Origin of the sequence: Sedimentitalea sp. XS_ASV28 (assembly GCF_041224545.1) — a bacterium.
Lineage (GTDB): Bacteria > Pseudomonadota > Alphaproteobacteria > Rhodobacterales > Rhodobacteraceae > Sedimentitalea.
Genome location: NZ_JBGFGP010000126.1, coordinates 1 through 55,177, shown reverse-complemented (window position 1 = coordinate 55,177; position 55,177 = coordinate 1). Strand labels below are relative to the sequence as shown.

The 55,177-nt window shown below is 62.6% G+C and carries 57 protein-coding genes and 3 pseudogenes (1 of these 60 cut by a window edge); 30 read left to right on the top strand and 30 right to left on the bottom strand.

All coding sequences use genetic code 11. The features are described from left to right. On the top strand, window positions 1–973 hold the 3' portion of the coding sequence (locus AB9K34_RS10585; protein WP_369954392.1) for a cytochrome c oxidase assembly protein. 134 nt of this gene lie to the left of the window's left edge; 973 of the gene's 1,107 nt are visible here — the last part of the coding sequence; its start codon lies beyond the left edge, outside the window; its stop codon occupies window positions 971–973. 67 nt (window positions 974–1,040) lie between these two features. Here AB9K34_RS10585 and AB9K34_RS10580 read toward each other — a convergent pair whose 3' ends face one another. Next, window positions 1,041–1,667, bottom strand: a complete 627-nt coding sequence (locus AB9K34_RS10580; protein ID WP_369954391.1) for a cation diffusion facilitator family transporter — start codon at window positions 1,665–1,667, stop codon at window positions 1,041–1,043. A 256-nt stretch (window positions 1,668–1,923) separates the two neighbouring features. Between AB9K34_RS10580 and AB9K34_RS10575 the strand changes: the two genes are divergently transcribed. Together AB9K34_RS10575 and lspA are read left to right on the top strand one after the other, a co-directional pair. Beyond that, a complete protein-coding gene (locus AB9K34_RS10575) occupies window positions 1,924–2,427 on the top strand; it encodes a copper chaperone PCu(A)C (protein WP_369954390.1) in 504 nt (167 codons plus the stop codon). Window positions 2,428–2,468: 41 nt separating this feature from the next. Beyond that, window positions 2,469–2,942 (top strand): signal peptidase II, encoded by a 474-nt coding sequence (gene lspA / locus AB9K34_RS10570; RefSeq protein WP_369954389.1) that lies wholly within the window; start codon window positions 2,469–2,471, stop codon window positions 2,940–2,942. A gap of 165 nt (window positions 2,943–3,107) precedes the next feature. Here lspA and mntR read toward each other — a convergent pair whose 3' ends face one another. Then, window positions 3,108–3,569: a manganese-binding transcriptional regulator MntR gene (gene mntR / locus AB9K34_RS10565; RefSeq protein ID WP_369954388.1), complete on the bottom strand. Its 462-nt coding sequence runs from the start codon at window positions 3,567–3,569 to the stop codon at window positions 3,108–3,110. A gap of 91 nt (window positions 3,570–3,660) precedes the next feature. On the opposite strand from mntR, the gene AB9K34_RS10560 reads away from it, so the two are divergent. From AB9K34_RS10560 to AB9K34_RS10540, 5 genes are all read left to right on the top strand, one after another. After that, window positions 3,661–5,544, top strand: a complete 1,884-nt coding sequence (locus tag AB9K34_RS10560) for a cytochrome c peroxidase (RefSeq protein WP_369954387.1) — start codon at window positions 3,661–3,663, stop codon at window positions 5,542–5,544. Next, on the top strand, window positions 5,544–6,419 hold the full coding sequence (locus AB9K34_RS10555) for a phosphate/phosphite/phosphonate ABC transporter substrate-binding protein (protein WP_369954386.1): 876 nt from the start codon (window positions 5,544–5,546) through the stop codon (window positions 6,417–6,419). Before AB9K34_RS10560 ends, AB9K34_RS10555 begins: the two co-directional genes overlap by 1 nt. Beyond that, window positions 6,416–7,198 carry a phosphonate ABC transporter ATP-binding protein gene (locus AB9K34_RS10550; protein ID WP_369954385.1) on the top strand — a complete coding sequence of 261 codons (783 nt, stop codon included), beginning with the start codon at window positions 6,416–6,418 and terminating at the stop codon, window positions 7,196–7,198. Before AB9K34_RS10555 ends, AB9K34_RS10550 begins: the two co-directional genes overlap by 4 nt. Continuing rightward, complete coding sequence (gene phnE, locus AB9K34_RS10545) at window positions 7,198–7,956, top strand: phosphonate ABC transporter, permease protein PhnE (protein ID WP_369954384.1); 759 nt, start codon at window positions 7,198–7,200, stop codon at window positions 7,954–7,956. The genes AB9K34_RS10550 and phnE overlap by 1 nt, the downstream gene beginning before the upstream one ends. 175 nt (window positions 7,957–8,131) lie before the next feature. Then, the gene (locus AB9K34_RS10540) at window positions 8,132–9,100 is read left to right on the top strand and encodes a DUF3179 domain-containing protein (RefSeq protein WP_369954383.1); all 969 of its coding nucleotides are present in this window, start codon (window positions 8,132–8,134) and stop codon (window positions 9,098–9,100) included. A gap of 46 nt (window positions 9,101–9,146) precedes the next feature. Here the strand turns inward: AB9K34_RS10540 and AB9K34_RS10535 are convergent, their stop codons facing one another. After that, window positions 9,147–11,333, bottom strand: a complete 2,187-nt coding sequence (locus AB9K34_RS10535; protein WP_369954423.1) for a heavy metal translocating P-type ATPase — start codon at window positions 11,331–11,333, stop codon at window positions 9,147–9,149. A gap of 518 nt (window positions 11,334–11,851) precedes the next feature. On the opposite strand from AB9K34_RS10535, the pseudogene AB9K34_RS10530 reads away from it, so the two are divergent. Then, window positions 11,852–12,043, top strand: a pseudogene (locus AB9K34_RS10530) (hypothetical protein); the annotation flags it as partial. Window positions 12,044–12,235: 192 nt separating this feature from the next. Here AB9K34_RS10530 and AB9K34_RS10525 read toward each other — a convergent pair. The 14 genes from AB9K34_RS10525 to AB9K34_RS10460 form a co-directional block, all read right to left on the bottom strand. Then, window positions 12,236–12,964: a cytochrome c biogenesis CcdA family protein gene (locus AB9K34_RS10525; RefSeq protein WP_369954382.1), complete on the bottom strand. Its 729-nt coding sequence runs from the start codon at window positions 12,962–12,964 to the stop codon at window positions 12,236–12,238. Further along, window positions 12,964–13,455 (bottom strand): hypothetical protein, encoded by a 492-nt coding sequence (locus AB9K34_RS10520; protein WP_369954381.1) that lies wholly within the window; start codon window positions 13,453–13,455, stop codon window positions 12,964–12,966. Before AB9K34_RS10520 ends, AB9K34_RS10525 begins: the two co-directional genes overlap by 1 nt. A 28-nt stretch (window positions 13,456–13,483) precedes the next feature. Then, on the bottom strand, window positions 13,484–14,047 hold the full coding sequence (locus AB9K34_RS10515; protein WP_369954380.1) for a cytochrome-c oxidase: 564 nt from the start codon (window positions 14,045–14,047) through the stop codon (window positions 13,484–13,486). 2 nt (window positions 14,048–14,049) lie between these two features. Further along, window positions 14,050–14,358 (bottom strand): copper chaperone PCu(A)C, encoded by a 309-nt coding sequence (locus AB9K34_RS10510; protein WP_369954379.1) that lies wholly within the window; start codon window positions 14,356–14,358, stop codon window positions 14,050–14,052. Between the two features lie 133 nt (window positions 14,359–14,491). After that, complete coding sequence (locus AB9K34_RS10505) at window positions 14,492–15,148, bottom strand: SCO family protein (protein ID WP_369954378.1); 657 nt, start codon at window positions 15,146–15,148, stop codon at window positions 14,492–14,494. Window positions 15,149–15,344: 196 nt separating this feature from the next. After that, entirely contained in the window at window positions 15,345–15,635 is a 291-nt protein-coding gene (locus AB9K34_RS10500) for a hypothetical protein (protein WP_369954377.1), read from the bottom strand. 46 nt (window positions 15,636–15,681) lie between these two features. Next, on the bottom strand, window positions 15,682–15,936 hold the full coding sequence (locus AB9K34_RS10495; protein WP_369954376.1) for a hypothetical protein: 255 nt from the start codon (window positions 15,934–15,936) through the stop codon (window positions 15,682–15,684). 3 nt (window positions 15,937–15,939) lie between these two features. Beyond that, the gene (locus AB9K34_RS10490; RefSeq protein ID WP_369954375.1) at window positions 15,940–16,464 is read right to left on the bottom strand and encodes a TlpA family protein disulfide reductase; all 525 of its coding nucleotides are present in this window, start codon (window positions 16,462–16,464) and stop codon (window positions 15,940–15,942) included. After that, on the bottom strand, window positions 16,461–17,033 hold the full coding sequence (locus AB9K34_RS10485) for a DsbE family thiol:disulfide interchange protein (protein ID WP_369954374.1): 573 nt from the start codon (window positions 17,031–17,033) through the stop codon (window positions 16,461–16,463). Before AB9K34_RS10485 ends, AB9K34_RS10490 begins: the two co-directional genes overlap by 4 nt. Next, on the bottom strand, window positions 17,030–17,515 hold the full coding sequence (locus tag AB9K34_RS10480) for a cytochrome c (RefSeq protein WP_369954373.1): 486 nt from the start codon (window positions 17,513–17,515) through the stop codon (window positions 17,030–17,032). The genes AB9K34_RS10485 and AB9K34_RS10480 overlap by 4 nt, the downstream gene beginning before the upstream one ends. 129 nt (window positions 17,516–17,644) lie before the next feature. Beyond that, the gene (locus tag AB9K34_RS10475) at window positions 17,645–18,127 is read right to left on the bottom strand and encodes a DUF411 domain-containing protein (protein WP_369954372.1); all 483 of its coding nucleotides are present in this window, start codon (window positions 18,125–18,127) and stop codon (window positions 17,645–17,647) included. Window positions 18,128–18,138: 11 nt separating this feature from the next. Next, entirely contained in the window at window positions 18,139–19,020 is an 882-nt protein-coding gene (locus tag AB9K34_RS10470) for an exo-alpha-sialidase (RefSeq protein WP_369954371.1), read from the bottom strand. Window positions 19,021–19,085: 65 nt separating this feature from the next. Further along, on the bottom strand, window positions 19,086–20,531 hold the full coding sequence (locus AB9K34_RS10465) for a multicopper oxidase domain-containing protein (protein WP_369954370.1): 1,446 nt from the start codon (window positions 20,529–20,531) through the stop codon (window positions 19,086–19,088). 138 nt (window positions 20,532–20,669) lie between these two features. Next, on the bottom strand, window positions 20,670–21,050 hold the full coding sequence (locus AB9K34_RS10460) for a hypothetical protein (protein WP_369954369.1): 381 nt from the start codon (window positions 21,048–21,050) through the stop codon (window positions 20,670–20,672). 434 nt (window positions 21,051–21,484) lie between these two features. On the opposite strand from AB9K34_RS10460, the gene AB9K34_RS10455 reads away from it, so the two are divergent. The 3 genes from AB9K34_RS10455 to AB9K34_RS10445 are packed head-to-tail and all read left to right on the top strand — an operon-like array spanning window position 21,485 to window position 23,147. Beyond that, window positions 21,485–21,745, top strand: coding sequence for a hypothetical protein (locus AB9K34_RS10455; RefSeq protein WP_369954368.1), 261 nt, complete (start codon window positions 21,485–21,487; stop codon window positions 21,743–21,745). A gap of 7 nt (window positions 21,746–21,752) precedes the next feature. Then, a complete protein-coding gene (locus AB9K34_RS10450; protein WP_369954367.1) occupies window positions 21,753–22,415 on the top strand; it encodes an alpha/beta hydrolase family protein in 663 nt (220 codons plus the stop codon). A gap of 9 nt (window positions 22,416–22,424) precedes the next feature. After that, window positions 22,425–23,147, top strand: a complete 723-nt coding sequence (locus AB9K34_RS10445) for a hypothetical protein (RefSeq protein ID WP_369954366.1) — start codon at window positions 22,425–22,427, stop codon at window positions 23,145–23,147. A gap of 7 nt (window positions 23,148–23,154) precedes the next feature. Here AB9K34_RS10445 and AB9K34_RS10440 read toward each other — a convergent pair whose 3' ends face one another. Next, a complete protein-coding gene (locus tag AB9K34_RS10440) occupies window positions 23,155–23,577 on the bottom strand; it encodes a helix-turn-helix domain-containing protein (protein ID WP_369954365.1) in 423 nt (140 codons plus the stop codon). 74 nt (window positions 23,578–23,651) lie between these two features. Here AB9K34_RS10440 and AB9K34_RS10435 point away from each other — a divergent pair, with 74 nt between their 5' ends. From AB9K34_RS10435 to AB9K34_RS10385, 11 genes and pseudogenes are all read left to right on the top strand, one after another. Next, entirely contained in the window at window positions 23,652–24,059 is a 408-nt protein-coding gene (locus AB9K34_RS10435) for a mercuric transporter MerT family protein (protein ID WP_369954364.1), read from the top strand. Window positions 24,060–24,072: 13 nt separating this feature from the next. Then, on the top strand, window positions 24,073–24,375 hold the full coding sequence (locus AB9K34_RS10430) for a hypothetical protein (RefSeq protein ID WP_369954363.1): 303 nt from the start codon (window positions 24,073–24,075) through the stop codon (window positions 24,373–24,375). A 23-nt stretch (window positions 24,376–24,398) separates the two neighbouring features. Beyond that, the gene (gene merF, locus AB9K34_RS10425; RefSeq protein ID WP_369954362.1) at window positions 24,399–24,788 is read left to right on the top strand and encodes a mercury resistance system transport protein MerF; all 390 of its coding nucleotides are present in this window, start codon (window positions 24,399–24,401) and stop codon (window positions 24,786–24,788) included. Window positions 24,789–25,065: 277 nt separating this feature from the next. Beyond that, entirely contained in the window at window positions 25,066–26,499 is a 1,434-nt protein-coding gene (gene merA / locus AB9K34_RS10420) for a mercury(II) reductase (RefSeq protein WP_369954361.1), read from the top strand. Between the two features lie 4 nt (window positions 26,500–26,503). Then, window positions 26,504–26,860, top strand: a complete 357-nt coding sequence (locus tag AB9K34_RS10415) for a hypothetical protein (RefSeq protein WP_369954359.1) — start codon at window positions 26,504–26,506, stop codon at window positions 26,858–26,860. A gap of 138 nt (window positions 26,861–26,998) precedes the next feature. Continuing rightward, a complete protein-coding gene (locus AB9K34_RS10410; protein WP_369954358.1) occupies window positions 26,999–27,283 on the top strand; it encodes a hypothetical protein in 285 nt (94 codons plus the stop codon). Beyond that, window positions 27,284–27,820 (top strand): annotated as a pseudogene (locus AB9K34_RS10405) (patatin-like phospholipase family protein); the annotation flags it as partial. Window positions 27,821–27,904: 84 nt separating this feature from the next. Next, a complete protein-coding gene (locus AB9K34_RS10400; RefSeq protein WP_369954431.1) occupies window positions 27,905–28,201 on the top strand; it encodes a hypothetical protein in 297 nt (98 codons plus the stop codon). Further along, complete coding sequence (gene merB, locus AB9K34_RS10395; protein WP_369954357.1) at window positions 28,198–28,896, top strand: organomercurial lyase; 699 nt, start codon at window positions 28,198–28,200, stop codon at window positions 28,894–28,896. The genes AB9K34_RS10400 and merB overlap by 4 nt, the downstream gene beginning before the upstream one ends. Continuing rightward, window positions 28,893–29,792, top strand: a complete 900-nt coding sequence (locus tag AB9K34_RS10390; protein WP_369954356.1) for a cytochrome c biogenesis CcdA family protein — start codon at window positions 28,893–28,895, stop codon at window positions 29,790–29,792. The genes merB and AB9K34_RS10390 overlap by 4 nt, the downstream gene beginning before the upstream one ends. Before the next feature lie 16 nt (window positions 29,793–29,808). Beyond that, window positions 29,809–31,158: an NAD(P)/FAD-dependent oxidoreductase gene (locus AB9K34_RS10385; protein ID WP_369954355.1), complete on the top strand. Its 1,350-nt coding sequence runs from the start codon at window positions 29,809–29,811 to the stop codon at window positions 31,156–31,158. Window positions 31,159–31,481: 323 nt separating this feature from the next. On the opposite strand, the gene AB9K34_RS10380 is transcribed toward AB9K34_RS10385, so the two are convergent. The 5 genes from AB9K34_RS10380 to AB9K34_RS10360 form a co-directional block, all read right to left on the bottom strand. Continuing rightward, entirely contained in the window at window positions 31,482–33,473 is a 1,992-nt protein-coding gene (locus AB9K34_RS10380) for a type IV secretory system conjugative DNA transfer family protein (RefSeq protein ID WP_369954422.1), read from the bottom strand. Window positions 33,474–33,481: 8 nt separating this feature from the next. Continuing rightward, window positions 33,482–35,344, bottom strand: a complete 1,863-nt coding sequence (locus tag AB9K34_RS10375) for a relaxase/mobilization nuclease domain-containing protein (protein WP_369954354.1) — start codon at window positions 35,342–35,344, stop codon at window positions 33,482–33,484. After that, window positions 35,331–35,912, bottom strand: a complete 582-nt coding sequence (locus AB9K34_RS10370) for a helix-turn-helix domain-containing protein (RefSeq protein ID WP_369954353.1) — start codon at window positions 35,910–35,912, stop codon at window positions 35,331–35,333. The genes AB9K34_RS10375 and AB9K34_RS10370 overlap by 14 nt, the downstream gene beginning before the upstream one ends. Window positions 35,913–36,492: 580 nt before the next feature. After that, entirely contained in the window at window positions 36,493–36,699 is a 207-nt protein-coding gene (locus AB9K34_RS10365; protein ID WP_369954352.1) for a hypothetical protein, read from the bottom strand. Window positions 36,700–37,211: 512 nt separating this feature from the next. Further along, window positions 37,212–38,141: a DUF2493 domain-containing protein gene (locus AB9K34_RS10360; protein WP_369954351.1), complete on the bottom strand. Its 930-nt coding sequence runs from the start codon at window positions 38,139–38,141 to the stop codon at window positions 37,212–37,214. A 696-nt stretch (window positions 38,142–38,837) separates the two neighbouring features. Between AB9K34_RS10360 and AB9K34_RS10355 the strand changes: the two genes are divergently transcribed. From AB9K34_RS10355 to AB9K34_RS10325, 7 genes are all read left to right on the top strand, one after another. After that, window positions 38,838–39,515 carry a cytochrome c biogenesis protein CcdA gene (locus AB9K34_RS10355; protein ID WP_369954350.1) on the top strand — a complete coding sequence of 226 codons (678 nt, stop codon included), beginning with the start codon at window positions 38,838–38,840 and terminating at the stop codon, window positions 39,513–39,515. A gap of 23 nt (window positions 39,516–39,538) precedes the next feature. Then, window positions 39,539–40,750 carry an MFS transporter gene (locus AB9K34_RS10350; protein WP_369954348.1) on the top strand — a complete coding sequence of 404 codons (1,212 nt, stop codon included), beginning with the start codon at window positions 39,539–39,541 and terminating at the stop codon, window positions 40,748–40,750. A 461-nt stretch (window positions 40,751–41,211) separates the two neighbouring features. Continuing rightward, window positions 41,212–41,589 carry an ArsR/SmtB family transcription factor gene (locus AB9K34_RS10345; protein WP_369954347.1) on the top strand — a complete coding sequence of 126 codons (378 nt, stop codon included), beginning with the start codon at window positions 41,212–41,214 and terminating at the stop codon, window positions 41,587–41,589. 75 nt (window positions 41,590–41,664) lie between these two features. Continuing rightward, on the top strand, window positions 41,665–42,036 hold the full coding sequence (locus tag AB9K34_RS10340) for a multidrug efflux SMR transporter (protein ID WP_369954346.1): 372 nt from the start codon (window positions 41,665–41,667) through the stop codon (window positions 42,034–42,036). Between the two features lie 46 nt (window positions 42,037–42,082). Next, window positions 42,083–42,403: a multidrug efflux SMR transporter gene (locus AB9K34_RS10335; RefSeq protein ID WP_369954345.1), complete on the top strand. Its 321-nt coding sequence runs from the start codon at window positions 42,083–42,085 to the stop codon at window positions 42,401–42,403. A gap of 206 nt (window positions 42,404–42,609) precedes the next feature. After that, window positions 42,610–43,062, top strand: coding sequence for a winged helix-turn-helix domain-containing protein (locus AB9K34_RS10330; protein WP_369954344.1), 453 nt, complete (start codon window positions 42,610–42,612; stop codon window positions 43,060–43,062). Then, window positions 43,059–45,161 (top strand): heavy metal translocating P-type ATPase, encoded by a 2,103-nt coding sequence (locus tag AB9K34_RS10325; RefSeq protein WP_369954343.1) that lies wholly within the window; start codon window positions 43,059–43,061, stop codon window positions 45,159–45,161. The genes AB9K34_RS10330 and AB9K34_RS10325 overlap by 4 nt, the downstream gene beginning before the upstream one ends. Window positions 45,162–45,340: 179 nt before the next feature. Here the strand turns inward: AB9K34_RS10325 and AB9K34_RS10320 are convergent, their stop codons facing one another. The 7 genes and pseudogenes from AB9K34_RS10320 to AB9K34_RS10290 form a co-directional block, all read right to left on the bottom strand. Beyond that, a complete protein-coding gene (locus AB9K34_RS10320) occupies window positions 45,341–46,069 on the bottom strand; it encodes a DUF736 family protein (protein WP_369954342.1) in 729 nt (242 codons plus the stop codon). A 216-nt stretch (window positions 46,070–46,285) separates the two neighbouring features. Next, window positions 46,286–50,545: a strawberry notch-like NTP hydrolase domain-containing protein gene (locus AB9K34_RS10315; protein WP_369954341.1), complete on the bottom strand. Its 4,260-nt coding sequence runs from the start codon at window positions 50,543–50,545 to the stop codon at window positions 46,286–46,288. A gap of 108 nt (window positions 50,546–50,653) precedes the next feature. After that, entirely contained in the window at window positions 50,654–51,310 is a 657-nt protein-coding gene (locus AB9K34_RS10310; RefSeq protein WP_369954340.1) for a hypothetical protein, read from the bottom strand. Beyond that, the gene (locus AB9K34_RS10305; RefSeq protein WP_369954339.1) at window positions 51,310–51,903 is read right to left on the bottom strand and encodes a regulator; all 594 of its coding nucleotides are present in this window, start codon (window positions 51,901–51,903) and stop codon (window positions 51,310–51,312) included. Before AB9K34_RS10305 ends, AB9K34_RS10310 begins: the two co-directional genes overlap by 1 nt. An 81-nt stretch (window positions 51,904–51,984) precedes the next feature. Further along, entirely contained in the window at window positions 51,985–53,958 is a 1,974-nt protein-coding gene (locus tag AB9K34_RS10300; RefSeq protein ID WP_369954338.1) for a ParB/RepB/Spo0J family partition protein, read from the bottom strand. A 260-nt stretch (window positions 53,959–54,218) separates the two neighbouring features. Further along, window positions 54,219–54,608 (bottom strand): DUF3768 domain-containing protein, encoded by a 390-nt coding sequence (locus AB9K34_RS10295; RefSeq protein WP_369954337.1) that lies wholly within the window; start codon window positions 54,606–54,608, stop codon window positions 54,219–54,221. Window positions 54,609–54,721: 113 nt separating this feature from the next. Further along, a pseudogene (locus tag AB9K34_RS10290) lies at window positions 54,722–55,012 on the bottom strand (zincin-like metallopeptidase domain-containing protein); the annotation flags it as partial. Window positions 55,013–55,177: the final 165 nt, after the last annotated feature.

Sequence of the window (55,177 nt, the reverse complement as noted above, 5' to 3'; positions counted from 1 at the left end):
CGCATGGTCGTCCTGGAGCCTGACGCCCGAAATCAGCGGCCCGATCCTGGTGATCCTGACGATCTATGTCCGGGGCGCGGTTCGCCGCCACTCGGTCGCGCAGCCGGTCTCGGCTGTCCGGCACACCCTCTTCGCGGGCGGCATGCTGGCGCTCTTTCTGTCGCTGCAATCGCCCGTCGACCCGATGGGCGAGCGGCTGTTCCTGGCGCATCAGATCCAGCATCTGCTGCTGCGCATGATCGGGCCGATGCTGGTCGTGCTCTCCCGCCCGCAGGGTGTGCTCACCGCCGGCCTGCCGGAGGCGCTGCGCAGGAGCATCATCGCGCCAGTCATGGCCAATGGCGCGGTCTCGGGCCTCTACCGCCGTCTGACCGGCCCAGTCGCGGCCTTCCTTCTGTTCCTGCTGTCGCTCTATGTCTGGCAGGTTCCGGCAATCCACAACTCCGCCTTGCGCGCCCCGTTGATCCACTGGGCGATGCACCTGACGATGCTTGCCGCCGGCTTCCTGTTCTTCGCGATGATCTTCGACCGGCGCGACCTGCCAACCGCACCGCCGCATTTCCTGCGCATCGCCCTGCTCTTTATGGTCATCGTGTCGAACATCCTTCTCGGCGCGATCACGGTCTTCAAGACCACCGTCCTCTACACCGCCTATGACATAGAGGGGCGGCTCTTCGGTATTGCGCCGTTGACCGACGAGGCCGCGGGCGGCTTCATTCTCTGGGTGCCGGCGAGCATGATGGCGATCGTCGCGATCGTCATCGTGGTCTACGGCTGGAATCTCACCGAAGAGAAACGCCTTCGCCGCGGGCATGGCATCGCGGGGCCGGCGCCGGTGACCGCCGGGCCGGATCAGGTGGGCCGCGGGCAGGTGTCGGCGCGTAACCGGCTCGGCCTGCTGCTGGGTCTCGGCGCCCTGACCATCTTCGGCCTGATTATCGGAACGGGGGTTTTCGTTGTCTCTCTGAATTGAAATGCCGGCGCCAAACCCTCAGTTGGCGCTGGCTGGATTTCTTCTGCCGTCATTGGGAACCTACTGACTATGTACTCTGGTTTTTCCCATCGTCGTAAGCAGCGCAACGATACTCTTCACGCGCATCGCGCAAGATGTCGAACCCGCCCCATGCGGCGATGCCCGCCACCGCGATACCGACCACGAGATCGGGCCAGTTGGTGCCAAGCCACCAGACTAGGCCGCCGGCCACGAGGATACCCGCGTTCGAGATGAAATCGTTCAAGCTGAAAGTGTTGGCGGCGCGGATGTTGACATCCGGATCGCGCAGTCGCGCCAGCAGCCAGATACTGACGCCGTTCACGACCGCCGCGATCAGCGCCATCGAGATCATCATCGGCCCCAACGGCTCCGACCCGGTATAGTAGCGGCGCACCGCATCCGCCAAAATTCCCACCGCGAACAGGATTAACAGTCCGCCCGATAGGTTCGCGGCGACGCGTTTCCATCGAGCGGAACGGTAAAGGGCGAAAAGGCTGATAGCATAGACCAGGCTGTCGGAAGTGTTGTCGAGCCCATTGGCGATCAACGCGCTGGAATCGCCGATACTTCCGGTGACAAAAAACCCGGTGGCGATCGCGACATTCAGCGTGAGCACGATCCAAAGCGTGCGTTTTCGTCCGTGACCTGAGGTTCTCGACAGCCATTCGATCATGGAAATTCCTTCCGGATTTTGCCGCGCATCATATCGTTGCGTCATCCCAATACAACGCGCAGCCAGCAGTTAGCGTCCCTCAGCGGTGGTTTTCCTCGGCGCTCGATGTCGGGCGCGCCAGGAGGGCAAGAAAAAATGTGCGGGAAAAGAATTTCGCCTTGAACCTCTACCTGCTGGAGATCCTATTTTGAGCCAGGGTGGCCGCTGATCTGCCTGCCAGCGCGCTGGCGTCAACTGATATCCGCGAGGTGCCAAGATGAAAGCAAGGCTGGCCGGCATTGTTGTGGCGTTACATGCACTGCTGTTTCCCACAGCTGCCCTGGTGCAGCAGCGGTTGGTTGGCGACGATCTGCTTGTCGAAAATGCCTGGACCCGCGCGGCCGGTGAGCTTGGCGGCGCGGCGGAGGTCTATTTCACTCTGCGCAACACGAGCGAAAGGACGATCGATCTGATCGGTGTTCGCGCCGATGTCGCCTCGATCGAGACGCTGCACAAGATCGGTTCTGACACGACCGGCGCGCCCCGCATGAGCGCAATACCGGAACTGCGGGTGGAACCGGGCGCGTCGGCGACGCTCGAACCCGGCGGTCCGCATGTGATGCTGATCGACCTCGAAAGGTCGCTAGTCGAGGGCACGACGCTGTCGCTTCGCCTGACATTCTACGACGGGGACGATCTGACGATCGAAGTGCCGATCCTCGGGGCCGACGCAACCGGCCCGCAAAACACCGCTACGGCAGCTAGGGCGCCGTCGGACTAACCAAGACGCGGGCGACAAAAACGCCTGGAAGGATGCAGATCATGTTCACCCGAACCACCGGCCTTGCCGGAATGGCCACAGCCTTGGGCGCCGACCAAGCCACCAAGGCCGTAGTCAGCGCCAACAGCGCAGCTCTCGCCGGCGGCGTCCCGGTCTTTCCGGGCTTCAAACTGGTCTTTCTGCGCAACGACGGCGTGACCTTCGGCCTCTTGGGTGGCGTGCCGTGGTGGGCGCTCGCGGCCCTCGCGCTCGCCATCGTGGTCTGGCTCGCGGTGCTCATGGCGCGGGCGACTGACCACCTCGAGGCATTGGCCTACGGGCTGGTGATCGGCGGCGCACTCGGCAACGTGGCCGACCGGCTGCGCTATGGCGCGGTGACGGATTTTCTGGATTTCTACGTCCGTGACTGGCACTGGCCTGCGTTCAATCTTTCGGACGTCGCGGTGGTCGGCGGCGTATTGCTTCTTCTCCTGCAGCAAGCGTGGGTTGCGCGTGGCCACAAGCACAGCAGTTGAAACATCGAAGCGTCGCCTCAAGCCCGGCATGTTGGTCGCAGGGCCGCGCCGCCTTGGCAGTGCTACGCTTTTGGAAACTTCGCTTCGCCGTGGTCATGACGGCTGCGATCATCACACCCTCCTCGACCGACGCATGAAGATTCGACCTCGGCACTGAAGCTCTTGTCAGCCCTTGTCGATCAGATGGCGTTCGAATGCTTTAAGCGTTTCCCGGCTGACGTGGTGTTCGATCCCCTCGGCGTCGCGCTCGGCGGTGTCGTCGTCAATCCCGAAGGTTTTCAGAAACGCCACCACGATCCGGTGCCGACGCCGGCAGGCATCCGCCAGTTGCTGGCCGTGCTCGGTCAGAAAGATCGACCGATAGCGTTCCCGCCGCACCAGGCCCGCCGCCTTGAGGCGGGATATGTTCTTGGTGACCGTCGGCGGCTTGACCCCAAGACGTTCGGCAATATCGACCGGGCGTGCCTCGCCGAAGGTCTCGATCAGTTCGGCGATCAGTTCGACATAATCCTCGGCCATCTCGCTTTCGTGGGCCTGCCGCACCAGGGCGAAACCCTCGGCCTGGGTTTCGGGCGAAAGATCGCCGGGGGCGAAGACTTCACGGGACTTTGACCGAAGGTTCGTCATTTCGCGAGACTGCCCCAGCAACGACGGATTGACAACTTATTTGCTTTGGGTAGATATGTTAGCCGTGTCTAACTTTGATCGGATATCGAACGTGGTTCGGCGAGGTTTTTTTGGCAGGGTGCTGGCGGCGGCCATCGGGCTGGCGGTGGCGGCCGGTCCCGCGCCCGCGACACCAACCAAAGAGGCGCCCTGGCTGCCCGAGGCCGCGGCCTACCGGCTGACGCTGTTTCTGGGCAATCTGGCCCCGGTCCCCTGGGACGACATCCGCCTTGCGTGGGAAAAGCCCTATCGGGGCTCGGCCTTTGCATCGGGCGCACTGGACCGGCTTGAAACCCTCAGCACGCTGGACACGCGCCCGCTTGTCGCCGCGATCGGCGCGCGCGACCGGCAGGCCACCTTCGCCGCCGCGACCCGTCTGATCGCCGCGCGGATCACCGAAGAGCTTGACCGCGCCGTTGCCGCCGAAGACCCCGCCGTCGCGCAACGTTCGATGAACGCGGCCCGCGAGGTTTACCGCGCCTTCGCCGATGGCATTGCCGCCGCCGACGCTGAGGCCGCCCGCAGGCTTGGCCGCGCATGGCTTGAACTGGGCAACAGCCTCGGCCGTGCCGGCGTGCTGGGTGCGGGGGCGAGCGAACCCGACACCGCGGCGGCAGAGGCCGCGCGAACCGTGATCGCGGACTATCTGGCCGATAACTACCTTCGTCCCGCATTCGCGCCGCGCGCGAGCCTGAGTGCGGTGCCCGAAAGCGTTGCGGTCTCGGGGCGCGCTGTGACGGTCCCGCCCAGCCTGCCGCCCGGCAGCGACATCTTTGCCCAGAACCCGCTGCCGCGGCTGGTGCTGCGGTTCGAGGAAGAAGGCATAGATGAGGCCGACCTGCCGCTGGTGGCCTATGGCGACATGCTGTTCGACAGCCCGCAGATCTTCGGCGCGCCGGCGCGCGATCTGGGGATTTCCTGCGCCACCTGCCACAACCGGTCCGAAGCCAACAACCGCCTGTTCGTGCCGGGTCTCAGCCACGCCGCGGGCGGCATGGACGTCGACAGCCCCTTTTTCAACCCGATCGCCAACGACCGGCGCGACGACCCGGTCGACACGCCCAGCCTGCGCGGCATCCGTTTCACCGCGCCCTACGGCCGCGACGGGCGCGTCGCGGGCCTGCGCGAATTTACCCGCAACGTGATCGTGGGAGAGTTCGCGGGGGCCGAACCGACGCCCTTCATGCTGGATGCGCTGATGGCCTATATGCTGGAATTCGATTTCCTGCCGAATGCGATGCTGGCCGCGGATGGGCGCCTGAGCGATGCGGCCCCGGCCGCCGCGCGCCGGGGCGAGGCGATCTTCAACCGCCCCTTCGCCGGCCTGGGCGGGCAGTCCTGCGCGACCTGCCACCAGCCCTCGGCCAATTTCATCGACCGGCTGGCGCATGATATCGGTTCGGCCCCGCCGGGCTACGACGGTGCGCGGTCGGGGGCCTTCGACACGCCGACGCTCTTGGGGGCGGCCTATACCGCGCCCTATTTCCACGACGGGTCGCTGCCGACGCTGGCCGCCGTGGTCGACTGGTTCGACGCCACCAAAGGCCTTGGCCTTGGCGCCGATGAACGGGCAGACCTGACCGCCTATCTGGAAGCCGTCGGCGGGGCGGATGACCCATACGAGGCGTTCGACGCCGAAAACACGCCCTTCCGGCTGGCGTTTGCGGAACTGACCACCTTCGCCTCGACGCTGGACACGCTGCTGCCGCGGCGCGACGCACAGCACATCCTGCTTCTGACCGATACCGTGGCGGGCGACCTTGCGCTGGACGCCAGCACCATGGCGAACCTTGCCGCGCGGCCGCAGGTCTATGCGCTGGCCGACCGGCTGGCGGCGGTCGGCGTGGCGGTGCGCGGCGGCGACTGGGCAGATGCCGAGGCGGAGTGGCAGGCGTTCAAGGCCCAGGCCGGGGCCATCGAGGCCGAGGCGTTCTGATGACAGGGCCGATCACCCGACGCGGGGCGCTGACCCTGACCGCGGCCGCGGCGCTTGGGCAGGCGCTGCCCGCCTTCGCCCAGGGCGCGCCGCTGCGGCTGGCCTTCATCCCGCAGGAAAACCCCGAAAAGCTTCTGGGCGACATAGCGGCCATCACCGGCTGGCTGTCGCAGCGGATCGGCCACCCGGTCGAGGGTTTTGTCACCATCGACCACGCCGCCGCCGTCGAGGCGCTGAGAAACGGCGACGCCGACATTTCCTTCATGGGCGCGCTGCCCTTCGTGCTGGCCGAGGCCGAGATCGGTGCCGTGCCGCTCTTGTCGGAAGTCTACCGAGGCGCGGCAAACTATACGGGCCGCGTCTTCGTGCGCCGCGACAGCGGGATCCGGGCGCTGGCGGACCTCAAAGGCCGCGATATCGCCTTTGCCGATCCGATTTCGGAATCGGGCTACCTCTATCCGCTGGCCGAGTTTCAGCGCGCGGGGCTGATCGACGGACCGGGCGCGGCGGACGCTTTCTTCGGTCAGATCTACTTTGCCGGTGGCTATCAGCAGGCGATGCAGGCGATGGCGGCGGGTCTGGTCGATGCCGCCGGCGCCAGCCAATACGCCGATCTGCTGTTGACGCCCGCACAGCAGGCCGAGGTGACCTGGATCGCCGAAAGCCCGGCGATCCCGAGCCATGTGGTGATCGCGCGCCCGGGACTCGACCCCGAACTTTCGGCCCGTTTCGTCGCGGCGATGCTGCGTCTCAACGCGCCCGAAAACCGGGGGCTGCTACGCTATCTTTACGGGCCGGACGGCTACGTGCCCGCCGACACCGCGGCCTATGACGGGGTCCGCGCGATGGCGCGCGCGCACGGGCTCTTGAAATGACCCGCGCGATCGAGATCGGCGATCTGAGCTTTGCCCATTCCAGCGCGGACATCCCTGCGCTTGCGTCGGTGAACCTTGCCGGCGGCGACGGCGAAACCCTTGCCCTGCTGGGCCCTTCGGGCGCCGGCAAGACCACGCTTCTGACGCTGCTCGACGGCCGGCTGAGGGGATGGCGCGGGCGGGTCGCGGTATTGGGCGCGGCGCTGTCGCCGGACCGTGCGCCGCCGCGCCGCGACCGCGCCGACACCGGCTTTATCTTTCAGGAATTCGCGCTGGTCGAAAGGTCGAGCGTCCGACGCAACGTCCTGAACGGCCGGCTGGGGCGGATGGGCACGGCGCGCGCGCTTTTCGGAAGTCCGGCGGCACATGACGCCGCGATCGTCCGCCGCGCGCTTGAGGATTGCGGCATCGCCGATCTGGCCGACCGCCGGGTCGACACGCTGAGCGGCGGCCAGCGTCAGCGGGTGGCGATCGCCCGCTGTCTGGCGCAGGAACCGAAGCTGATCCTTGCCGACGAACCGGTCTCGAACCTCGATCCGGCGCGGGCCGCCGACATTCTAGGGCTTCTGACCGAGGCCGGGCGGTCGCGCGGCGCGACCACGGTCTTTTCCTCGCACCAGCCCGAACTTGCGCGCCGCTTCGCCGACCGCGTCGTCGGCATGCGCAACGGGCGCGTTCTTTTCGACCTGCCGGCCGATGCCCTGACCGAGGGCGACGAGGCCGCGCTTTACCGCGACGACGACGCCACGGTCGCCGCGCGGCTTCAGGTCGTGCACTGATGGCGGACCGTGGATTTTCGGGCTTTCTGGCCGGGGCGCTGATCGGGGCGGCTGTGCTGTGGTCGTTTATCACCACCGAAGTCGACATCGCCCGGGTCCTGTCAGCGGGCCCCCGGATCGCCGATTTCATCGGCCGGATGATCCCGCCCGACCCGACCGTTACCGCCGAGATCGTGAAGGGCAGCGCCGAGACACTACGCATCGCCATTCTCGGTACGCTCGGCTCGGTGCTTCTGTCGGTGCCGCTTGGCGTCCTCGCCTCGGAAACCATGGCGCCGGCCGCGATCCACCGGCCGCTTCGAAGCCTGCTGGCGATCATCCGTGCGGTGCCGCTGATCCTGGTCGCCATGCTGATGGTGGGCGCGGTCGGGCTTGGCCCCCTGCCCGGCATCATTGCGGTCGCCTTTCACGCCACGGGCATGCTGGCCAAGTTCTATGCCGAGGCTATCGACGGCGTCGCTCGGCCCCCGATCGCGGCGCTGGAAAGCGCCGGTGCGGGGCCGCTGGTGCGCCTGAGATACGCGATCTGGCCGCAGATGGCGCCGGTGGTGGCGCGCGACACGATTTTCCGCTTCGAGCTCAACCTGCGCGAATCGCTTATCCTCGGGATCGTCGGCGCGGGGGGCATCGGCTTTTACATCCAGACCTACGTGCGGTCCTTCCAGTACGACAAGGCCGCCAGCGTCACGATCGCGGTGGTGGTGATGGTGGTCGCCATCGAGGCGCTCAATGTGCTTCTCCGCCGCAGGGTTTCCTGATTGAATTGCGTTGTCCGCCGCGTGACGGCGCAGGGACCGGAGATCAGGAAGACTCGCCCCCTTCGCAGGACAATCCGCGTTCCCGGCCCAAACAATCTCTCAATACCTCGTGATCCGGTCTATATCGGTGAACCGCGCTCTGGCAGATTGTTGATTGTCCCAGGGAGGATGGAGAATGCGCACAAATCTATTGACCGCCGCGACCTTATCGGTGGCTTTGATGGCGACACAGGCGTCGGCGAACCCGGAGTTCTGGCAGTACGAATGGCCGAAAACGAACTTCGAGATGACCAATGTCGAAAGCTGGACCGAAATCCTTTCGGGCGGGCCGCCCAGGGACGGGATTCCCGCGCTCAGCGATCCGCAGTTCATTCGCGCCGGTAATGAAACAAAAATCGAAAACCGCGAGCCTGTCGTAACCGTCGAGATTGAAGGCGAAACTCCGCGCGCCTACCCGATCCGATACCTGACCTGGCACGAGATCATAAACGACAAGGCCGGCGGTGTCCCTTATGCGGTCACCTACTGCCCGCTTTGCAACTCCGCTCCGACGTTTGACCGGCGCGTGAACGGGCGGGTTCTGACCTTCGGCGTTACGGGCAAGCTGCGAGGGTCGAACCTGATCATGTACGACCGCGAAACCGAAAGCTGGTGGCAGCAGGCGGTGGGCGAAGGGATCGTCGGCGAATATACCGGGGCGTACTTAACCCCCCTGCCAAGCTGGATGGAGAGCTGGTCCGAATTCAAGACGCGCAACCCGGAGGGGCTCGTCATGGCCCAGCCCGCCTTCCCCAGAACATATGGACGGAACCCCTACGTCAGCTATGACAGTTCGAGCCGGCCGTTTCTCTACAACGGCGAGATGCCGCCGCACGGCATTCAACCCCTGGCGCGCGTGGTTCGCGTCGGCAACCGTGCCTGGCCAGTACCGCGGCTGGCGGCGGAGGGAGAGATTGCCGAGGCTGGCTTCACCATCTCGTGGGCGTCCGGGCAAGCGTCGGCGCTGGATACGGCGCGGATCGGGCGCGGACGGAATGTCGGAACGATCCGGGTCCGCAAGGACGGAAAGGACGTGCCGCACGATGTCATGTTCGCATTCGCTTTCCATGCGTTTTTCCCCGATGGAGAATGGATGCTGCGGTAGTGTACGCCGTCCGGCTCCCGTTAACACTGACGCTCGTTTCCACTGTCTAATGGCCATGCATAAGTGCGCCGGCGGCCATCTCTTCGCCGAGTCCTTTACCACCCTTCTTCGCGCCGCCTCCGGCCTTGCCGTTCAGGAGGCGCAGCGCGTTCATCACCACCAGCAGCGACACGCCGACATCGGCGGCGATCGCGCCCCACATCGAGGCCATGCCGAAGGCGGTGAGCCCGACGAACACCGCCTTGGTGGCGAGCGACATGCCGATGTTCTGGCGGATGATCCACATGGTCCGGCGCGAATGGCCGATCAGCCAGGGCACCTTGCCGATATCGTCGGTCATCAGCGCGATGTCGGCGGTCTCGACTGCCGCGTCCGAGCCGATGGCGCCCATGGCGATACCGAAATGCGCCCGCGCCATGGCCGGGGCGTCGTTCACCCCGTCGCCGATCATCGCCACCATGTCATGGCTTTCCACCAGTTCCTCGATGGCCTCGACCTTCTGTTCGGGCAGAAGTTCGGCCCGCACCTCGTCGATCCCGACCTCGGCAGCAACGGCGCGCGCGGTGCGCTCGTTGTCACCGGTTAGCATGACGATTGTCTTGACGCCCTGCGCGTGCAGCCGCGCCACGATGCCCTTGGAATCGGCGCGGATGCGGTCGCGCAGCTCAAGCACGCCCAGAAGCTTTTCACTGTCGCCCACCGCGACCAGCGTGCTGCCCGCGCCCTCGATGCGCTCCCGCAACTCTTCCGGCAGCGAGCCGTCGATGCCCTTCTCGGCGGCGAAGCGGTCCGAACCCAGCCAGATCGCCCGGCCCCCGAACGTGCCCTCGACGCCGCGGCCGGGCACGGTGCGGGTGTCCTCTGCCGCTTCGCCGCCGATACCCACGACCTGGGTGCGCGCCAGGATCGCGCGCGCCAGCGGGTGCGACGACCGCGCCTCAAGCGCTGCCGCGGCTTCCAGCAATTCGCGCTCGGTCGTGCCGCCCAGCGGATGCACCGAGGCGACCTCGGGCTCGCCCTCGGTAATGGTGCCGGTCTTGTCCATCGCCAGCGCGGTGATCCGCCCCGGGGCCTCGACATAGGCGCCGCCCTTGATCAGCACGCCGTTGCGCGCCGACGAGGCGAGCGCCGCGACGATGGAGACAGGTGTGGAGATGACCAGCGCGCAGGGGCAGGCGATGACCAGAAGCACCAGCGCGTTGTAGAACCAGTAATCCCAGGCGCCGCCCGCCACCAGCGGCGGAAGCACCGCGATGGCAATCGCCAGCACCATCACGATGGGCGTGTAGATACGGGCGAACTTTGCCACCCATTGTTCCACGTTGGCGCGGCGCGAATGCGCCTCGCTGACCATACGGATGATGCGCGACAGCACGGTGTCCGAGGCCGGTTTCGTTGCCCGCACCGTCAGCGTGCCGTCGCCGTTGATCGTGCCGGCATAGACCTCGTCGCCTGGTTCCTTCGTCACCAGCGCGCTCTCGCCAGTGATCGGCGCCTGGTTGACGCCGCCGATCCCGTCGACCACCTCGCCGTCGAGCGGGATGCGGTCGCCGCCGCGCACCACGAACCGGTCACCCACCGCAACCTGCGCGGCCAGCACGTCCGCCTCGGACCCGTCGTCGCGGATCACTCGCGCCGTGGGCGGCGCCAGATCGAGAAGGGCCGCCACGGCATTGCGCGCCCGCCCTACGCTCCAGCTTTCCAGATAGAGCGAGAGCGAGAAGAAGAAGGCCACCGTCGCCGCCTCGAAATACTCGCCGAGAAAGATCGCGCCGGTGACCGCGACGACCATCAGCAGGTTCATGTCGGGCGACAGCCTGCGTGCGGACGAAACCGCCTTGGGTGCCACCAGCCAGGCGCCGAAGACGATGGCGGCCAGAAACAGAAGGCTCTCGGCCAGCGGCATCGCCGCCTCACCATGGCCGGCGAACAGTCCGATCGCCCCCTGGAACCCGGATTCCACGATATGATAGCCGAAGCCAGCCGCCCAGAAGCCGCCCGAGAGCACAGTGAAGAATTTCTGCCGCTTCAGATGCGCGGCCTGGGCCTCGGCGGCGCCTTCGGCATCCCAGAGGCTGGCGTTCATGCCCGTTGAGCCGATCAGCTTGATGATCTTGTCGTCACTCAGCGGTTTGGCCGTGTCGAGCACCGTCATCCGCCCGTTGATGACGTCAAACGCCAGATGTTCCTCGCCGCCGACCTCCGGCCCCAGAACCCGGTTCAGGATCGCCACCTCCTCGGCGCAGTCGAGCCCGTTCACGCGGAAACTGCGTCCCTTGGCGTCCACATCGCCTATGGGCCCGATATCGCCGCACATCGCGCCCTCGTCCGAGCCGCAGCAGGCGCCACCGGCCCCCTCGCCACCGGTCTGCGTGAGTTCATGTTTGTGATCCTGAGCTTGATCGGGTTTGCTTCCGTCATGCGGCATCGGTCTCTCCGGCTGCGAATCATCCATCTCGAAGCAAGATAGGAGCTACAGCAACTAGAGCTTCAAGGGCGTTTTTAAGGATCAATGGCTATTCCGTCTGAGCGGATCTGAATGGGGTTGATTCCGGTAGAGGGCTGAATACCTTATGATACGATCCTGCCCTCTACCGGAATCTAACCCTTGGTATGAAGGCATCTGTTTGGGGACGCCGCTTCGCAGGGGACAGCTCTAATTGGCAAGCCGACCGGAGCCCGAGGTCTCCGCCTGGAGTTGGAGTTTTCCCGGTTTGATGGACACATTTTGACTTCTAATGGAAGGTGTTCAGATGCCGAGAACGAGGAACCTGTGGCGTGCGACCATCGACGGGATCGGTCGGTTATGCCTACGACAACGCGATGTGCGGGAGCTTCTTCGCTACCCTCGAATGTGAACTGCTCGACCGCCGCAAGTTCCGCACAAAAGCCGAGGCCCTCAAAGGCTGGAGTATTCCAGCGCTTTACTGTCCACGAAACCGGGGAAACTCGACACCGACGCCGATCGCATCGCTGGCGAACAGCTTGTCGAGGTGCGCCAGCGCATTAGACAGTCACGACGGTTCGAGTCACAACTGCAGCGCATCGCCACGGGCTGCAAGTCCGGAACAGTGCGCGAATGTTACGTGCTTCAGCCGGTATCACCCGGATTCGCGTCATCGAGAACGGGCAGGTTCATCCGATGGATGCCAGAAAGGGAAACGTGCCCAGCATCCAATAGGCAAACGTGCTGAGTCGACCGGTCATCATCGCGAGCCCCATAATGATCATGATGACGCCTGCCCCCTGATGCAGCCGGCGCCCCACACGACCAACGCCGCGTAATTTGCCGGCGAGGTGGTCGGTGAAACCGGCCACCACCAGAAACGGAATCCCCAGGCCAGCCGAATAAACGGCAAGAAGCGCAACACCTTCACCCATCGTGGCGGTCGCGGCACTGGCAGTTAGAATGGCACCGAGGATCGGCCCGATGCACGGCGTCCATCCGAAACCGAACGCAAGTCCAAGAACATAAGACGCCACCGGCTGTCCGCCCGGCAGGTCCAAGTTAAGACGCATGTCTCGCTCCATCACGGACAGCCGCGCGGCCCCGATCATGAACAGCCCGAACAGGATGATAATGCCACCTCCAACGAGATTGAGCTCGTAGCGCCAGCGAAGTAGCCCCTGACCCAAAGCGGTGGCGGACGCACCCAAAATCATAAATATCGTCGAAAATCCAAGTACGAAACAAAGGCTCAGCCAGACCGCCCGCGAGCGGGGCGGCGCTGCACTGCCTGCGACAGTTCGACCCGCAATATACGAGACATAGCCTGGAACCAAAGGCAGGACGCAGGGGGAAACAAAGGAGATGGCCCCGGCCAGCAGAGCTGCAATCAATCCGAGTAGCGAAATATCCACCATCAGTTCGGGTCCCTTCCAAAGAAGGACCGCACGGGCATTTTAAGTGCGGCAAAATACGCAAGCGTCGGAACGACAATCCATTGCAAAAGCGGAGTCAAACCAGTGTCGAGCAACGGTACCACTGGCATGAGGTCGCGATATGCCCAGGCCGCGCGTATCACGATGTTCAACCACTCGCTGAATATCGTGTAGGCGACGCCGAAACCCAGCACGACGATAAGGACACGGCCAGCCCGCTCACCCGGCCAACCAGAACTGCCCACGAGAAACAGCGACAGAAGTAGACCGCTCATGGCGATCAGAAGGTCACCACCCGTACAATGGACAATTGCGAAGGCGATCTCACCCCACGTCCCCTCGACCCAGATCGTGTATAGAGGAGTGTGGCTTACCTCCCAGACGAGATGTCCGATTGCCGAGTAAAGGATGTAGCGTCGAACAGCGGTGAGCCAATCGGCACGCGCGGCCACTCCGAGAACTGCATCCATCATTCTAATAAGCTCATGTTTGAAACCTTGGTTAATGTCGGCGCGCGTTGGTCAGCCCGTTGATGTAGAGGACCATGTTGACGTGGACAAACTTAGATCCGTGGAAGATTCCCGCATGCAGTCCGTCGCGGTCGATCACGTGAACCAGAGGGCCTTCGGCGGTCCTGGAGGAGAGAGTGGCATAACGTTCCGCTGAGGCGGCCACATCACCTTCCGAAGTGGCGACGATGAGATTCGGCGAAGATTCCATCGCGCGCGTGGCTGCGTCCGTGACGACGACGAACGTCACCATATCGCGCATCGGGGTGATGTTCACCGCGTCCCCGACTTTTGACAGAAGCGCCTGTTGTTCATCACAGATTGTGCCGCAACCCTCCGGGACGAAGCTCAGCACGACGACCTGTTCGTTCAGATTATTGAGGTCGACCTTGTTTCCAGCGACATCGACAAGGTCGAGAGGTGGGATGCCGTCAAGTCCTGTCGTCTCGAATGCCGGTTCCCTCTGCCCTATGAATTCGTCCAAGCTCTCGCCCGGATTGTGTGCGTTGGCTGGCACGGCAAGAATGAGCGAAGCAAGAATAACTATGGCTTTCATGGTCATTCTCCGTCCGGTCCGCTCGAACCCGGGCCAAGTACCCGAACCTCGATCGTTACTTCACCCGCCATTTCAAAGGCCAATGTCAGGGGAAAAGTGGTTCCCTCCTCCAACTTTTTGGGAAGATCCACAAGCATCACATGCATGTCGCCCGGGGCCATCACGACGGGTGTGTTGGGCGGCAGATCCAACGCATCCAGCGGCGTCATCCGAATGATACCTGCACTGTCCGCCTCCACCACATGGATCATCGCACGCGCTGCTGCGGGTGTCGTGATCGCAATCAGTCGATCGATCTGGTCGCTGGTCACGTGAGGTATGCCACGCCAGGACGTGAGGCCAGGATGCTGGCGCGGGCCCAGGCATCGCTGACCGCTACATCGGCATGGGCCGCGACAGGCATCGCCGTGGCTATCGCGATTGACGCAACCAATTTCATTTCCGTCAGTTTCCCTTTTCGATACGCATGGCGATTTCCTCGGCGAGTTCTTCCGGCGGTTGGCCCCTTTCCTGAAACACGGCTTCAAAACGACCGTCAGGACCCATGAGATAAATGTAACCAGCATGGGCCATTAAGTATCCGTCCGGGGCGGACTTGTCTTCCGCCCGTTCATACCAGGTGCGGAAACTGGCCGCCGCTTCGGCCACTTGCGCCTCTGACCCGGTCAGCCCGATCAACCGCGGATGGAAGGCGGACACATACTCGGCCATGACATGCACTGTATCCCTGGCCGGATCGACGGTGATGAAGAGCGGCGCAACTTGGTCGGCGCGTTCACCCAGAATATCGAGAGCGCTTGCCATATAGGCCAATGTGGTGGGGCATATGTCCGGGCAATGGGTGAAGCCGAAAAAGACCAGTTGCCAGCGGTCTGAGAAATCCGCCTCGGTTACATCTCTGCCGGTATGATTGATAAGTGAAAACTCTGAACGAACATCGGCTTCGCCGGAATAGCTTGCTTCACCCGTGCCTTTTCCCGAATACCACTCTACCGAAACCAAGATAGCATAACCCGCGAGCGCCACGAGAACTGCGCCCCACAGCGCCGCACGAAAAACGCGCGTTCTGGATGAACGCAACTCATTCAGATCATTCGACATTCTTTGCCTCCGAAAACAGAGCCTGTAAACCAAAACTGGACGTTAGTCCGGGAACCATTGCTTCTCTGATCAGGAAAGTCGGGATGTCGATACTTCGAGGGTTGAGCGAGCGCGCGAGAGGGTATTGTGAACTTCATGTACCTGTCCTTTGCAACAGAATCCCTGCCGGACCTGGGTCGGGTCCGGCAGACCGCAATCAGCCTTCGTTCGTTTCAGGTTTGCCGGTTTCGGAATAGTCCGACACCGCCTGCATCATTTCCGTGCAGGCCTTCATCATCGGCCCCATCTGCATCATCATATTCATCATGGGCATCATCCCTTCCATGCCTGGCATCCCCGACATATTGCCCTGCATCATCTGCCCGGACATGCCGTTTTGGCCCTGCATCGGATCGTTTGTGCCAGTTGCTTCCTGAGCAAAAGCTGCGGTCGATAGAAAGGCCGCCATGACAGTCGATGTGAGTGCAATTTTTTTGATAGGTTTCATCGTATTATCCTTTTTGATGAGGTGTTCAGTCTCTTTGAATTCCCGACTATTCGGTCGGGTTGGTTTTGCTTGAGCAAGATTTCGAACCGCCCTTCATACACAACCCCAAGCCGCACATGACAGCGCAGGGTGCGAGAGCGAGTATGATGGGCGCGGCCCCCAAGGCCGCCAGCCAACCCCAGTTCAGGTAGAAACCAGCGCCCACTACTGCCATTAGCGCGAGGATCAAAAAGCGGCGGTTGGACATCAGCCCTTGAAGCGAAAGACGGCTTGGGTCACCGAACATTTTGGTGTCAGACATAGATCACTTCTCCTGTTCATTGATGATTGATTGAATTTGCGCCATGATGTCGGGGCTGTCCCATTCGGCTGGCCCAACCAGTCGGCCGCGCTCGCGTCCCGAGCGGTCGATCAGGATCGTGGTAGGCAGACCGATTATGCCGAGGGCGAACATCGCCCTCGTGCTGTCAGAAAGGTACATTCCAAGATGGCGAAGGCCGATTTCCTCATAAAATCGGCGGACAACTTTCAGACCAGCCCGATCGATCGACAGCGGCAGAACGTGGAAATCGCCGCCGCCAAGCTGACCCTGCAATCGGTCGAGAGTCGGCATTTCCTCGCGGCAGGGCACACACCAGGTGGCCCAGATGTTTAGCAGCACGACCTTCCCCCGAAAATCCGCAAGCGTCATGTCGCGCCCCGCGCCATCAACGAAGGGCGGCGACAGCATCTCGCGTGGTTCATCGTGCAGCGGCATACGCGGGCGGGCAAATGCAGGGCCAACCGCGCCAAGGGCGATAGCGCCTGCGATCAGGTCTCGCCGTCTCATGACCCACCTCCCGTTTGAAGGCGTCGCACCACGGGAAGGATATCTTCCTCTAAAGACCGCCGGTTGAATGCGCCGATGTGCTTGTAGGCGATCTGGCCCTCGGCATCGATTACAAAGGTCTCGGGCAAACCATAGACGCCCCAGTCTATCGATACCCGTCCGTTGCGATCCGCCCCAATGCGCGTGTAGGGATCGCCAAGTTCGGCCAGGAAAGCCAATGCCTCGTCAGCATCATCCTTGTAGTTGATCCCGAAGATCGCCACAAAATCACGGGCCGCCAGTTCGTTCAGCAAGGGCATTTCGACCCGGCAGGGCACGCACCAGGATGCCCAGACATTGACGATCGCGATTCGCCCCCTGATATCAACTGAACTCAACCCGTCTGACCGTCCATCAATAGGCGGCAGTTCAAATTCGGGGATGGCCTTGCCAATCAGAGGAGATGGCAGGCTGTTATCGTTGTTGAAAAGGCCCCAATAGAATGCTGCGCCGATGGCAGCAAAGACCGCCACAGGTAACAATGTTAGTATCGGGCGCTTTCGCGGTTTTTGGTCCACCTCGGTGGTCATAGCCCACCTTTGTCGTTTGCAGAGACTTCCGCCTGGAATTCGCTTTGCCGCTCAGGCCAAGTGCTCTTGATGTAGGCCAAAACAGCCGCAATTTCGTCATCCGACAGAATCTCTTCGAATACCGGCATGTCACTCTCGTAGCCGGGGATGATCGAACCAATGCCGCGTTTTGTTACGATAAATAGGTTGCGATCTGAATGATGCCATGTGTGTCCCGTCTCATCGTGTGGCGGCGCCGGCATCCGTCCGTTCGCCAGCCGCCTTTGCCAGTCCGGCTGGCCTTCCAGATTGGCACCGTGGCAGGAGGCGCAGTTCTCCGCATAAATCCCCTGACCTTTGACGATCATATCTGCCGTGACGGTTTCTCCAAGAAACGTCAGGTTTTCGACGATCTGGTCTGAATCAGACTGCTGGGCCATCGCACCGACGGTGACCACAGCCGCCGCTGTAGCGCCCGCCAGGATTAGAAATCTCGGTTTCATCGCGGCCTCCCCAGGTACTTCAGCAGAGCGGCCAGGCTGAGGACCAGAACTGCGAGCACGAGGAGCAGGAACAACCCGCCCCCGAACATCATCGTGCCCATCATCGGGCCACTCATCATGTCCATATACTCATTCATCGGAATAAACGGAGATGCCGCTCTCGCCGAATGCGTAGGTCTTGAGGGTTCCGTACTTTTCGCGCGCCATGCCGGGTGCGTTGCGCGGCATGCCCGGCAGGGTGATACCCGCGATATCCGGCTGCTCGGTCACCAGCCGCTCAAGAATGTCCACCGGCACCAGCCCGCTGACAAAGTATTTTTCGATCTTGGCCAGGTGACATCCGAGACCCTGTTCGGGAACACCGACCGAGACCGATGTCTTGTCGAAATTGCGATCATCGACGCGCTTCACTTGATAACCATTCGCTTCGAGGTAGTCCGCGTATGCATCGCAACAGCCGCAGCTCGGATCGCGCCACATCGTGACCTGTTTCGTGGTGTCGATCAGTTCCGGTGTCACCTCAGTTGAATTCTGCGCAAACGCCAACGTGGTCAAAGCCCCCGTTCCAACGACGCCGCCTCCAATAAGTCCGAGTACTGTTCTTCTTTGCATTTTTCTTTCCTTTAAGTGGCCGCAGTTTCGGTCCAAGTTGCACCGCTGTCGCGGCTGAGTTTCAGGGCACCGCCCATGAGGGCGGCGACATAAGTCTCGTCTTCGGGATGAACGGCGATGGCCGAGACGGTCCCTTCCGCCACCTGCTTCCAGACCAAACCGCCATCAGCCGACGTCCAGATGCCCGACGCTAGCGCGGCATAAAGCCGTTCCGGTACCGAGGGGCTGCTTGCCAGCGACATCACCGGTTCGCCTTTGGGCAGCGGATTCGCGGGGGGTGGCGCGTCGCCGGCCACAAGCGCATCCATCGCGTTTCCGGGTTGCACATCCTGCCAGCGACAGAAGCAATCGGGCACGCGCGTAAGGCCCCTCTCGGTGCCGGCATATATCCAGATGCCACCCATGCCGGTCTCAAGATCGACGGACACGAGGGTGAGCGGATCACGCTCTGCCTCGTCCAACCAGGGGCGATCCATGGCGAGCGCCCAGCTTTCGCCTGCATCCTCGCTTTTATAGAGACCGTCGCCACGGATCGCCGCGTAAATCAGATCGGGTTCTCGCGAACCGATCGCAATGGCATTGACCTCGCCTGTGGGCAGTCCGGCACTGCCGATGTGCCATGTGGCGCCGCCATCCCCGGACTTCCCGACGCCGCCCTCGGCCAACCCAGCAACAAAGCGTCCGGGCCGGTCGCGATGGGTGGCCAGCGCCAGCACCTGCCCGGGGGGTTCCTGTTCGGTCCAGCCTGCGCCGCCATCACGGCTGACCCTAAGCGTTCGGCCTGCTACCACGATGGAATCGCCGTCAAATGCGAGCACGCCCGCCGTGCCATCGCTGGTGGCCAGCGCGAACCGCGGCACCATCCCCGCCACGCCGAGACCGAGCGCCGACATGAGAACCCTTCGCCGCGTTGGCCAAATTCTTGTTTCAATCATTTTCAACTTGCATTCTCCTCTGCTCAGGCAACACGGATCACACCCATCATCCCGGCCGCCTGGTGCTCGAGGATGTGGCAATGGAACATCCAGTCGCCCGGATTGTCGGCGACCAGGGCAATCTCGACGCGCTCGCGGGGCGAGATCAGCACGGTGTCCTGCCACTCGCGATACTCGGTCGGTTTCCCTTCGCGGCTGATGACGCGGAACGAATGGCCGTGCAGGTGGATCGGGTGGCTGAATGCTGTCGCGTTGGTCATCTGAAGCACGTGGCTTGCACCGCGTTCCAGCGTCAGGAAGGGTTCGAGCATCGGTCCTTCGGCCGCCACGCCATTGACGAACCACATGCCGCCGCCGGCCATCCCGCTCATCATGCCGCCCATCATCCCGCGCCTCTGATCAATGCCCATGTCACGCTCAACCATCGCGCCCATCATGCCGCCGGTGAACAAGATCTCGTGACGGCGGGCCGAGGCAATTTCAGGCTCGGAGAGCGGATTGTCCGGCAGGGCAATGTCCCAGTCTGGCGGCCCGTCGCGCAGGGGCGTGTTGCCATAGACGACATCCAGCAAACGAAAGTCGTTGTCACGATAGGCCCGGTCGACCACCTGTACCCGCGTTCCGGGCGCGGCAGGGCAATCGAGCATCACATCCGCGCGCATCGCCGACCCCAGAACCACGATACCGTCCGGCGGCGAGTGAGGGGCAACCGGCTGGCCGTCGAGCGCGATGACGCGCACGTCGAGGGTGCCGAAGTCGAGCGCAAAAAAGCGTGCGTTGGCGACATTGATCAGCCGCAGCCGGATGCGTTCGCCTTGCTGCACCGCGAAATCCTCGGACAACCGCCCGTTTATCGTCACCGTGTTTCCCAACCGCCCCGCATGGCTCATGTCCATCGGCCCAGCGAAATCGTCCGCGATCGTGCCATCCTGCGTCAGTCGCCAGTCATCGAGCACCCAGGTCACATCGCGGTCGACCTGCGGCGGGTCCGGTTCGTCGATGATCAGCGGTCCGTAAAGCCCGCGCCCGACTTGCTCAAAACTGCGCTGGTGCGGATGATACCAGAAGGTTCCGGCATCGACCGCATCGAACTCGTAAGTGAATGTTTCGCCGGGGGCGATCGGCTCCTGCGTCAGATACGCGACCCCGTCCATCGCATTGGGCAGGCGCAGCCCGTGCCAGTGAACCGTCGTCCCTTCGTTCAGCCCGTTAGTGACTTCGATGCGCAGCCGCTCACCCTGCCGCACCCGCAATTCCGGGCCAGGAACCAGGCCATTGTAGCCCCAGGCGGGCGTTTCGGAACGGGGAACCGGGGTCAGGCGCGCGAGGCCCGGCGCTGCGCGCAGCGAAAATCTGCGAATTTGCGGCGCGGCCAGCCCAGGCGTGCCAATCGCCGTGGCCGCGCCGCCTGCCAGTGAAGAGGCGAGAAAGGAACGCCGTGTGAAAGCCGGTTTGAACTTGGAGGACATGGATGAACGCTCTCTGATCTTGTGAAGAACCACCGAAGCTGCGCTACGGAAACGGTTCAATAGATCCCCGTGACCAAGCCAAAGGGCTTGATCGACAGGTGGAGACACACCAAACGCGGTTAAGCGCCGTGTGTCAGATCAGAGATCGATTCGAGGTGGTTGTTTGGCCGGAGGGCTGGTGAGGCCGCGAAAGTCGTGCGTCACCGACGTCGTAGGCAAATGAAAACCAGCCTGAAACACGTCCTGCAGTTGTGGTGCAAGCGCTGCAGTGAGATTGCCCGCGTTGCAGACGAAATCGCACGCGAAGCCTGTTCCGTCCACATCGGCATCGCCGCATGCGTCACAATCGGGCATAACCGTGATAGTGGCACCAGAGGCAATCATGTCAGCTGCCATGGCACCAGAGCCCGCCGTGTGCGCAAACGAACTTGCCGCGAAAGCGGCAAGGACGGCGGCAAGAATCAGACGAGTCAAAAAAGTCATACCATAATGGCTATGCTTTGTTTTGCCGGTTATCAAGGTGGACCTGTTCGAGAGCGGATTCAATTTGTAGTGTTCGAGAGTTTTCGGGCGTCGATGATATCCCCTCCTCCCTAGATCAAGGCACCAATTTGCGTTCGCCGATTAACGAGGTAATCGTAGGTGGTGGCCCTCGCAGTATCCAACGTTATTTTATGGCCGCTTCACAGTACTCATGAGAGCCGCAACAAGCGGAATCACCCTGTCATCGGCAAAGTGATCTGACCCAAACCAGCTCGCGGAAATTATTTCGAGCCGCCTATGATTTTGCGCTTGACTCTGTATCGGTTACAGAGCGTACGCTCGTGCAAATGGCATGTTCAGGATCAAAAATTGATAGTCATCTGCAGAACAGCTGGTCTTGATATTCGGCCTCACGCCATCACGTCGCACAAGTTACGAAAGTTTCGGCCCTTTTGGTCGGAATCCTGTTGATGGCGACTTCCACTGCCAGCGCCGAGCGCGGGTCAGAGCTATTGTCCGGCGGCGGGATTCTGAGCGATCGCCTGGTTTCGGTGGCTGTCGCGCAGGATACCCTGAGGGGATTACCCTTGTTGAACTGGGATGCGCTTGATCGTGTGACCATCCACGAAATCACCTATGACTGTGGGGGAATCCCTGTTTCCGGGTTTCTGTTTGTGCCGCATCAACCCGGTCCTCACCCGGCCATCATCTACAAGAGGTGGCTACGGTGACTTTGGCATGCTTGCCCCGGACCTTACTTTTTTCCAATTGGCTGACCTGGCGGCTGAAGGCTACGTCATCACCGCGAGCCAATACCGCGGCACCGCGGGCGCTGCGGGACACGACGAGTTTGGCGGTGAAGACGTTGCGGATGTCTTGTCGCTGCTCGAGGTTTTGCCGGATATGGCGTCGGTGGACGGATCACGAATTGGCATGATAGGCCATAGCCGCGGCGGCATGATGACCTACCTTGCCTTGACCCGGACCAATCGCATCCGTGCGGCCGTGGTGCTCGCCGGGCCGACCGATCTTGCCGCCGGGCTGAACACCCGGCCGGAAATGATGCAAGTCTACTCGCAAGCCTTTAGCCACAATGGCGGCGAACTACAGGCGGCCCTCGAATCGCGCTCGGCGGTCAATCTCGTGGCACGATTCCCAAGATCGACACCTATCCTCATAGTGCATGGAACCGCCGATTGGCGTGTTTCCCCGACTGACTCGCTAAAGATCGCTGAACTGCTACTTGGCGAACAAATTCCTTTTCGTCTGGTCATGCTGGAGGGCGGAGATCACGGTCTGAGTGAGTACGAACTGGAAGTTCAGTCAATGATCCGGGATTGGTTCGGTCGATACCTCGCCACCGGAGCTGAACTGCCGAACATGGCACCGCATGGGCCGTAGGGGGTGAGTATGTCCCCTCCCAGCGACAACGGCACTGTTGACAACAGGACGCCCGGTCACAACGTTTATTCGGGGCGGTCGCCTACTGCCCGGCGATGGATATTTCTGCGGTGGATACTGCTGATCGCAGGCGTGGTCCTGTTCAACTATATTGCCGCGCGTGGCCTCGCTGACCTCGCCGAGGCACGTCTTAGCACGGGAATGTCAGGCGACGCCCTGGTCGCCCTTGGCGCACTTGCTGTCTACGCTGTGCTGCTGGCGGTTCCCTTCGTACCGGGAGTCGAGATCGGTCTCTCTCTGCTCATCATGCAGGGCGCGGCGGCCGCACCTTTCGTTCACGCCGCCACTGTGGCGAGTTTGAGTATCTCTTATGGGTTGGGTTCGGCTTTCGCGACAACGCTTCCCTGCGCATTTTTACGGCGCATGGGTCTTCCGCGTGCCTGCGCCTTTGTTGACGCAATGAAGGATCTCGATCGCCCCGCCCGATTACAAACCTTGCAGAATGCGGTGCCGAGATGGGTGGGACGCTGGATCATCGGGCACCGTTACATCCTGCTGGCGCTGCTCATCAACATCCCTGGCAACAGCCTGATCGGCGGCGGCGGCGGCATTTTACTCGTGGCCGGTCTAAGCCGATTGTATTCATACCCGGCAATTCTTCTGACACTGACTCTGGCAACCGCGCCTGTTCCCTTGGCCGTCTGGCTGATGGGCGCCGAGATTTTGCAGTGATGCCGTTTCACGCGACTTCTGCAAGCGCGTCGATCACCGCACACTCTGGCACATCATCGCCCGTGCATTGTGAGACTGTTTCGGTCAGTACGGTCTCGATACGCTTCAAGTCGACGATCTTGGCGCGTACGGACTCGATGTGGCGGGTGGCCATCGCCTGCACATCGGCGCATGTCCCCGCCCTGCCGTCTACCAGACCGAGAAGGTCGCGGATTTCCTCGAGCGTGAATCCCAGATCCCGCGACCTCATCACGAACCTTAGCCGCGCGACATGCGTGTCGTCATACGCGCGGTAGTTCTTTGCGGTCCGCGGCGGGTCGGGCATGATGCCAATATTCTCGTAATAGCGGATTGTCTCCAGGTTGCACCCGGTGAGACGCGCCAGGTCGGAACGACGTAGAACGCTCACCTTTCTGTGATCATTTTTCATGCTTTCACCCATTGAGCCTGTATCAACTACAGAGGGTAATTTGGATTCATCAACCAGGCAAGGATGATTCGAACATGACGGAAACAACAACCGAAGCTCGAGTGGCGGGCTTCGAAGAGAGGCAGGCGACCGACCGAAAAGCCTGGGCCTCGACCAGCGGCGCGCTGATAGGCGCGCTTGCCATGACATCGTGCTGCATCCTGCCTCTGGTGCTGGTGAGCTTCGGTGTGGGCGGGGTTTGGATCGCCCAACTCACGGCGCTCTACGCCTACAAATGGTACACATTCGCGATCGCATCCGGCCTGATCGGCTACGGTTTCTGGAAGGTTCGCCAATCCGAGCGCGGCGAATGCCGTGAAGATGCCGCCTGCGCGCGACCCGTCAACCGCACTGTTATGAAGGCGTCGCTGTGGCTGGCGGCCGTGGTCACGGCGGTTGCGATGATCTTTCCCTACATAACCCCTTACATCCTGACCTACTGAGAGAGGCCCGCACATGAAAAGATTGGCAATAGCACTGGCGGCGTTCCTGGCGGCGTCCGCCGCAAACGCCGCCGAGCAGCAGGTAGGGATCGAGGTTTCGGGGCTGTCCTGCCCATCCTGCCCTTATATCGCGGCCACGGCGCTTGAGTCAGTGGACAGCGTGGAGATCCTTGAGGCCGACTACGACGCATCAGCCCAGATGGCGGTGTATATCCTGTCCTATGACGATGCCGTGACGACCCCCGAGGCAATTGCCGACGCGACAATGGAATACGGCTACCCCGGTCGCGTGCTCGGCGCGGTGCCGGAATCGTAATGGCACGAACCTAAGAGACTGGAATGAACGACAAGAAATTGCTTCGGCGCGGCCTGATTGGCAGCGTCATCGCCGCAATCTGCTGTTTCACGCCGCTTCTTGTGGTGATGTTCGCCGGGGTCGGCCTGTCGGCGCTGGTGGGATGGCTTGACTACGCGCTGTTTCCGCTGCTTTTCGCGTCGCTTGGCGTGGTCGCGCACGCGCTCTGGCTTCAGGCAGGGAAACCGGGACCTTGCCCGCGCAACCTGATTATCGCCGCCGTGGCGGCACTCTCGGCGCTGCTCTTCTGGCTCGAGTTTCGCTATGCATTGCGGATTTCGGTCGCCGCGGCGCTGGCGGTTGCAGGATATGCGCTGTGGCTACGACAGGCCGAACGTCGGGCAACAAGGCCGGCGGATGCCAAGACGAATTGAAGCTTTCAAGGCATCGTTTTCCCATCGTGCCAGGGAACGGCGCGCGCGAGGACAGCAACCAGGCACCGCGAGCACTCCGGCGGCAATGCAAGGAGAGAGATGATGACTCAGATGGGAGGTATCATTCCAATAGCACCTCAGGTGATGGGGTGTTGTTCAATCGTCAGCCTCTTCTGGGGCATGACAATCATGGCGACGCCGCTCATCGCGATTGGTGCCATCCTATACCTGCTAACCCGGCGCCCCGACGCAGCCCGGACTCAAGAGGAATTCTGACATGAAGGATTGTTGTGACGGCGGTGGCGACCGCAAGGGCTCCTACGACCTGATCGTCGTCGGCGCGGGCTCGGCCGGGTTTTCCGCCTCGATCACCGCCGCTGAAGCGGGCAAGCGGGTAGCTCTAGTTGGCCACGGCACCATCGGCGGCACCTGCGTCAATGTCGGCTGCGTGCCGTCCAAGGCGATGATCCGGGCCGCCGAGGCGGTACATGGCGCATCCGCCGCAGGCCGGTTCCCAGGCATCGCGCCTTGCACGCCCTCGGTCGACTGGTCCGCGCTTGTGGCCGGCACCACGGATCTGGTGGATGAGATGCGCGACAGGAAATACATCAGCCTGCTGCCCGAATACGAAGGCCTGACCTATATCGAGGAAGGGCCCGCGCAACTGGTCGAGGGGGGCGTCGAAGTTGGAGGGCGCACGTTCACGGCCGATCGCATCATCATCGCCACCGGATCGCGCCCGCACATGCCCGATATTCCGGGGATCGACGCGGTCGATGTGCTAGACAGCACCTCTCTGCTGACCCTGCCCGAACGCCCCGACAGCATCATCGTGCTGGGCGGCGGTTACATCGGCTGCGAACTGGCGCAAATGGCATCGCGGCTGGGGGTGAATGTCACACTCGTCACCCGTTCGCGCCTGTTGCCGGGGGCCGAGCCGGAGGTTGCCGAGGCACTGACCGAGGCGCTGCGCGCCGAGGGCATCCGCATCGAAACCGGCCTGAGCTATCGCGAGGTCGCCGCCCGAGATGGCGGCGTAGCGCTGACCATCGAGCGCGACGGCAACCCCGAGGCCCTCACCGCCGCGCGGCTTGTGGCGACCACTGGGCGCGTCTCCAACTCCGACGGCCTTGGACTGAAGGAACTCGCCATCGAGACCAATCCGCGCGGTGCGATCCGGGTCGGCCCCGACATGGGCACGACGCGGCCCGGCGTCTACGCCGCCGGTGACGTGACCGACCGGGATCAGTTCGTCTACATGGCCGCTTACGGCGCCAAGATCGCGGTCAACAATGCGCTCGGGCTGCAGCCGATGGCCTACGACAACACCGCGATGCCCTGGGTCGTGTTTACCGACCCGCAGGTGGCGGGCGTGGGCCTCAGCGAAGCGCAGGCGATTGAGGCCAGGAATGAGGTCAAGACCAGCGTCATCGGGCTCGACAACGTGCCTCGCGCGCTGGCGGCTCGGGATACGCGCGGGCTGATCAAGCTGGTCGCCGACGCAAAGACCGACCGCCTGCTGGGCGGGCAAATCGTGGCACCGGAGGGGGCCGACACGATCCAGACGCTTGCGATGGCCCTAAAAATGGGGATGACCACCAAGGCGCTTGGCGAGACGATCTTCCCCTACCTAACCACGGTCGAGGGCCTGAAGCTCGCCGCACAGACGTTCGACAAGGACGTGGCAAAGCTGAGTTGCTGCGCGGGGTGAGGCCATGGACGGCAAGAAGCAGGATTTCCTGGCCACCCTACCCGGCACGCTGATCGCCTGGGGGCTGCCGATCGCCGCGATGGTCGCCGTGATTGGCGTGCCGCACCCGGTCAAGACATGGGTCTGGGTGGCGGGGCTGCTGTGGATGGGCGCAGCCTGTCTTTGGAATGCCCGGAGGTGCAGCCGGGCCCATTGCTTCTGGACCGGGCCGTTCTTCCTGCTGATGACGCTGCCGGTCCTCGGCTATGGCTACGGCCTCCTGCCGCTAGGAGGAGAAGGGTGGAAATGGCTGGGCGCCGCCATTGGCGTCGGCGCGTGGGGTATCATCGCCCTGACCGAGCGCGACGGTAAGTACAGCTAGACGCTTCGATAACAGCGGTGCGCGCGAGGGCATAAGGGGGAGATGAAGAATGCCTCGGGCGCCGGCGCGATCAGAACCAAATTTAGGACTCGGTCGAGGTCTGGCGGTCCGCAGCGGATAGCAGGATAGGAGGCACACATGAGCAATGAAAAAACGGGGCTCGCCGGTCTTCTGGCTCTCAAGGCTGTCTGTTGCGGCGTCTTGCTGCTTGCACTTGGCGGTGTGAGCCTTGGCAGCGCCATCTCGGCGCTGGCCGGGAACGGTTGGGTGCAGGCCGGCGGCGTCATCCTGGCCGCGTTCGGAGTCGGCTGCTGGTCCGACCACCGGCGCCGGGCGAAGACCTGGGCATCCGGAAGCACCGGGGCGGCCAAGTTTCGAGGCGAGATACCCAAGCGGGAGCGGAACAGCGTTCCGGCGGAGTAGTTGCCCGTCGCCGACGCGCAGATCGGTCAGGCTGAGCCTTGCAGCGGAGATGCGCTGGTTCTCTGCGGCGGTGGCGGTCACGGCGCGCTCGAAGTGGGTTTCGCGCAGGCTCTGGAAGACCTCGGCGTCGGATACGATCGCATCCTCGGCACATCTATCGGAGCCTTGAACGGCGCGTTCCTGGCCGGCGGCATGTCACCAGCTAATCTCGCGTCCTTGTGGTGCACCGCGCGTCTCTGGCGTCTGTTTCGTCCGAATTGGAGATGGCTCCTTCACCCGCGCACAAAACCCGGCCTCTTGTCGCTCTCTGCACTCCGACGGTTCCTGCACCACGCGTTGCCTGTTCGGAAATTCGAGGATCTGAAAATCCCGCTCGTTATCGTCACGACCGATCTCGCGACCGGCAAGGCCTGCTACTAGGAAGACGAGGGCGACATTATCGGACCACTGCTCGCGTCGATGAGTCTGCCGGGGATATTTCCGCCGATCACACTGAACGGGCACTTGCACATTGACGGGGGCATTGCCGACAACGCGCCCTTGGGTCGTGCCGCGGATCTGGGGCATTGCCGGGCATTGATAATCGAATGCGCCTGTGCCAATCCCTGCCGCCGTCCGCCGATGGGTCTGACTGGAATTCTCGGCCGCTCCTTCGAAATTGCGCTCGCGCGCAAACACCGTGCGGACCTAGCGCTCCAAGCCGAAGGCATCGATGTCATCCGCATCGTGCCGCGTCTTGAGAACGAAACCGGATTCCTCGACCTTTCCGCGTCTCAATCGCTGATTGAAGCGGCTCGTGCCCAATCTTTGTCGGAGCTTCCAAAGCTACTTGCGCACCGCGAGGGCTCTGCCGGAACCGAAGAACGGGAAGCGGCCGCGACAGGTCGGGCCGTGAAAGAAGCAGCGGAGGCGCCATGACAACGACTCAAACCGCCGGAGTCCCCGACCCGTCGCTGGTAACCAGCGCCAGGGTCAACGAGGCGCTTTCGGCGCTTCTGACCGAGGCTCGTTTGGCGTCACGATGGAACGGGCTCTTGCGCGCATCGCAGTCGGCGCACCACCAAATACTGTCTGCGTTTCTCAGCCATGGACGTCCACCGGACATCGCAGCGTTTTCGGATGACGTTCTGGAGGATCTGGGCAAGCGTGATCTGGTGCATGTTCGGGACGGCGGCATCGCGCTGGCATACCCTTTTTCCACGGTTGCAACGGATTTCGGGGTTTCGGTGGAAGGGGTCGGCATGCATGCGGTCTGTGCCATTGACGCGCTCGGCGTCGCGGCTATGACAAGTCGCAGGACTGAGGTTTCATGCCGGTGTCCGGTCTGTCAGGTGTCCACATCCGTCACCGTTGCAGCCGACGGCCTGACGATCGAGGCCGCGTCAAGCCGCGCGGCCCGCGTCTGGGCCGGCGTGACCGAGGTCGGCACCTGCGCCGCCGACAGCCAGTGCAAGACTATGCGCCTGTTCTGTTCGCCTGCTCACCTCGCGACATGGCTTCAGAATCATGCCCCCACCCGAGGATTCGACCTCACGCTGGAAGAAGGCGTGCAGCTCGGAGCGGCGATCTTTCGGCCGTTTCTGAACGATGACGTCAGGGAGGATCAGTATTGAATTCGCTGATCCTGTACAGTTTCACAGCCGGTGCCGTCGCAACGGTCAACCCCTGCGGCTTCGCGCTGCTTCCGGCGTGGTTCGCGCGGGAAATGGCAGCCCATGCCGATCGGCCCGTGGTGGAGCGGTTTGTCCGTTCGGTTCTGGCGGGTGCGGCAGTCAGCCTCGGCTTCGTGGCAATCTTTGTCATCGCAGGCGCGATCCTTGCAACCGGCGCCAACTGGCTCGGGTCTGCCTTACCTTGGATCGGCGTCACGCTCGGCCTCGGCCTCGCACTGATCGGGGCGCTCTGGGTCTTGAACTTGCGTCTGCCGGGCTCCGGCGTGGTGGAGGCGTGCCGCCGCGTGAACACCCGATACGGCGCCTTCGGTTTTGGCGTTTCCTATGGCCTCGCTTCCATATCCTGCACACTTCCGGTCTTCATGTCGGTGGCCGGGCTGTCGTTTCTGGTCGCGAACGATGTATCGCCGGTTGGCCTCATCGCGTTTCTGGCAGGCGCGGCTTCGGTGCTGACGCTGGTCTCGGTCCTTGGAACCGTTTCAGGGGCGGGGATCGCGCGGCTGGTGCAGGGCCGAACGACACTGCTGCGCCGCTTGGCCGGGGGCCTCACCTTTCTGGCGGGCCTCTATATCGCGCTCTACTGGGGCAGGTTGTTTCTTGGCAGCATTCCCCTGGCCGACGAAATCGCCAATACCGTGGGCTACTACGCCTCGCGCGCCACGACATTGCTTTCGTCCAAGGTCGGCATCGCAGTGCTTCTCATCGGAACCCTCATTGCGGCGAGCTTGGCGTGGGTCTTGTTCCTAGACGGAAGATGGCGAAATCCGGACAGGCATCCTGCAACTGAAGCACAGACAATCCCGAAAACGGCCGCGCAACGGCGCCGCGATATTTGAAATGGAGTATTCAGACATGTCTCAGCAATTCGACCTGATGGTGATTGGGGGCGGCACTGGTGGCAATGGCGTTGCCCGGATGGCGGCGGCTGCGGGATGGAAGGTGGCGAGCGTCGACTGCCTGCCCTTCGGCGGTACTTGTGCGCTGAGGGGGTGCGACCCCAAGAAGATGCTAATCGCGGTGACCGAGGGTGTCGAATGGACGCGGGCGATGCAGGGCAAGGGGCTCGAGGCGCATGTCTCGGTCCAATGGCAGGACATGATCGCCTTCAAGCGCACCTTCACCGACACCATGCCGCCGCGTATCGAAAAAGGACTGGAGAAGGTCGGTATCACGGTCCTGCATGGCAGCGCACGGTTCACCGGGCCTGATACCGTCAAGGTCGACGGCACCGACTACCGTGCCAGGCATTTCCATATCGCCACCGGTGCGCGGCCCATGACGTTGAATATCCCCGGCGAGGAGCATCTGATCACCAGCACCGACTTCCTCGAGTTGCCGGACATGCCCCGGCGGATTGCCTTCGTCGGTGGTGGTTTCATCGCCATGGAATTCGCCCATATCTCGAAACGCGCCGGTGCCGCCGAGGTGACGGTGATCGAGATGATGGACCGCACACTGGGCAACTTCGATCCAGATCTGGTGGCGATGTTGGCCGAGGCCACCGACGAACTGGGCGTCGACCTGCAGACCAAAGCGAAGGTGCTGGAGATTCGACGGTCGGACGAGACGTTCGAGGTGGATTACGAGACATCGTCAGGCGTCAGAGCCGTGATCTGCGACCGGGTCGTGCATGCCACCGGTCGGGTGCCGAACATCGACCATCTGAACCTCGAAGCCGCGGGCGTCGAGTATTCCCGACGCGGGATCAAGGTGTCGAAGTACATGCGCACGACAAACCCTGCGATCTTCGCCGCAGGCGATTGCGCCGACAGCGGCCCGAATCTGACCCCTGTCTCCGCCAACGAGGGACGGATCGCCGGCAAGAACCTGCTGGCCGGAAAGGATGAGCGGGCCGTGGCCTACCCGCCGATCCCGAGCGTGGTCTTCACGCTGCCGCAAGTCGCCGCGGTCGGCCTGTCAGAGATGGCCGCGCGCGAAAAAGGCCTCGAATTCGAGACGCATTTCGAGAAGACTGATGGCTGGTATTCCTCGATGCGGGTAGGAGCGCGTCGGTCCGGCTACAAAGTATTGGTCGAGAAAGGCACCGGTAAAATCCTTGGCGCGCATCTCATCGGTCCCGGTGCCGAAGAACAGATCAACCTATTAGCGATGGCGATGAAGGCCGGGATGACGGCAAACCAGATCAAGGGCTTGATCTTTGCCTATCCGAGTTATGCATCCGACATCGGTTCGATGGTTTGATTTTCCACGTTGAGGTCGAGCCAATGTTTAGTGACCCACACGTTTGCGTTCCAAGGCGTCTGCGGAAGCCCAATCGCTGGCATATTTCTGAGAACGCGAAAAACTGGCACTGGGGGATTGCGGTGCGTCTAGAAAAGCAGGCAGTTAAAGAGATGCTCTGCAATTGAACACAGGATCGAACCTCAGGACATGCCCTTGGGAGAGGAATGGCAGCTTTTGGCGAACCGCGTCCCTTTGAACAGTTTGCAGCACCAGACAAGGTGGGCACTCTCCGGCCATTCTCTGCACCTTGACCGAACAGCATCTCAACTGGCGTTCAGCCCTTACCCAACGCTCCTGACCGTCTCCGCTAAACCCGAAACCTCGCTCTCCAGCTGGTCCAACTCGCTCAAAGCTTCTTCAATTTGCGCGACACCCGCCCCCGTCGAATCATCGAGCCGAAGCGTTTCCTGGCCCACAAAATCCATTTCGATTTGCCGTAGGTCCTCGGAGATTGCCGCAGCCAGGTTCTTCCGGTTGTCGGCACGTCTCCGATCTGAAGAGGGCATGCTCGCCGCCTGATCTGCGCCCTCGCCCACTTTTTCGCTGTCGCCAATCCCACGTCCTCGCGGAGCGGTCGGCATTGCGCGGACACTTAACGGCAATTCGCCCATCGGTCCAACCGGCCGTTCCGGGAACGGCAGCTCCCCCTCCTGCGCCGCGTGAATCCCCTTGAAAAACGGGTCTTCAAAATACACGACGCGCTTCGCCCGGACCGGCATCTGCGCATCGACCACGACGACGATCTCGTCGAGCGGAAGACGACGCGCCTCATCCTCGGGCAAGAGCGACACTTCCTCCGTCCGCTCGGACTGGCTGCGGCCTTCGAACGGATTCTTACCGACTGCGCGGGACCGCGTGACGACGGTCTTCGTCGTCTTGCCGACCGCCTTGCTCAACTCCTCGATGGTCTTCTCGTCGGACGGCGTCAGGTAGAGCTTGATGCCGGCATTCCCCTGCAACGCCCGCCGTGTGTTCTCGCCGTAGATTTCATCGATGGCGGGAATCGTCTGGGTGACCACTGCGAGATGGCCACGATAGTGCCGCAGTACCTCGATGCTCTCGGCCACGATCGGCATCTTTCCGAGCCGGTTAAACTCGTCGAGCATGATCATCACCGGCCAGGGCTCATCAGGACCCGGCTCCTTGTCCTGGAGCGCAGAGAGCAGATCGGAGAAGAAGAGCCGGATCAACGGCGCCAGCGGCTTCACCATGAGCGGCTGGACGACCAGGTAGACGCTGAACGGCTTCCTGCGGATGGTCCGGAAATCGAAATCCGACACCGAAGTCGCATCATCGATCGCCGGGTTCTGCCATTGATCGAGACCGGAGGTCATCAGCAGCGAGACGTAGGATGTCAGCGTGTCGTTGTTTGTGGAGGCAAGCCGCGTGAATATCAGCCTGGCGGCCGCGTTCCGGACCTCGTGGGAGCGCGCGAGATACTCCTTCTGCTTGTTCCCGCCCGAGGCGGCGATGCGGTAAATCTCACCGAGGGTCGGCCGGCGTCGCTGGAAGGCAAGGAGGCCAGCGGCGACGAAGAGATCGATCCCGCCTTTCAGGAGGCCCTGGACGCGGTCGTTGTCGTTCTGCAGGAAAAGCGTCGCCAGGAGTTGCAGCTCCATCTGCTGGCGCGCCGGGTCTTCGAGCTCGCAGATGCGCAGGAGCGGGTTGTAGCGGTGCGTCCGCTTGTTCTCCCAATCCGTCGGCGCGAAGCGGTAGACTGTGTCGCCCTGCGCGGCGCGGTGGCGTGCCGATGCCTCGAAGCACTCGCCCTTCACGTCGAGCACGACGGCGGAGCCCTGCCAGATCAGCAGGTTCGGAATGACGAAGCCCGTCGTCTTGCCGCGACCCGTCGGGGCGACGATCAATGCATGCGGGAAGGTCTTGGAGCAGAGGAAAGGGGCGCGGGAGTTCGGCTTACCCAGCTTGCCAATCACAAAGCCGGTGCCGGGCTTCCCGAAGAACCCGTTCCGCTTCATCTCCCGTCGCGTCTGCCAATGGGTATAGCCGAAGCGCGTGAGCGCCGAGCCGGACATGGCAAGGCTCATCATGAGGCCCGTGACCCCTGCCCCGCCCATGATCAGATTGATCAGCCGGAAGTCGTCCGGTCGAACGGCGCCGATAGCCCGGTAATTCTGCGCGATGTAGAAGAAATCGATCTCCGCTTGGAAGCCGAGGTCCTTGAGGTTCATGACGGCCGAAGCGATGACATAGCCGATTGCGACGGCAACCAATGTGACCAGCGCCACACCGATGGCAAGGCGGCCCTTTCCCATCGGCCCCATCAATGCGTCTCCCCGCGTTCGCTCTCACCATCGACCAGATCGGCGCGATGGAGTTCGTATTCCCGGTCCGCGATCTCCTCGACCACGGCCCGCGTCGCCTCGCTGTTGGCGGTCGACGCATCCGATTGCAGATAGGCCTTGGCGGCATAGAGCCGGTCGAGGCGATCTTCGATCTGGTCTTTCAAAACGTCGGCATCGCCGTCCCGAAGCCGCTCGATCCGCGCGTCATCAAGGTCCCGCTCAACCGCTTCGCGATAGCTCAAGCGCTGACCGTCATCCTGGAACGGCGAATGCAGGTTGCCGGCCCGCTCGTGATCGACGATCCGCCGGAGGTCCGCGTCAGCAATCGGCCTGGCCTCAACGGCTTTACTTTCCCGCTCGTCCAAAGGACGCTCCTCACGAAGGTTGAGCTGAGCTTCCCGCGCCTCGTCGATCACCCCGTCCTGACGCAGGACCTGATGTCGCTCGAGCGCGATGCCGAGCTGGACATGGGCCCGGTTGAGGGTCTCGCGCGCCGTCTCCAGATCCTCGCGACGTTCGAGGTTGAGACCGTCTTTCTCGGCCACGCGTGCCAGATCGTCGGTGATCCATTGCCGCTCCAACGCGGCATTCTGCGCGCCGGTCTCCATACGGGCCACGACCACCGAACCGCTGATCCCGGTCCCCCGAAGCGCGGTATCGACCTGCGCCCGGACCTCCGGCTCCCGCAACCGATCCAGCTGGTCGCGGTCGATATTGACCTCGGAATAGACCCCGCCTTCGGAGGGCTGTTCCGTCAGCGTTACGGACCGAAGCCCAAGCGGCTGCATATGCGCCAGCCGCGACTGGATTTCGTTCAGGCTGCGCTCGAGCCTCGGCCGCTCGGTCTCGGGCTTCTCGGCGATCATGCCCTGGATGCGCTCGACCTGTTCGGCGTAGCGGGTTCTCAGATCCTCGAACGATTGCTCCTCGGCCATGTAGACCCCTCCTTCAGACATGAGTTTGCCGCCCTTCGCCAGAAGCTCCCCGGCGCGGAACAAGGCGTCGGCGATGTCCTCCCGGTTGTCGGACGAGGCTTCAGCGGCGAGTGAGTGGTAGACGATCCGCGTGTTCGCAATCTCTTCGAGCGCGCGGTCCAGGTCAGCGCCCACGCGCGGGCGCGGCTCCGGCTTGCGCCCCTCTTCCTTCGCCGCGTAGACCTCACGCGTCCGGGGCGAATAGTGCACCACGCCCCGATCCAGACGCCGGGTGGCTTCGAGCCGAACACCAAACTTTTCCGCCTCCTCGACCATGGCGAGGCGGAAATCGTCATAGTTGAACCGGTGGTCTCGCCCGAGGAAGAAGAACTCGCCCTCCTGCGACCGGCGGTTCAGGACGATATGCGCGTGCGGATGATCCCGGTCCTCGTGGACCGCGATGATGTAGTCGAAGTGCCCCTGGTCGGTCTGGAAGAAGCGCTCCGCCACAGTCGAGGAAATGTCCCGCACATCCTCTCCCCGCGTGCCTACGGGGAAGGACATCAGCATGTGGGTGGTCTGCCCGAGCTTGGGTTTGAACCCGGCGCTCCAACGCTTGGCGAAGCGCTCGGTCAGGTCCTTCACCTCCGGCGATCCAAGCTTCGCCTTCCCATCCAGGAAGCCGCTTGAGTCCACGATATGAGAGGACTTGGTGGTGAGGTAATCGAGCTGGTTTGCGAGCTGGGATTTGGTATGCGTGCCCCCGCTCCGGATCGCCTTGAAGACCGCCGCCCGGTGGCCGGCTGCGGCCCGCACGAGCTGCTTCTGATTGGAGACATGCAGCCCCTGCATTGAGCCCCGGATACGGCTCCAGCCGTCCCGGAAGACCTCGCCGGTGACGTTATGGACCGCATCATTCAGCCGCATGGGCGAACTCCCTCAAAGCGGCTGTCGCTTGCAGCTGCATCGCGTCGCGCCGGCGGCGCAGCAGCAGGTCGATCTCGTCGGCGGAATCCAGGATGAAACGCGCCAGCCCGCGCATCTGCGCGAGGCGCAATTCGGAGAACTCGGAGCCCGCCCCCTGCCCCATCCGGTTGGCATGTGTCATCTGTTTGGCGATCTGCACGACGCCGTTGCCGACCTCATGCAGAGAGGCGCGGTAGCGGGCCATCTCGGCGGCCAGTTGGGCGTCCGGAACGAAGGTTCCACCTGCCGCCTGGATGAGTCGCCTGAGCCCCTCCGTGCGGGTCTCAACTCCCGCCAATGCCAGGACCTCATCAAAGGCGCCGAGCTCCTCAGGGGTGAGCTTCACGGTCACGGCAGCCGTCGCAACGGCCGCATCCCGCTGGCGCTCGTCGTCCGCCTTCAGCGTGTACTGGATGGACCTTGGTGTGACCCCGAACTTCGTCGCCAGCTCCGACGTCGAGACACCTTCTCCGGCCGCACGGACGATCTCCATGCGCTCAGTCTCGGTCAGTCTCCTGGTCCGGGTCATGCGAAGAAAGCCCCCCTATTTCCTGCCACCTTCATACGAGGTCGCAACCATCTTACGAAACTATAACAACAGGTCAATACTATATTCTTGTAGATTCAGCAGATGCGGCCTCGTATTCCGTTTCAGGCCGAGCGGCCCTGATGAAATCGGGGGCGCGAGGCCGCGGCCCGAAGGGCCCGAAAGAGACCCCTTCTCCGCCTCTCACCCAAACCGCATTTCTTCATGCCCGTGCCCGAGGTTCAGACCGAACACGCATGTGTTCGGACGGAAGCGAGGGGGCGGCGCAGACCCTCACCGACGGGGCTGACGGACAGGGTCAAGGGTGGCCAGATTTGGCCCGCCAAATCTCTGCCGCAAAAACCGGCAGGCAGAGCCTGGCTGTTTTTGGGGATGGCCCCCTTGAGGCTGGCTGGCAGGTCTGTCGCGGCCCCTTCAGCAACCACAGTCCTCAGGACCGCACCGCGGTCCTGCCCTTCTTGCTCGTGACCCCGGCTCAAGGCAGGTGTCACAACGGATCGCGAAGCCTTCCCTGAAACAGGGAAAGGGCCGCCGGATGGCGGCCCAATCCTCGGGGAGGCGTTCAGTCCTGGGGTTCCTTGGCGCTTGGCGGGAACATCACCAGCTCCGAGACCGCGACGGGGAAGTCGAGCTTGAGGCTGAAGAACTCCGAGCCATCGCCGTTGCGGGTGTTGCGGAACATGGCGCCGACGCGTTGGAAGCGGGTGCGCTCCTGGCCGTCGCTGTCGGTGAACTTGACGGGGACGGTGGCGACGAAGTGGTTGGTCATTTGGGTTTCTCCTTTTTGCGATGGGGATCTGCCAGCACGGGGGCAAGAGGCCCGGTCGCAAGCGCAAATACGGAGGGTCCGCGCCAAAGGCGTGGAAGCCGTACTTGTGCTTGCCGGAGCGCCAGCGGAGGGTACGACCGGGCCGACCCCGTGCGATCCACATCGATGAGCAAAAAAGGAGAGACCCGGATGGCCGCTGGCATCACGCAGGCGCCATTGTCCTTCATCATGTCGAGAGACGCAGGCCCGGGTCGCTCAAGCCCGCAACGCGCGCGCACCGTGGTCCGGCTCGCTGCCGGTTGGCCGGCGGAGTTCTTCGGCCTCAAGCTCGGCTTCCAGTTCGGGGTATGTATGCGCGGCCGACCCCCCGTCGCGGGACCCCATGCCAGCCGATGAGGATGGGGCGCTATCTGGTGGACCGGGTGAAAGGGACGGTGTCGCAAGTCGTAGTCCGCAGTTTGCACCGCGCGTGAGAAACGAAGAAAGGGCCGCCCGAAGGCGACCCTCTCTTGTTACGTCTTCACTGTCTGCTTCGCCGGATCGGCAACCCGCATCACCGTCAGGCCTTTCGCTTCCGCCTTCTGACCGAGGTTCAGCGCGACTCCGTTGCCGCCGAAGAGGACGACACCGGTTGCGGCGAACCTGTCGTCCAGCATCTCGTCGTTGCATTTGAACGGAGCTGCGCGTCCGTGCGCGGACCAGCGCGGATCGAAGCGGGCCTGCGCGACGCCGCGCGCGCGCGCCCACCGGGCCGCGAACATCTCCGCCCCGTGCTTGCCGCCCTTGTGGCAGATGAAGATGTCCTGGTTGCGATTTTGCCTGATCCGCTCCCGAACCTTGTCGAGCGTGTTGAAGATCACGTCGATATCGGTCCAGTCGGTGGCACCCGAGACGATCAGGGGAACCCCCTCGACTTTCGACTTGGCGGCGGTTTCGCGATCGTGCTGCTCCAGAAGCTGCCTGGCCTCGAAGACGGCCCCGGTCTCCTGCGCGCGGGCGCTCGCGCGCGAGCCTGCCGCCGGGATGAAGGCGTGACCCGTCTCGATCTCGTAGTATTCCGCCGCCGCCTCGCTCATCACCTCTATGGCGCCGACGATCTCCCGCAACTGCAGGAAGCGGGCCTGCGCCTCTTCCAGAGCGGTCTCGGCGATTTCCGATCCGTCGTGGCATCTTGCCAGGGCGCCGATCTTGTCGGCTGTGCGATCGATCTCCTTGCTTAGCGCAACCTTGCGCCGCTGCAGAATCGTCGCGAGCCCATGCGCGAGAGGTTCGATCTCGGTTTCCAGACCGGTGTTGCGCAACTGCCCGAGCAGGGTCTCGAAAGTTTCGCGGATGATGCTGTCCTTCAGGATGTCGTCCCCGAGGATCGGCAGGTCTGCACCCTTCTCCGTCAGTCCGAAAAGCTCGATGGTCTCGTAGGTGTTCGCTTGGTCGTAGGCCATGTTCCTGTCTCCAGATGTTTGACTGACCACCACGTGAGTGTGGTGGCATGGCCGAATGTCTGGTTCTCCGAATCTGCCCGGGTCAGGGACGGCGCAGCCGCCGGCTTGCCGGGCGCAAAAGTTTTCCGGGTGAGGCGTTTACCATACGTCCAACTTCTCGCACTGGACAGCCCTCTCCACCCGCACCGCCCTCGCCTAAAAGTTTTGCGATCCTTGACGCGGGCTGATTCGGGGGCCATCCGGAGGATATGCTTCCACGCTCATGTGTGTGTGTTTTGACGGTAGGTTTGCCCGACACGAGCAGGCAAAGGGTGCTGCCGGACGCGGAAGGCGGATGCAGCGGCGGGATCGTTTTGCTCCGGCAAAACAGACCAAAGCGCAATCCGGCGGAGCGGCCGGGGAGCGACGTGCTCGCGAGACGGGCAAACCGGGATGCCGGGTACAACGCCGCGGTGAGGACGCATGTCCGAATGCGCGATCGGCCAAAGGCCGATACTCGCCTGCGACACGCGGAGCCGAGCAGGGGAGGCCGCCAGGCTGAGATCAACCGGTTGGTCGTGCTTGCCACCGCGCAGATGGCAGGTCTGAGCCCTCATTGAGTGCTTTCCGCAATGCAGCCAATGTCCGTTCGAGAGAAGATCGCTTGACCCTCCTGTTGGCGGACGGTCTAGCGTAAACCTACTGGTTTCATGAAAGGTGCCAACGGACATCACCGATCAAACGCTGCTACTTGCATTCGGCTTGGGTTTGTTGGGTTTCATCGAACCCTGCACCATCGGGGCTCATATGCTCTTTTTTTTGGGAGGCCAGAGAGTCCGCCCGATGGGTCAGCGGCTCGGGGCAGCGTTGGTCTTCCTGCTGGCCAGGCTCGTCGTGATGGGGGGATTTGGCGGCTTGATCGTGGTGCTGGGCCAGCGTCTTATCGGCGTGCAGACCGGTGCGTGGCTCGTTTTCGGGGCAATCTATCTTGGCCTTGGGCTTGCGATACTCGCGGGATGGGACAAAATAATGCGCCGCCGCATCGGGTTCGCGCCCGAACAATGGAAGGTTGCGTCCAACCCGCTGCTTCAGGGACTGGCGTTCGGGCTGAACATTCCCGCCTGCGCTGCACCGATCCTTTTTGGGCTTATCGGTACTGCGACTGTCAGCGGGTTGGCGACGGCTGGTTTTCTGATGATGGCGGTCTTTGCACTCGCGCTGTCGCTCCCACTGCTACCGCTCTCCGTCGTTCCTGAACTTACCCGGCCCCTCGACCGGCTTGCGGACTGGTTGCGACCACGTCGCTGGCTACTGGGTGTGATCTTCGTCGGGCTAGGTATCTGGTCGGTTTGGTTTGGCCTGTTTGTCGAACCAGTGGACTGGAGCGGGACATGACCCCCCGCCGTCGCTTCTGGCACGTGGCAGGCGCAGGCACTGCATTCCAAGCAGGATCAGCAGCGGTGGACAGTGCAACGGTGATGTCGGCTTTGGTCTACCAACTGACGGGCAGTTCAGTCGCCGTCGGCGCGGTGTCTACGATCCTGCGGCTCGGCTGGCTTCTTCCCCGACTCTTCGTTGGTTATTTCGCCGGTCGCGGTGCGTCTTCAATGCCGTTCTATGTCGTCGGTGCCTTTGGACGGACGGCGGCGATTGCCATACTCGCAATCGTTCTCTGGATCGGCGCGACCGCTGGTTGGGCTCATGCTACACTCGGGGCCGCGACCCTTGGACTTTGGGTTCTCTACGCTTTCCTCAGCGGCATCGTTGGCGTTCCCTACAATGACATTGTTGCCCGATCCGTCCCGTCAGAACACCGGAGTCGGATGCTCTCGATCCGCTTCTTCGGCGGAGGAGTCGTAGCTCTTTTTGTCGCGGCATTGGCAGACAGGATGTTGCGGACGCTTGAATTTCCAGCATCTTATGCCGCCGTGCTGGGGATCGCGGCTATCCTGATGTTGCTTTCGTCTTTCATCTTCACGGCGATGGGTGAGCCTGAGCAGAAGTCGCCTTCCAAAGCAGCGAAAAGCTTCGCCGCCTACTTGCGCGAGGGTGCCGTGACATTCCGCAGCGATCCGGTGTTCCGCAGCTTCGTTTTTGCGCAGTGGTGCGGCGGCGCGGTTCTCATCGCTGCTCCGTTTTTCGTCGTTGCGGCCAACAAGCTTGGGGTGGGTCTTGAAAACGTCGCGCTCCTGCTCGGCGCCCAGACCGTCGGTGCACTATTGGGAAATCCGCTTTGGGGCTGGTGGGGCGATCGCCTAGGCAAACTGAGCTTGATGCGCGGGATCGCAATTGCCCGTACGGCTCCGCCAATCGCGCTTCTGGTTTTTCTGCTGATACCCATTCCGGCGGAGGCAGTCGTGCCAATCCTGCTTATTGTATTCTTCGTTCTTGGCGCATTGGCGAATGGACTGACAATTGCGGTTATCGGTCTGCTGATGGAGATATCGCCGGACGACCGGCGGCCCGCCTATAGCGGGTATTTCAACGCGCTGACGGCACCCGCTTTCGTTCTCCCGCTTATCGGAGGCTTTGCCATCGCCGCCTTGGGGACATGGATCGTCTTCGCGACAGCGCTTGCAGCGGCAATCGGCCAAGCCACGATTCTCGTGCGAATTGTCGTGAAAGAATGAAAAGCTCAGATTATCCGCTCGGCTATCTGACGGAAAAGCGGGCATTCGGCCAAAGTCTGAGAGACTCGCATAGCTGTCGTCTGGACCAACGGTCTTGACCTGCTGGTGAGTCTGAAGCCTCCTCTCGCCTAGGTTGATCGACTGCTAGCGGTCACATTCCACCGATATTGGCCGGAAGGTTATGACATGGGGTTATTTGCGCTGCGGACAGTATCCCGTTCTCTCAGAACTCTCGCCGATACTGGCATGCAAAAACAACAGCTCAGGCACTGAAAATACTGACAGCTCGATTCTGGAAAAGCAGCTTTGTCGGTCATTTTCTGCCTGTTCCATCGGTAGATTGAGTGTAAACAGCAAGGCTTCCAGGGCTGGCCATGAAGCGCGGGCTGACTCCACCGTTGACTGACTTGGAGAGCGCCCCTATCATTTTCGCGACTGTGGAAATGGGAAAGGGTGTGCCGATGGATACGCTGACGACAGAAAATGATCTGTGTACTTTCCCCTGTTTCGACAGGGAGCGCGTGGAAGCGGCAAAACGAGTTGTCTCGGCAGAGGAAACCGTGCTTCCGGCCCTTGTCGATCTCTACAAACTGCTGGGCAACGGGACGAGGCTGAAAATCCTGCTGGCGCTGCGTCAGGGTGAACTTTGCGTCTGCGACATGGCTCATGTCCTCGGCCTCAGCGTTCCCGCGACGTCGCACCAGCTCAAGCTGTTGCGGGATCATGGCTGGGTGCGGATGCGCAATGACGGAAAGATGGTCTATTATGAACTCAACGACAGCGGTCTTCGCGACGCTCTCGAAGGCGATCTGGCTCTGCTGAAATCGCGACTTGGCTAGTTTATTTGCCTAATCATTTCGTCACTATCGAAAGTATCGAAGTGTCAATGACTAAATATTCGAAGGGAACAGAACATGAAAAGCGTTGAAGCGGCACCGTCCCAGACAGCAACCGCCACGTGGCTTTTGCTGGGTGTTGCGGTCGCATTCGAGATCGCAGGGGCAATTGGCCTCCGCTTCAGCGAAGGATTCACTGTGAAGCTGCCCACAGGCATCGCACTTGCCGCGTTCGCTGTGGCGTTGCTTCTCGTCAGCCGGGTCATGAAGACATTGCCAGTCAGCATCGCCTATCCCGTCTGGGCGGGGGGCGGAACCGCAGGCGTGGCACTCATCGGCGTTCTGGTGCTCGGGGAAGAGCTGAATGCCGCGAAGGCCATCGGCGTCGTCCTGGTCGTGCTCGGCGTCGTCATCGTGAACATGGTGTCGGAAAAGACCGAAGGATGCTGAGTTTTGGCTCCGATCCTTCGGTCCTTGATGAAAGGCGAAGTGTAAAATGAGCACCGCATGGCTGTTCGTCGGTTTGGCAATCGTGGCGGAGATCGCGGCCGCTCTCGGGTTGCGGTTCAGCAATGGCTTCACAAAGCCGCTGCCAACGGCGTTCGCGCTGATGGCGTTCGGGTCGGCGTTCTACCTCGTCAGCTTGTCGCTTGTGCATCTGCCGGTCAGCACGGTCTATCCGGTCTGGGCGGGCGGCGGGACGGCAGGCGTGGCGCTTGTTGGCATTCTGATGCTGAAGGAGCGGGCGGGTGTCCTGAAGGGGCTTGGCGTCGCCCTGGTGGTGGCCGGGATTGTCACGCTGAATACCTCGGCGTGAGAGTTCGGCGCGTGATTGCACCCGGCTCTGTATCAAGAGTCCCGTATCAGGGGGCGGCGCAAATGAAGGTTGGCGTGGAAGTGTGACGATGACGAAAGCGCGGCAATCGAAGGGAAATCGTGCGCGGCAATGCCGGACGGGTTCCCGACATCGTTGTGGCTGCCCAAAGTTCCCATGCCTGACCGAAGTTGCGGCGGAGCGAATTCATGACAGATAGGAAAATCGATTGTGGCACACGGTGTCTGAAAGCCGGGAATGTCCGCGAGGCGAAGCTGCGCGCCGGGGATGCGCCGTTTGCCACGGTTCCCTATGTCTGCCGGTTGTCCGGAGAGACGCAAGACCTGATGCTGCTGAGCGATGCAACCTCAAGGAAGCTGGCGACGACCCTTGAACCGCTGAGTGATCCGGTAACGCTCAAAATCCTCTATGCCCTGGGTTCGAACGAGCTTTGCGAATGCGACCTTGCAACCCTGACGGAATGCAGTGACGCCGAGGTCCTGAATCGGTTGGAAAAGCTTGTGCGGTTCGGATTTCTGAAGCGTCGTCAGCTCCACGACATGACCTATTACGCGCTCGCGGAGAAGGGCATTGAAAGCGAGGATTTTCTGATCCGGGCTCTGTGCGACTTAAGCCCGGCAACATCTGAGCAACCGTCATGAAGGAAATGGTGTTCACGGTCAGCGGCATGGATTGCGCCACCTGCGCAGCGCAGATCGAAAGTAAGCTGAAGTCGCTCAAGGGCGTCCACACGGCATCGGTGAACTTCGGGTCCGAGCGGCTGCGGCTGGAATATGCTCCGGAGACAATCGACCCGGAAACGGCGCTGAGGGCGCTCAACAAGCTGGGTTACGAGGCGCAGCCGGTCGGAGCGCCGCCTCAGAGGGACCGCGCCTGGTGGACACGGCCAAAGCTCATCCTGCTCGTTCTGTGCGGGCTTCTGACCGCAGTGGGTTTTGCGCTTGAACTGGCCGGTGCCGGGGAATGGTGGGTCAAGGGCACCTATGGTCTGGCCGTCCTGGTTGGCGGCTACTATCCGGTGCTGAGCGGCTGGCGTGGGCTCAGGAGCCTTTCTCCCAATATCCAGACACTTCTTGTCGCGGCAGCCGGTGGGGCCATCGCACTCGACCTTTGGGAAGAGGCTGCAATCCTGGTGTTCATCTTCTCCCTCGGTGAAGTGCTGGAGGCCTATGCGGTTGACAAGGCACGAGGTGCCATCCGGGCGCTGATTGCTCTTGTGCCAAAGGAGGCGCGCGTCCGCCGAGGCGATGAGGAGCTCGTATTGCTGGTGGAGGAGATACAGATCGGCGACGTGGTCATCGTCCGGCCAGGCGAAAAGATCGCCATGGACGGCGTGGTCATCGGCGGCAGGTCGGCCATCGATCAGGCAGCCATCACCGGGGAGTCGATTCCGGTCACTAAAGGCGAAGGCGACGAAGTCTACGCCGGAACCATCAACGAAAGGGGCGCACTCGATATCGAGGTGACCAAGCTGGCGGCGGACACGACCCTGGCGCAGATCATCCACTCAGTTGAGGAAGCGCAGGAAAGGAAGACGCGCTATCAGCGATTTGGGGACCGCTTCGCGCGTATCTATACGCCCGCCATGTTTGTGCTGGCCATTCTTCTGGCCACCGTTCCCGCATTGGTCTTCGGCGAGGCCTTCGCGCCCTGGTTCTATCGGGGCTTGGTCGTTCTCGTCGTATCCTGTTCATGCGGGCTGGTCCTGTCGGTTCCGGTTTCCGTGGTCACTGCCATCGGCAGGGCTGCACGGATGGGCGTGCTGATCAAGGGCGGCGTCTATCTGGAAGCAGCGGCAAGGGTAGATGTGTTGGTGGTCGACAAGACCGGCACCCTCACCCTGGGCAAGCCCGAGGTCACGGATATCATCCCGGTCGGCTCACTATCGCCAGAAGAGATCCTCAGCCTTGCCGCCGCGATTGAGAAACGATCCGAACATCCGCTCGCCGATGCCGTGTTGCGCAAGGCGGCGAAGGAGGGGGTGGAGGTTCCTGAGCCGAAAGACTTTGAATCTTACCCCGGCGAAGGCGCATCCGCGAGAGTTGGGAGCGGAACCTATCGGATCGGCACTCTGCGCCTGCTTTCGAGATTGGGAATTGCTTCGGACCCGGCAGCCGCTCAGATCGAGCGGCTGGAAAACGACGGCAAGACGGTTCTCTTGCTGGCCGATAGGGACAGCCTTCTTGGGATGATTGCCGTCGCGGATCGCCTGCGCCCGGAAGCCCCGGAAGCGATGCGGGCGATCAAGTCGGTTGGTGTCGGCAGGATCGTCATGCTCACCGGCGACAACGAGGGCACCGCGCGGGCCATCGCGCTAGCGGCAGGGATTGACGAATACTGGGCGGGGCTGCTTCCGGCGGACAAGGTAGAGGCTGTCAGAGACTTGAAGCGCGGCGGTTCGAAGGTCGCCATGATCGGTGACGGGATCAATGACGCTCCGGCCCTGGCGGAAGCCGACGTGGGCATTGCCATGGGGGTCGCCGGAACCGACGTGGCGCTTGAATCCGCAGACGCGGCGCTGATGTCGGACGATCTGTCGAAGATTCCGTTCCTGCTACGTCTCAGTCGCCGCGCAATGAACAACATCCAGCAGAACTTTGCCGCTTCACTACTCATCGTGGCGTTTTTGGTGCCCGCAGCCCTGTTTGGGTGGGTCGGGCTGGTAGATGGCCTGCTGATCAATGAAAGCGCTGCGCTCATAGTCATTGCCAATGGCCTCAGACTTCTCCGCGTGACGTGATATGTTATCTCGCTTTGCGGTCATTCGATCAGTTGAATCCACCCCGCAAAGCCGCCATTTGAGCTCCCTTTCGCACGAATCTAAAACTACAAAGGGGAGCCGCGTTGCCGTAGCTCCCCTTCTGGCGCATTTCTGGAAGTTGGCCAGTGCTCGAAGTCGTTGGTCTCAGCTTCAGTCGATCAGGCCACAAGCGAAAGCCCACCACCCGGCTCCTGCTCCCGATTCCCACTCTCCACGAACGGAATTATCGAGAAAGTCTTGCCGCCGCGCTGCTCTTCGTTCTGAACGGCATTCACCCGCAAGTCACCGTCGGGCGTGTTGATAAGGAGCGAGACATAGTCGTTGCCGGTCCGGCTGCTCCTGGCCATCCAGGCCGAGCCCACGCGGATCGGGTTACCCTTGGGGGAGCTGACCTCGATCCGATAATCGGGATGGGTCTCTTCCGTCTTGAATTCGTTCTCGATCAGCATGAAGTCGAGATCGAACATCATGTTGGCGATGTAACCGGCGAAGGCGTTGTCGGCGTCCATCGCGGTCAGCTCGCCGGAGATCGATCCGGACTTCATGGTGCCGTTCGACACCAGTGGAATGATCTCGAATTCGCCGGTCATCGCCTCGCGCGCTTGCCTGCTCTGCACGGCATTGACGCGGAACGGGCCGAGGCCGACATCGATCTGCATCGAGATGTAATGGTTGCCGGTGGTATTGCCGGCCTCGTTCCAGGCCGTGCCGATGCGCACCTTGCGCCCGGTCTTGTTCAATGCGGTTACATCGTAGTCCGGGCTGCGCTCGGACATCTTCGTCCGGGTCTCGAGATGGATGGCGGTGTCGAAACGGGTGGAGTGGATCATGCCGGAATATGCAGCGGCGGCGGTCTCGGGATTCTTGCTCAGGGTTCCTGCGAACATGGGTCTTCTCCTTCGTGAGGTTGCCGGTGGCTGACCTCTGGCCAGCACACGCGGGATTGCTTTTCGACCCCTCATGGGATCGCAAAACCCGAAAGCCCTCTTTCCTTTCTCTCCTGCGTTTCAGCACGTCGCGCCGGCCGAATGGGGGTGCCGACCTGTCCTCGCGCGCGCCAGCACCTATCTGCGCCGTCACTCGGGCCGAAGGTCCATTTCCGTTCAGGCGGCCCGCTCCGTCAATGAGGACGATCCCTCCCCCACGATCCCTTCCAGTATCGCGGCGGTGTCGACGCCCTCGCCATGCGGCACGAAGACCCTGAGCTGGAAGGCGATGATCTCGGTGAAACAGCCGAGCGCCTTCAGACCATCGATCGTGCCCTGGTCGGCGCCGTCGATCTCGAGCCGCGCCGCGCCCGCCACACGGCGGCGGATCAGGGTGAGACCTCGGCCAAGATCGACCGGCGCGGTTGACCCGAGGGCGGCCGTCAGCATCTCCTGCGGTGTTTTGGGTGTGCCCACCAGGAACCGCGCGCGCAAGGCGGCGGCGCCGTCCTCGCTGACGGTGCGTCCGATCATGCTGGTGCAGCCTTCGGGCGTAACCCGGTAGATGCGCTCATTGCCCGAGGGAATGTCCTTCCAGATCGGCAACAGTAGCCCGGTCAGCAGGTAGAGCTTCGTCATGGTGATCTTCGGCAGGCTATTAGCCTCATCGTCCCAGAGACGCAGGAACTCAGCAGTCTCGATTTTCTCCCAGGCGGAGTTTTTGAATTTGGTCTCTTCTACGTAGGAGGACCCGTTCGGTCGCGTCACCTTGCGCATGAGCGTAACGATATCCTCATCATACATCTGCATCGGACGCGCCGAGATGAGCGCCGCACGACCCGAGGCACGGTTGACCATCGGCAGTTTCTCCGAGTTCCGGTCCAATGCGTCTTCCGCCGTCAGAACATGGACCGGATCGGTCACCTCGAGCCCGATGATGCCTGTGACGGCGCCGGACTTCGGACAGGTCCAGAGATCCTCGGTTGAGACCTGCTCGATCTTCTCGCCGCGCAGCGTCTCCACCCCGAGATCAAGCGTGCCGGCGGCGCGGGCGCGCTCGGTCTGATCGGCGATCCGGGCCATGAATTCGGCAAAGAGCGCGTTCTGCATATGGATCGGCAGCGCCAGTACGCGGTTCAGGAAGCGTTGGATCGGCGGCAGTTCCTCGAGCAACACGCCGTCCTGATCGATCAGCCGCAAGGCGGTCCAGTCCGTGAACTTTACGTAGCTCATCGCCTCAGCACGCCCGGCTGCCAGATCGGCGTAGTAGCCCCGCAAGGCTGCCCTTGCGATGGGGCTTTCGAGATTGTCGTCGGCGCGGAACATGCCCTGCGAGCCAGTCTCTCGCTGGCCTTTCGTGAGCGCGCCCAGCTGATCGAGTCGCCGGGCGATCGTGGAGGTGAAACGCTTCTCGCCGTGGACATCGGAAGTGCAGACCCGGAAGAAGGGCGCACTGATCTGGGCCGAGCGATGCGTGCGACCGAGCCCCTGGATCGCGGCATCGGCGCGCCAGCCCGGCTCCAGCAGATAGTGCCGCCGCCGTTTCTGGTTTTTCGCCGTTTGGGCCGCGTGATAGGACCGACCGGTCCCGCCCGCGTCCGAGAAGATGAGGATGTCCTTCTCGCCGTCCATGAAGGCCCGGGTTTCCGAGGAATTGCTGCGGGCGGACCGCTTCTCAATGAAGAGCGCGCCGTCCTGCGATTTCAGAGGGCGGATGGAGCGCCCGGTCACCTCGGCCACGGCCTCGTCGCCAAAGGCCCAGAGGATCTGGTCGAGCGCCGACGGGATCGGCGCCAGCGCCATCAGCTCCAGCATCGCCGCGTCGCGCAAGGCCAGCGCCTCGCGCGAGACGACCAGCTCGCCTTTTTCATTCTGGAGCGGCTCGGCCACGACATTCCCGTCGAACTCGACAAGCTTCTGGGCGTGGATCGGAAAGGCCTGTTCGAGATAGGAGAGCACATAGTCGCGAGGTGTCAGCGCGCCCTCGACCAGCTCGTCTTCCGGCTCCATCGCCTCGAGCCGGCGTTTCAGCAGACTTTCGCCCGTGGAAACCACCTGGACGACACAGGCGTATCCGTCCTTCAGGTCCTGCCCGATGGCGCGCACCACGGTCGGGGCCTTCATGCCCATCAGGAGATGGTTGAAGAACCGCTGTTTCGTGCTTTCGAAGCGCGATTTTGCCAAGGCCTTTGCGGCAGACGCATTCGTCTCGCCGGAAGCGTCGTTGACGCCCGTCGCGGTCAGCGCCGCTTCGAGATTGTGATGGATCGTCCGGAACGCGCCGGCATAGGCGTCGTAGATCTCGATCTGGGCCGGCGTGAGCGCATGTTCCAGAACGTCATATTCCACGCCGTCGAAGCTGAGGGCCCGCGCCGTGTAAAAGCCAAGCGTCTTGAGATCCCGTGCCACGACCTCCATCGCCGCCACTCCGCCAGCCTCCATCGCGGAGACGAAGCTCTCGCGGCTCGGGAAGGGATATTCCGGCCCCTGCCCCCAGAGCCCGAGCCGGGAGGCATAGGCGAGGTTCGAGACGCTGGTGGCGCCTGTCGCCGAGATATAGAAGACCCGGGCCCGAGGGGCCGCGAGCTGCAACCGCAGCCCGGCGAGCCCCTGCTGGGAGGGTTTGACCCCTCTGCCCTCGTCGGAGCCGGCGGCATTTTGCATGGCATGTGCCTCGTCGAAGGCCAGCACGCCATCGAACGCCGCGCCCATCCAGTCGAGGATCTGGCTCAGGCGCGTCGTGCCGCACTTGCCGGCGGAGCGCAGCGTCGCATAGGTCACGAAGAGGATGCCGTCCCCCATCGGGATCGGCCGGTCCGGTTTCCATTTCGAGAGCGGCTGAATGTCGGCGGGCGAACCGCCGAGATCGCTCCAGTCGCGGATCGCGTCCTCGATCAACGTCGCGGATTTGGAGATCCAGATCGCCTTCCGCCGGCCGGCGAGCCAGTTTGTCAGGATGAGCCCGGCGCATTCCCGGCCTTTGCCGCAGCCCGTCCCATCGCCAAGGAAATATCCGAGGCGATAGGCGCGGGCGCCGGGATCATCGTCCGCCCGGACCAAGCGGGTCTGGTCCTCGTCAACCGTGAACCGGCCCGGCAAATCCCGTGTATGGGCATCGTTGGCCATGATGATGGTCTCGAGCTGCGCCTCGGAGAGTTGGCCCTCTTCGATCAGGCGGCCGGGCAGGCGCAGGTCTTCGGCGGCCTCCCGCGACGGCACCGGCGGCGCGACCGAGGCCATGGCGATGCTCTCGACGAGCGGGGTGGGATGTTCCTGAGCCCCCGCGATCTCGATCCGCTGCGGGCGGTAGCGGGCATAGATGTCCGAGACGGGGGAGTTTTCGCGCGGTGTCTCGAGCGCGGTGAAAGCCAGCGGGACGGCGGCGTATGTTTTGGGTCTGGCTGAGGGCGCGGTGGAAACCGGGCGCGCGCGCGCAACGGAAGCGACTCCCCGACGCGGGCCAGGGCGGACCTGCGCAGCGGTCTGGACCAGCGGCGCGGCCGGTCGCGCCGCCGCGATGTCATCGGCGATTTCGAAGACCGCGTCCAGATCATCGACAGACGCACGGACGAGTTCGACCTCCTCCTGCACCTTGTCGAAGACCATGAGCTGAGTCTCCACCGTGGTGCCGAGCTTGCGGTAGACATGGCCTGGGATCGTGAGCGCGAGACGCGGTTTCGCGATCGCGCTGGCCCGCACCCAATGGGCCGCGTCGCGCTCCGGCGTGAACCCGGTCGGCATGATCGCAACGAGACGCCCGCCGGGCGCGAGGCGTTTCGCGGCGGCGATGAGGTGCTTGGCCGCGATGTGCTTGTCTCGGGATCGGTCGACCGAGGACGCGAAGGGCGGGTTCATCACGACGACACCAGGAAGGTTGGGCACCGTAAGGAGGTCGTCGATATGCTCGGCGTCAAAGCCTGTGACTTGTGCTCGGAACGCAGCCTCGAGAAGCACCCGGCGGAAAGGATCGATCTCATTGAGCATCGGCTTGCCGCCCGCGCGAACGGCAAAGGCGGCCAGCGCGCCGGTTCCGGCCGATGGCTCCAGCACGGTTTCGCCAGTGCGGATGGCTGCTGCGCGAGCAACCAGCGCCGCGTAGGGCAGCGGGGTGGAGAACTGCTGGAGCCGGATCTGCTGCTCGGACCGTCGCGTCTCCGTCAGGAGCCGCGTGGCGAGCATCCTTGCGCTCGAGATCGCGCCGGGGGCCCTGCCCCGCACAAGCTGCATCACCGCGGCGGCCTGCGTCATGTCATAGGCCATCCGCCAGTTCCACGCGCCGCCGGCATCGCTGCCACCGAATGTCTCTCGCATGATCCGGGCCAGCGACGAACTCCTGAGAGGCTGCTCTTCGATTGCCCGGCCGATCTTTGACAGGGCGTGCTGAAGCTGCGTTTTCGGTGGGATATTGCGTGTGGGTTTCGGGATCGGGCTGGCCATGTCTGTCCTCCGGGTCAGGTTTTGGATTCGACAGGACAAAAAGCCCCCTCTGCACTTTCGGGAGCGCGGAGGAGGCTTGAACCTGGACGGAAGACACTGAGGAGGCGGTCAGGACTCCTGCCCGGCCAGAAACTCGGCGAGGACCGGGCTCGACCCACCCTTTGCGGAGCTGACGAGTTCGGATCCCGCGAGAGTGTCTTTCGACAGACGCACGAGTCCGGCGGTTTCCTCGATGCGATAGCACCGGCGCTTTTGCCGCCCACGCCGGTAATGCGTAGCAGTCACGATCTGGCATGTGCTGCCATCGGTCAGGGTCATTGGTGCGGCGAGCCTGATCCTGTCGCCCTCCTGGTAGTCCGGGATCGCCGCCCAATCCCGGCAGCGCTGGCGCCAGGCATGGGCATAGCTGTCGGGATCCTTCAGCTCCGAAAGGAGGCCGAGAAGGCCGGGCGGTGCACGCGACTCCACCGGTCCGGCGCTCTCTTCCATGTCCTTGTAGCCCCAGCAGCCATCGTCGTAGCGCGTCAGGAACACGGCACCGAAGGTGATCGAACCGTCCTCGTCGGTCACGTAGGTCGCATCCTCGACCGGCGATCCATCGAGGCTCGTGACCCTTGCTGCGGCATACCAGGTCGAGCCGACCTTGCTGGCCTTGACCAGCACCGTCTTGCGGCTGTCGGTCTCGAAGGTGCAGAGCCGGGTGACCTCAGCTTTCTCGTCCGCGTAGGTTTTGACGCGACGGTCTGTATAGAAGAGCCAACCCACTATGCGGCCCTCCTGCCATCGATCTCGATGAGCGCATCGAGCGGCACCCGGTAGGGCAGCATCTCGTCGAAATCCTCGCAGTTGCCGCAATTCTGCACGATCGCATGGGTGTCGGTGGCATCCTTGAGGATCACTCGGAACGTCCCGCCGAGACCGGAGGGGACATCATAGGTCCCGCCGATCAGGTAATCGGCGGCGCGGCGCAGGAAGACGCGGATCGTGTGGCCATCGGTTGCAAGCCGGATCGTGTCATGACCGCGGTCAATGAGCATCTGCACGTCATCGAGAATGTCGGTGTAGAACTGGCCCGTCAGATCGCGGAAGGCTGCTTGTCGGGCCGCCATCCAGTCCGGATCGCGGAATGGGTTGATGCCCCTGGCAAAGGCAAATGAGGGATCGGCGCGCTCGGTCGTGACGATCCGCGTGGTCGTACCATCGATCCCGTTCGAGCGCAGATGGACGCCAGTGCCGACGATCAGGATCAGGGCGGGTGTTCCCACCGGCCCGTTCCAGTTGGGCAGAAAGGTCGAACAGCTGCGCGCATGCGCGATTTGGGCCGCGACGGCCGTCGCGGAGAATGTGAGAAGTGCCATGTTGATGTCTTTCGAAGAGGTGTGAGAGGGGTCAGATCCGACCCGCGCCCAGACGAGGCCGGGCGCGGGCCGTCCTGTCGGTCAGGCCGCTTCCGCGATGCCGGTATCGTCTGCCGACGTGTCGATTAGGTGAGCCTCGTTCGGTTCGATCCCGGCCGTCTGCATCATCGGCGGACACCAAGCCGCGACCGCCGCCCGCTGCGCGTCTGTCAGCGTGGCGAAAGGCTCCGCGAAGAGCTTGTCGCAGAAGGCGACGACCTCCTTCTTGGTCGACGAGGCCAATGTCACCGCCTCCTGTGCGAGCCCGAGCTCCTCGCCGAGGATTTTCAGGAGCCACGCCTTCTTGAAGCGGTTGAAGAGCGCCGCATTCGGGGTCCAATGCGCCCGGATGTCGGGCATGACCTCGATCTCGAAGTCGTGCATCAGGCTGTCGTGCCGCCGATCCCGCGCAAAGCAGGATTGCGTCGTGCTGGCCGTGGCATAGGCCACGAGTTTGGCTTTCTCGCCCGCGTCGAGCGCTCGGAACAGAGCGAACTGGTCGGCAGGGGATTTTGCCTCGCCGGCCCAGGAGAGATCGAGCGCGTCATGGGTCGCCGCCAACTGTTCGAGCGAGGAACCATCGATCTCGTCCATTTTCGCGTGACTGCGATACTCCTTGCGCGCATCGACCTTGAAGGCATGGGTCACGCTCATGCCGTGCCCAAGCACGTCGGTGACCAGCTTGAAGAGCGTCAGGTCGAGCGTGGCTTCGGGATGCATCGCCATGGCGGCGCCGAGCGCCATCGCGCGTTCGGTCTTGAGATCTTCTGTCAGCGAGGCCGGATAGACGATCTCGCCCGAGTCTGTGGCGCCCACTTCGTTCGATGTGCCGGACGCCTTGCTCGAGCCGTCCACCTTGTCTTCGGGGCGCACGAGGCCGACATGTAGTGTCACCTGCCCGTTCGACCAGGACGCGATCACGCCGGAGCGCGCAAGGTCGTCCTCGCTATAGGCCTCCTGCAGGTCACGGGCTTCGACTTCCAATTCATCAACCCGATTGTAGAGCGCGTCGTAGGCCTCCTCCTCAAGGCTCTCATCCTCCATCTCGCGCTCGAGCGTCTCGAGTTCGGCGGCGATTTCGGCGATGCGCTTCTGACCCTTTTCGTCAGCCTCGACCGGACCGGGATAGACGCGGCCATAGTCAGCCATGGCGGCGTAGTCATACCGGATCACCGCGTCGGCCCAGGCAAAGCCCATGCGCTCGCGGGCTTCCTCGGCGGCGGCCGTGAGTTTCTCGATCAGGATCGTCTCGACCAGTTCGGAATCCTCGAGCACCGAATGCTCTTCCAGGAGATCGGCCGCGATGGCGCCGCCACGCGCCTCGTACTCGTCGCGCACGAAGCCCCCGATGTCGTCGCTGACCTGCACGCCACGGGACTTGAGTGCGTTCCGAACCGTGTAAGCCTGCAGGTAGCTGTCTTCCCTGGTGAGCGCCTCGAAGACCTCTTGCTGCACGTCCTGGCTCGGATGATCCGCGAAGGCCTTCATCGTATCGAGGGTGATCGATTTGGCGCGCGCAGCCGCGCGGATATCCGCGTGGATGAGCCCGTACCGCAGACGGCCTTTGATGGCCGCAATAGTTGTGCCGAAGGTCTTGGCGATCGTTTCGGGCGTCTGCCCGTCGACCTCCATCATCCGCGCGAAGGCTTCGAATTCGTCGATGGCGTTCATTGGCGCCTGGGTGATATTTTCCGCGAGCGACAGCGCGGTGGTCACATCGCAATCCTCCGCGACCAAACGGCAGTCGATCTTTGTCCTGGTGGTGAAGCCCTTGGCGGACTTGTCGGAGGCCAGCTCCTTCAAAGCCGCATGGCGCCGCCCGCCAGCAAGCACGCCGTACTTGCCGTCGATCTTCTGCACCAGGACCGGATGAAGGAGGCCCAGAACGGCAATGCTAGCCTTGAGATGCGCGATATTCTCCGAGACATAGGCCTCTGGCGATTTGCTCCGCACATTGGCGGGATGGGCGACGAGATCGCCGATGGCGACGGAAACGGGTTTGAAGCTTCGAGTCATGGGATGTCCTTTTCTGAGTTCTGCGCCACCCGACGTTTCCGGGCGGCATGACAGACCCCCGGATCCGGGGATCTCGAGCGTTTTCGAACCAACCTGAATTTCTGCATCGCCGCCGCACCGGAGGCAGCGTTTGCACGGCAAACGCGTTCCGGAGCGGAAGGCGATTCAATAAGTTCGAAAACTGCTCAAAATGACAAAAAGACCGCTTTCCCTTTGAAGGGTCAGCGGGCCTGTCCGTGGTCGGGTGGAAGCGCCCTGCCCTACCAGTCGCGCGCCATCATGATGGTCAGCACGCGCATGGTGGTCTGTGGGTTGTCGGGCGCCTCTGCGCCGTAGCGGAAGTCGGAATCGGCCTCGTACAGGTCAATTTTCCAGAACACGGTCTCGCCACGGATCGCCACGGCCCCGAAATCGTGCCAGCCCGCTGGATCATTCTCCGGCTCAAAACTGTCGAAGACGCCAACCGCCTGAACAGCCTGAGTCACGAAGCCGTCTCCAGCCTCCATCAACGAGTGTGTGACATGCATCCGGCCCTGGATAATTCCATCCGGAGCAATGCCAAGGCATGCAAACCTGCGGAAGGCATCGTTCTGAGCGGCGATGGCGACCGCGTCCGGCGAGGAGTCCTCTGCGGGTTCGGGATGGCTCATGGGTCTGTCCTTTCTGGATGTGTGGAAACCACCAGACCCAAAGCCAGCTTTTCTCTTTCGGTGAGCCGTGACCGCCCGAACTATCCGAGGGCGGTCACGGGCACGGTACTTCCTCACGCGGCCCGCTCTTCCTGCCCGGCCTCCGACGCGGCGACGAGATAGTCGCAGGCCCTCTGCGCATCCGCCGCATGCTTGAAGATCGCCCGCTTGTCGGACCGGAGCACCCGCAGCCAGTTTTCGAGATAGGCCGCGTTCAGCTCCAGCGTATGCGCGGAGAATCCCAGCTTCTGGCCAAGGAAGACCGTACAGAGCTCGGCCACGATTTCCTCGCGCGCGTAAGCGGTGTTTCCGAAGCGCGCCTCGCCGTAGCTGCGATTCAGCCGATGCCGGGGTTTCGTCCAGTGACCCTTATGCCGATGTCGGCATAATTGCCATAATGCCGATGTTCTGATTATGCCGCGTTTCTGCTGGCGATTGCCTATTTGCTCGGGTTTCTTGCGTTTTCAGGCTGCATAAGACTGTCGTAGAGAACGCCTGTCTTTCAAACTAAGGAAGTCCGATCTGGAAAA

Coding starts and splice junctions, on each gene's coding strand:
- AB9K34_RS10375 (WP_369954354.1), bottom strand. CDS start 35,344: ATGCGGCTGAATGATGCGGTCCATAACGTCACCGGCGAGGTCTTCCGG.
- AB9K34_RS10340 (WP_369954346.1), top strand. CDS start 41,665: ATGAAAAGCGTTGAAGCGGCACCGTCCCAGACAGCAACCGCCACGTGG.
- AB9K34_RS10525 (WP_369954382.1), bottom strand. CDS start 12,964: ATGGTGGATATTTCGCTACTCGGATTGATTGCAGCTCTGCTGGCCGGG.
- AB9K34_RS10300 (WP_369954338.1), bottom strand. CDS start 53,958: ATGACTCGAAGCTTCAAACCCGTTTCCGTCGCCATCGGCGATCTCGTC.
- AB9K34_RS10495 (WP_369954376.1), bottom strand. CDS start 15,936: ATGTCTGACACCAAAATGTTCGGTGACCCAAGCCGTCTTTCGCTTCAA.
- AB9K34_RS10490 (WP_369954375.1), bottom strand. CDS start 16,464: ATGAGACGGCGAGACCTGATCGCAGGCGCTATCGCCCTTGGCGCGGTT.
- AB9K34_RS10505 (WP_369954378.1), bottom strand. CDS start 15,148: ATGTCGAATGATCTGAATGAGTTGCGTTCATCCAGAACGCGCGTTTTT.
- AB9K34_RS10400 (WP_369954431.1), top strand. CDS start 27,905: ATGGGTCTGACTGGAATTCTCGGCCGCTCCTTCGAAATTGCGCTCGCG.
- AB9K34_RS10315 (WP_369954341.1), bottom strand. CDS start 50,545: ATGGCCAGCCCGATCCCGAAACCCACACGCAATATCCCACCGAAAACG.
- AB9K34_RS10470 (WP_369954371.1), bottom strand. CDS start 19,020: ATGTCGGCGCTCGGTCTCGGCGTGGCGGGGATGGTGCCGCGGTTCGCG.
- AB9K34_RS10520 (WP_369954381.1), bottom strand. CDS start 13,455: ATGATGGATGCAGTTCTCGGAGTGGCCGCGCGTGCCGATTGGCTCACC.
- phnE (WP_369954384.1), top strand. CDS start 7,198: ATGGCGGACCGTGGATTTTCGGGCTTTCTGGCCGGGGCGCTGATCGGG.
- merF (WP_369954362.1), top strand. CDS start 24,399: ATGAACGACAAGAAATTGCTTCGGCGCGGCCTGATTGGCAGCGTCATC.
- AB9K34_RS10580 (WP_369954391.1), bottom strand. CDS start 1,667: ATGATCGAATGGCTGTCGAGAACCTCAGGTCACGGACGAAAACGCACG.
- AB9K34_RS10440 (WP_369954365.1), bottom strand. CDS start 23,577: ATGAAAAATGATCACAGAAAGGTGAGCGTTCTACGTCGTTCCGACCTG.
- AB9K34_RS10475 (WP_369954372.1), bottom strand. CDS start 18,127: ATGCAAAGAAGAACAGTACTCGGACTTATTGGAGGCGGCGTCGTTGGA.
- AB9K34_RS10370 (WP_369954353.1), bottom strand. CDS start 35,912: ATGACCCGGACCAGGAGACTGACCGAGACTGAGCGCATGGAGATCGTC.
- AB9K34_RS10445 (WP_369954366.1), top strand. CDS start 22,425: ATGTCCCCTCCCAGCGACAACGGCACTGTTGACAACAGGACGCCCGGT.
- merB (WP_369954357.1), top strand. CDS start 28,198: ATGACAACGACTCAAACCGCCGGAGTCCCCGACCCGTCGCTGGTAACC.
- mntR (WP_369954388.1), bottom strand. CDS start 3,569: ATGACGAACCTTCGGTCAAAGTCCCGTGAAGTCTTCGCCCCCGGCGAT.
- AB9K34_RS10305 (WP_369954339.1), bottom strand. CDS start 51,903: ATGGCACTTCTCACATTCTCCGCGACGGCCGTCGCGGCCCAAATCGCG.
- AB9K34_RS10335 (WP_369954345.1), top strand. CDS start 42,083: ATGAGCACCGCATGGCTGTTCGTCGGTTTGGCAATCGTGGCGGAGATC.
- AB9K34_RS10360 (WP_369954351.1), bottom strand. CDS start 38,141: ATGGCCTACGACCAAGCGAACACCTACGAGACCATCGAGCTTTTCGGA.
- merA (WP_369954361.1), top strand. CDS start 25,066: ATGAAGGATTGTTGTGACGGCGGTGGCGACCGCAAGGGCTCCTACGAC.
- AB9K34_RS10320 (WP_369954342.1), bottom strand. CDS start 46,069: ATGTTCGCAGGAACCCTGAGCAAGAATCCCGAGACCGCCGCCGCTGCA.
- AB9K34_RS10515 (WP_369954380.1), bottom strand. CDS start 14,047: ATGAAAGCCATAGTTATTCTTGCTTCGCTCATTCTTGCCGTGCCAGCC.
- lspA (WP_369954389.1), top strand. CDS start 2,469: ATGTTCACCCGAACCACCGGCCTTGCCGGAATGGCCACAGCCTTGGGC.
- AB9K34_RS10540 (WP_369954383.1), top strand. CDS start 8,132: ATGCGCACAAATCTATTGACCGCCGCGACCTTATCGGTGGCTTTGATG.
- AB9K34_RS10485 (WP_369954374.1), bottom strand. CDS start 17,033: ATGACCACCGAGGTGGACCAAAAACCGCGAAAGCGCCCGATACTAACA.
- AB9K34_RS10410 (WP_369954358.1), top strand. CDS start 26,999: ATGAGCAATGAAAAAACGGGGCTCGCCGGTCTTCTGGCTCTCAAGGCT.
- AB9K34_RS10465 (WP_369954370.1), bottom strand. CDS start 20,531: ATGTCCTCCAAGTTCAAACCGGCTTTCACACGGCGTTCCTTTCTCGCC.
- AB9K34_RS10330 (WP_369954344.1), top strand. CDS start 42,610: ATGACAGATAGGAAAATCGATTGTGGCACACGGTGTCTGAAAGCCGGG.
- AB9K34_RS10575 (WP_369954390.1), top strand. CDS start 1,924: ATGAAAGCAAGGCTGGCCGGCATTGTTGTGGCGTTACATGCACTGCTG.
- AB9K34_RS10385 (WP_369954355.1), top strand. CDS start 29,809: ATGTCTCAGCAATTCGACCTGATGGTGATTGGGGGCGGCACTGGTGGC.
- AB9K34_RS10430 (WP_369954363.1), top strand. CDS start 24,073: ATGAAAAGATTGGCAATAGCACTGGCGGCGTTCCTGGCGGCGTCCGCC.
- AB9K34_RS10365 (WP_369954352.1), bottom strand. CDS start 36,699: ATGACCAACCACTTCGTCGCCACCGTCCCCGTCAAGTTCACCGACAGC.
- AB9K34_RS10415 (WP_369954359.1), top strand. CDS start 26,504: ATGGACGGCAAGAAGCAGGATTTCCTGGCCACCCTACCCGGCACGCTG.
- AB9K34_RS10295 (WP_369954337.1), bottom strand. CDS start 54,608: ATGAGCCATCCCGAACCCGCAGAGGACTCCTCGCCGGACGCGGTCGCC.
- AB9K34_RS10500 (WP_369954377.1), bottom strand. CDS start 15,635: ATGAAACCTATCAAAAAAATTGCACTCACATCGACTGTCATGGCGGCC.
- AB9K34_RS10480 (WP_369954373.1), bottom strand. CDS start 17,515: ATGAAACCGAGATTTCTAATCCTGGCGGGCGCTACAGCGGCGGCTGTG.
- AB9K34_RS10325 (WP_369954343.1), top strand. CDS start 43,059: ATGAAGGAAATGGTGTTCACGGTCAGCGGCATGGATTGCGCCACCTGC.
- AB9K34_RS10380 (WP_369954422.1), bottom strand. CDS start 33,473: ATGGGAAAGGGCCGCCTTGCCATCGGTGTGGCGCTGGTCACATTGGTT.
- AB9K34_RS10345 (WP_369954347.1), top strand. CDS start 41,212: ATGGATACGCTGACGACAGAAAATGATCTGTGTACTTTCCCCTGTTTC.
- AB9K34_RS10455 (WP_369954368.1), top strand. CDS start 21,485: ATGGCGACTTCCACTGCCAGCGCCGAGCGCGGGTCAGAGCTATTGTCC.
- AB9K34_RS10450 (WP_369954367.1), top strand. CDS start 21,753: ATGCTTGCCCCGGACCTTACTTTTTTCCAATTGGCTGACCTGGCGGCT.
- AB9K34_RS10555 (WP_369954386.1), top strand. CDS start 5,544: ATGACAGGGCCGATCACCCGACGCGGGGCGCTGACCCTGACCGCGGCC.
- AB9K34_RS10550 (WP_369954385.1), top strand. CDS start 6,416: ATGACCCGCGCGATCGAGATCGGCGATCTGAGCTTTGCCCATTCCAGC.
- AB9K34_RS10435 (WP_369954364.1), top strand. CDS start 23,652: ATGACGGAAACAACAACCGAAGCTCGAGTGGCGGGCTTCGAAGAGAGG.